This window comes from Serratia sp. 201 (assembly GCF_037027545.1).
Classification (GTDB): Bacteria; Pseudomonadota; Gammaproteobacteria; order Enterobacterales; family Enterobacteriaceae; genus Serratia; species Serratia bockelmannii.
Window position 1 is genome coordinate 1 of sequence record NZ_JAXCHC010000002.1, and the last position, 54,179, is coordinate 54,179.

Genomic DNA, 54,179 nt, shown 5'->3' on the forward strand with positions numbered 1-54,179 from the left:
AGAAGTGAAACGCCGTAGCGCCGATGGTAGTGTGGGGTCTCCCCATGCGAGAGTAGGACACTGCCAGGCATCAAATAAAGCCGAAAGCCCTGAACTGACGTTCAGGGCTTTTTGCTATGCGTAAAATGGAAAATCCCCGTTGTAATCCGCTTCAGCTTTCATCGTACTGTTTAATATTCATCACAAAACCAACGCATTGTTTCTCTGAATATCAGATATTCTTCGTCCGCTATTAAGTTTGGCTGTTAACTTATAAATAACAATAAAGTAACACCTGGCGGCAGGACGCCGAATTTCATCATTGCTATGGCTCGGAGAAAACATCATGACAGAAACAACCTCGGCTCTTGGGGATGAGCACGGCACCGAACAGGGAGCGCTGGATAACAAGAAACGCATTTTCGCTATCGTCGGGGCTTCGTCAGGCAATCTGGTGGAGTGGTTTGATTTTTACGTCTACTCCTTCTGCTCAATCTACTTTGCTGCCTCATTTTTTCCGGCGGGCAACAGTACGACACAGCTGCTGCAAACCGCCGGGGTATTCGCCGCCGGCTTCTTCATGCGACCTATCGGAGGTTGGTTATTCGGCTACATCGCTGACAAGCATGGCCGGAAAAACTCGATGCTGATTTCGGTCTGCATGATGTGCGCCGGATCGCTGGTGATCGCCTGCCTGCCGACTTATGAATCAATCGGCAGCTGGGCGCCGGCGCTGCTGCTGATTGCCCGCCTGTTCCAGGGGTTGTCGGTAGGGGGGGAGTATGGCACCAGCGCCACCTACATGAGCGAGGTGGCAATCAAGGGGCGGCGTGGCTTCTACGCCTCGTTCCAGTACGTGACGCTGATCGGCGGGCAACTGTTGGCGCTGCTGGTTTTGGTGATCTTGCAGCAAATATTGTCCGGCGAAGAGCTGAAAGCCTGGGGATGGCGTATTCCGTTTGCCTTGGGGGCGGTGTTGGCGGTGGTGGCGCTGTACCTGCGCCGCTCGCTGAATGAAACCTCCGATGCGAAGACGCGTAACCACAAAGATGCCGGTTCGCTGACGGGGCTGTGGAAGAACCGCAAGGCGTTCCTGATGGTGCTGGGCTTTACCGCCGCCGGTTCGCTAACCTTCTACACCTTCACCACCTACATGCAAAAATACCTGGTGAACACCGCTGGTATGGACGCCAAGCTGGCCAGCGCCATCATGACCGTGGCGCTGTTCGTCTTTATGCTGCTGCAGCCGGCGGTAGGCGCGTTTTCGGACAAAATCGGCCGTCGCAGCTCGATGCTGATCTTCTCAGCCTTCGCCACGGTGTTGACGGTGCCGATCCTGTTTGCCTTGAAAGAGGTGACCAACCCCTTTATGGCGTTCGGTCTGATCGTGTTGGCGCTGTTCGTTGTCAGCTTTTACACCGCGATCAGCGGGCTGCTTAAAGCCGAGATGTTCCCGCCGGAGGTACGCGCGTTAGGGGTAGGCTTGTCTTATGCGGTGGCGAATGCCCTGTTCGGTGGTTCGGCGGAATATGTCGCGTTGTCGCTTAAATCGTTTGGCGTGGAGAACGCTTTCTTCTGGTACGTTTCCGGCATGTGCCTGCTGGCGTTGCTGGTCTCGCTCCGGTTGCATCGCAAAGGCAAGGAGATACAGCTGTAATAAAAACCCCGGCCTTGGCCGGGGTCAGAGTCCATCTTACAGGATACGGCTAATCAGCCGATCGATGCGGATACGCCGCAGACGGCGAATCAGCTTACGCACCTTGATCGGGTACTGCTGAATGCTTTGCAGCTCCTGATAGTGGCCGACCACGGTGGTGTGAGTGCGGATGCATTCCAGCTCTTTTTGCCGCTGCTCGCGCATTTCCTGCTTGGGATCGTGGATCAGAATGGCGTTTTCCAGATCCAGCCGCCAGGCGCGCGGGTTGAGGTTATTGCCGGTAATCAGCTGCCACTCTTCGTCTACCCACATGCCTTTCAGGTGATAGCTGTTATCGCCATCCTTCCACAGACGCACGATCAGCTGTCCGGTGTCGATATAACGCTGCAAGCGGCTCAGAAAGCGGCGCAGGTTGATCTCGTACAGGTAGGGCAGCGCGCCGATGATTTTGAACGGCTGGTCCTCCGGAATATAGAAGTCGTTGGCGGTCTTGTCGCCGACGATGATCTCCACCTGTTTGCCCTGGCGCAGCAGATAAATGATGTTGCGCACCAGCAGCGCCGGCAGGTTGAAATAGGGAGTACACAGCGTCAGTTTCTGGTCGGCGCACGACATCAGGTGATGAATGGTTTTATTCAGCACGCTTTGCTTGCCAAGCCCAACCAGCGGCGTCACCGCCAGCTCATCGTTGCCGGCCTTGCCGCGGAAGTGGTAACCCGCGCGGCGCAGGGCGAAACGGAACAGACGGGTCTCGTTTTTGATCTCCGGGCTTTTCGGCCGATCGCTGCGATCGAGGCGTTGTACGGCGCCGGCGGTGAGCAGATGCTGCTTGATGTAATCGATCAGGGTATCGGCCAACACCTCATTGGTGATCAGCTGGTAGCGATCGTAACGGTATTTCTCATGCTGATGCAGATAAACGTCGTTGATGCTGGCGCCGCTGTAGATCACGGTATCGTCGACCACAAAGCCCTTCAGGTGCAGAACGCCCAACGCTTCGCGGGTATTGACCGGCACGCCGTAGATCGGCACCGACTGTTCCGGATGTTGGCTGGCCATGGCGCAGTACCAGTCGGCGTTGGTATTGGCGGCGGCGGCGCCGATTCGCCCGCGCTGTGCGCGGTGCCAGTCGACCAGTACGCAGATTTCCAGCTCGGGCCGACGCTGCTTGGCTTGATACAGCGCGTTGAGGATCTCGCGCCCGGCGTCGTCATGCTCCAGATACAGGGCCACCAGATAGATGCGTTGGGTGGCGTTGGCGATGGCGCTCAGCAGCGTGGTGCGAAAATCGGACGGCGCGTACAACGTACGAACATCAGCAACCGTCTGGGGGAGTTTGGGCAGTTGTGCAAGGTGTTGTTGATGTTTGCTACGTTTAAATTTTGACAACATCACAGTGCGTTTCTTCTCTCATGATTGATGGCCGGAACGCCACAGGCATAAAAACAATAAACCGAATAATCGGGCGATAATACCATTAGTTGCCCCGATTGTGCGTATGTTTTGGCGTTAAGTGGTGGATTCGTAGCGCATTGCGACGCAGGTCACTGCGCGTCGGCGGCCTGCAGCGGCAGCGTCAGATTGACGATGCCGTCCTCAAGCTGCACCTCGATGCCAAAGCCCAGTCGCTGCGCCAGCGCGATCATGCCGCGGTTATTCGGCATGGTGATGCCGCTCAGGCGGGTCAGGCCATGCGCGCGCGCGTAGGCGATCATTTTCTCCAGCAGCTGACGGCCTAGGCCCACGCCTTTGAGATCGGAACGCACCAGTACGGCGAACTCGGCGTCGGTGTTGTCCGGATCGGACAGCGCGCGGGTCACACCGATGATCTCGTCTGCGCGCACCGCCACAAAGGCCATTTCTCGATCGTAGTCGATCTGCGTCATGTTGGCCAAATCGTCATGGGTAAACTCGTTGATCTCGCTGAAGTAGCGATAATAGAGGTCTTCCTTGGTCACCCGGTCGATGAAATGTTTCAGCGCCGGCTCGTCTTCCGGCAGGATAGGGCGGAACAGGCACTGGCTGCCGTCTTTCAACGCGATGGTCTCTTCCAGCTCATGCGGATAAGGGCGGATCGCCAGCCGCGCCTGCGGATCGCCGCTGAACGGCGCGAGCTGCATCGAAACGTCCAGCAGAGTAAATTCGCTGCCGGAGGCCAACACCGGGTGAATATCCAGCCGGGCGATCTCCGGGCAGTCGAGGATCAGGTTGGAGACCTGCACCAGCAAGCGGCTTAGTCCAGGGATATCTAAAGGCCGCAGCGCGCTGCGTCCGCGGATCTTGCCGCCTTTCACCGCCTGCAGCACCAGATAACGCGCCAGCGCCATATTCAACGGCGGCAGCGCGACCGCCACCTGATTTTCCTGGCGCCACTCCACGCCGCCTTCACCCAGCATGATCAGCGGGCCGAAAATGGCATCCTGCTCCACCGCGATGCGCAGCTCCTGGGCGCCGGCGCGGTTGGCCATGCTCTGCACCAACAGGCCATGGATGCGCGCCTGGGGGTAGGTACGCTTCACACGGTCGAGGATCGCCTCCGCCGCGCGCTGCACTTCGGTCGCGGTGCGCAGGTAGAGCATCACGCCCTGAACTTCCGATTTGTGCGGGATATCCGGCGAACGCAGCTTCAGCGCTACCGGGTAGCCGATCTGCTCGGCGATGTGCACCGCTTCGGCGCTGTCTTCGGCGATCCAGGTCGGCAGGGTGCTCAGGTCATAAGCCTGCAGAATGGATTGCACCTCGTGGGTATCCAACTGGGTGGCGCCTTCGGCCAGCGCCTGATGGATCAGGCGGTGAGCGTCGGCGGTATTGGCGGTCAGGCCGACCGGCAGCGCCGGGGTCTCTTTCAGCTGCTTTTGGTTGCGGCGGTATTCCACCATATGCATAAAGGCGGTGACCGCGCCTTCCGGCGTGCGGTAGGTGGGAATGGCGGCCTCGGTAAACTGCCGGCGCGCCTCTTGAGAAGAGTATTCGCCGCACCAGTTGGTCAGCAAGGTGATGCGCTTGCCGCGCGTATGGCGATGCAGCGCGTCAATCAGCCGCTGCGCCGTGGCGGTGCCCGGCGCCGCCGCACTCGGCGCATGGATCAGAAGCAGCGCGTCATAGTCGTGGCTGTCGAGCAGCGCTTCGAGAGCCGCCAGGTAGCGCTGCGGCGTGGCGTCGTCGCGCAGATCGAGCGGGTTGCCGGCGCGAATGAAATCCGGCAGCGCATCGCTCAGCTTCGCCAGGCTTTCCTCGCTCAGCGTCGCCAGCTTGCCGTTGCGGCCGAGCAGTTCGTCCAGCGCCATCGCCGCCGGCGCCGCGCCGTTGCTGACGATCATCAACCGTTCCCCCCGCAGCGGATGCATATGGCTGAGGGTTTCCACCGCGGAGAACAGCTCGTGAGTATCCTGCACGCGCAGCAGGCCGGCGCGCTGGATGGCGGCGTCATAAGCGGCGTCCAGCCCCAGCTGGCTGTTGAGCAGTAATTGCGCCTGTTGGCTGCGGCCGCTTTTGATCACCAGAATGGGCTTGTTGCGTGAGGCGCTGCGCGAGGCGGAGAGAAAGCGTCGTGCGTCGCTGATGTTTTCCAGATACAGCAGGATGGCGCTGGTCTTGCTGTCGCGCGCCAAAAAGTCGAGCAGGTCGTCGACGTCGATGTCCAGGCTGTCGCCCAGCGCGATGAAGTAGGAGAAGCCGACTTCGCGCTGCTGCGCCCAGTCGAGAATGGTGTTGGCCACGGCGGCGGACTGCGAGATAAACGCCAGCTTGCCCTTTTGGATCGGCACCGGCGAGAAGCTGGCGTTGATGCCCTGCCACGGCGCCAGCAGCCCCAGGCTGTTGGGGCCCAACAGCCGCATGGCGTGGCGCTGCGCGCAGGCCTTCAGCTCGGCGAACTGTTCCGGTGGCGAAGAGAGCACGATGGCGGTTTTGCAGCCGCGTTGGCCCAGCGCGTCGATCAGCGCCAGATTACGCTTGGCGTGGGTGCAGATGATCGCCAGATCCGGCGTCAGCGGCAGGCTGGCGACGTCGGGATAGGCCATGACGCCGCATACCGCCTTGTAGCGCGGCGTCACCGGCAAGATGGGCCCGCCGAAACCGCCGGCCAGCAGGTTGCTCATCATCAGGTTGCCGGCACGGCCCGGCTGCTGCGAAGCGCCCAGCACGGCGATCGATTTGGGACGTAGTAGCGCTTCTAACCCTCGCTGGCTCATGCACGGCTCCTTTTGGCAACGTTACGCCTGATTTTAGGCGCTTTATGGCTACATTGCTGTGACCGGTGCCTCCGGCCGGGTCGGTTTTCCCGCCAGATACTGTTGACGGAAATAGCGGAAATGCTGATTCAATCCGTCGGCGGCCGGCAGATCGCCCGCCTGTTGCAACAGGGCGGCGGCCACTTCCGCCGTACAGTGCTGCTCGGCGCGGCTGGCTTCGCGCAGCTGATAGTCGGATGCGGCATCGACGTTGAGTGAAAACACCGGGAATTGATTGAGATACGGGCTTTTACGGAACATTTTGCGCGCTTCTGCCCAGGTGCCGTCCAGCATGATGAACAGCGGCGGTTTACCGCCGACGGGCAGCTCATTGAACACCGGCCGTTCGGCGTCGGCGTAGGACGCGGGGAACACCACATAAGGCTGCCGCGTCGGATCGTTGATGGCTGCCAGCAGGGCGGGATCGACCTCGGTACGCGACCAGAGGAACGCCTGGGTGTCCGGCAGGATATCGGCGATCAGGCGCCCGGTGTTGCTGGGCTTGAGCGGCTCGGCGCCGAACATGATCAGGCAGAAGCGGCTGCCGGCCTGCTGCGGGCGAATGGTGTCACACAGGCAGTTTTTATGCGGCAGCAGGCAACCCTGACAACGCGCCACCCGGCAACCGCGCGCCAAAAAAGGGCGGGTGGCGCGGTCTAAACGGAATTGGCGCAGGCGAAGTACGGCGTTGTCGGTCATAACGATCCTGGGGGAAAAACCGCTATTGTAACGCAGAAAAAAGCCCGCCGGGAGGGGCGGGCTCGATCGGGGCGCGTTCGCGCGCGATGGCGGGATACGGCCTATACTTGCGGAATCACACTAACTCGTTGAGCCAGTTGTCAAACGGTGCTTTTGGCATCGCGCCGTTGAGCATGTCGACCATCTTGCCCTGACGGAACACCATGATGGTCGGGATGCTGCGGATGCGGAAACGGGCGCTCAGCTCCGGTTCGGCTTCGGTGTTCACTTTCACGAAGCGCACTTTGCCGGCGCGCTCTTCGGCCACGTCTTCAAAGATCGGCGCAAAGCTGCGGCACGGGCCGCACCACGGCGCCCAGAAATCGACCACGACCGGCAGATCGTCCTGCAGCAACTGGTCCAGCGTGGCGGCGGTGGCGTTGATCACTTCACCGTCGAAGAGCTCGTGGCCGCAGCGGCCGCATTTCGCGTTGTCCGCCAGACGTTCTTCCGGCACACGGTTGGTGGCATTGCAAGCTGCACAAACTGTATTCATGTTGACCTCGGGTACTGAGAAAGCCGGGTCCCCGCAACGCGGTTGCGGAGATGTTTCTTTAATGCTGACAATTATCGGCAAAACCCGGCGCGTGAACAATGAGGTTTGTTCAATGGATGTGATAGTTGGGAGCTTTTAGCGCAAGTTGGTGGCTTCGTGCACCAACATCAGGTAATCTTCGCGCCCTGCGCGTTGGTGGAGAAGACAATGAACGATTCATTTAGTGGCAAGAACGGTAAAGTCAAAGTGATGTACGTCCGCAATGACGACGACAATGGCGATGACCGCAACAAGAATAAACGTCCGGCTGGCAAAGGCCGTCCGGCTGACGGTGCGCGCTCGGGCCGCACTGGTCAAGACAAGGCGCGTGGCGGCAACGATCGCCGCGGCGCCGACTCCCGCCGCAGTGAAAGCGATCGTCCTCGCCGTCCGGCGCGCACTGAAGATCGCGGTGGCAACGAGTCACCGTGGAGAACCGTCTCGCGGGCACCGAATGAAGAGCCGGCGTTCGATCACGGTGGCATCAGTGGCAAAAGCTTCATCGATCCGGAACAGCTGCGCCGCCAGCGCGCGGAAGAAACCCGCGTTTACGGTGAAAACGCCTGTCAGGCGCTGTTCGCCAGCCGCCCGGAAGCGATCGTGCGCGCCTGGTTCGTGCAGTCGGTCACGCCGCGCTTCCGTGAAGCGCTGCGCTGGATGGCGGCTAACCGCAAAGCCTACCACGTGGTGGATGAGGAAGAGCTGGCCAAGGCTTCCGGCACTGAGCACCACGGCGGCGTCTGCTTCCTGATCAAAAAGCGTCAGGGCCTGGATGCGCAGACCTACCTGAAAACCGCACCGGCGACCGACTGCGTGCTGGCGCTGGAAGAAGTGGGCAACCCGCACAACCTGGGCGCCATCGTCCGTTCGTGCGCCCACTTCGGCGTCAACGGCGTGCTGCTGCAGGATCCGGCGCTGCTGGAGTCCGGCGCGGCGGTGCGTACCGCAGAAGGCGGCGCGGAGCACATCAAGGCGATCAACGCCGATGATTTCCTGTCGGTGCTGGATACCTTCCGCAAGGCGGGTTACACCATCGTCACCACCTCCAGCCACAAAGGCACCGCGCTGGCGCAGGCCAAGCTGCCGGCCAAGATGGTGCTGGTGCTGGGCCAGGAGCGTGACGGCCTCAGCGACGGCGCCTGGCAACAGGGCGACATGAACGTGTCTATCGGCGGCACCGGCAAAGTGGAAAGCCTGAACGTTTCCGTGGCGACCGGCATTCTGCTGGCGGACTGGTGGCGTCAGAATCAGGCGTAATCTGTTCTACGTCGGATAAAAAAACGGGCGCCCCAGGGCGCCCGTTTCGTTTATTGAAGCTTAGTGAGCGCCGCCGCCCCCACCGCCGCCAGAGCTGAACGGCGGTTTCGCCACCCATACCAGCACCAGCAGTACCAGGAACACCCCGGCCGACAGCCAGAAGATCTCGTTGGCGGAGATGATCAGGCCCTGCGCGGTGATCTCGTTGGCGATATACGCCGACGCCTGCTGCTTGCTCATGCCGAGCTGCTCCAGTTGCCGGTACATCTCCTGCGACTGCGGGTTGTACGGGTTGACGAACTCCGTCAGCTGCGAATGGTGCTGCGATTCGCGCTGCGTCCACAGGGTGGTGGTGATCGAGGTACCGATCGAGCCCGCCAGGGTTCGCGTGAAGTTCGACAGGCTCGATGCCGCCGCCATACGCTCCGGCGGCAGGCCGGACAGCGTGATGGTGGTCAACGGCATGAAGAAGCAGGCGATGGCGAAGCCCTGGACGAACTGCGGCCAGGCGGAAGCGCCGAAGTCCATGCCCGGTTCAAACGTATAGGCGCGCCAGTAGAAGCACACGGCATACATGATGAAGCTGAAGGTCACCAGCCTGCGCATGTCGAGCCGGTTGCCGAACTTGCCGATGATCGGCGACAGCAGCACCGGGATCAGCCCGACCGGCGCCGACGCCAGCCCGGCCCAGGTGGCGGTATAGCCGTACACCTCTTGCAGCAGCTGCGGCAACAGCACGATGGCGCCGAAATACAGCATGTACGCCAGACTGATGCACAGGCAGCCGATGGTGAAGTTGCGCGACTTGAACAGCGACAGATCCACCACCGGATGGTCATCCGTCAGCTCCCAGACCACCAGGAACAACAGCGCTACGACCGCCACGACGGTCAGGGTGATGATCTCGGTCGAGTTGAACCAGTCCAGCTCCTTGCCCTGATCGAGCATCACCTGCAGCGAACCGATGCCGACGATCAGCAGCACCAGTCCAACCGTGTCGATCGGTTTGATCTCGGTTTTGGTTTCTCGCCCCTTCAGCGTCGCCATCGCCGCCATGATAACGAAGGCGCCGATCGGGATGTTGATGAAGAAGATCCAACCCCAATGGTAGTTGTCGCTGATGTAACCGCCGAGGATCGGCCCGAAGATCGGCGCGACGATCACGGTCATCGACCAGAGCGCCAGGGCCATCGCTCGCTTGGCGGGCGGGTAGTTGTTCAGCAACAGGCTCTGCGACAGCGGGATCAGCGGCCCGGCCACCACGCCCTGGATCACGCGGAAGAAGATCAGCATGCCGAGGCTGTTGGAGATGCCGCACAGCCAGGAAGCGAGGACGAACAGCGCGGTGGACCAGAGGAACAGCCGCACTTCGCCGATGCGCTTCGCCAGCCAGCCGGTGATCGGGATCGAGATGGCGTTCGCCACGCCGAACGAGGTGATCACCCAGGTCCCCTGCGAGTTGGAAGACCCGAGGTTACCGGCAATGGTGGGGATCGCCACGTTGGCGATGGTGGAGTCCAGCACCTGCATGAAGGTCGCCATGGCGAGCGCGACCGTCATCCAGGCGAGCTGGGCGCCTTCAAGCGGTTTCTGTGGCAAGATGGCCTCCCGCGCGCTTAGCCGGCGTTCGCATGGATCACGTCAGCGATCAGCTGGTTAACCGGCGCCAGATTCAACGCCAGCGCGTCGCTCTGGTACAGCGGTTTGTCGCGCACCACGTCAGACAGCACGCGGCCGTCCAGATTGGCGGTGTCGACGGTCACCAGCGTCGAAAGACCGATGCGCAGCGGATGATCGGCCACCTGCTTGGCGTCGAGCTCAATACGCACCGGCAGACGTTGCACCACCTTGATCCAGTTGCCGGTGGCGTTCTGGGCCGGCAGCAGCGAGAAGGCGCTGCCGGTGCCCATGTCGATACCGACCACTTTGCCTTGATACACCACGTCATCGCCGTAGACATCGCTGACTACCGTTGCCGGCTGGCCGATGCGCATGTTGGCGATCTGGGTTTCCTTGAAGTTGGCGTCAACCCAGATGTGATCGGCCGGCACCACCGCCATCAGCGGCGAACCGGCGGCGATCTGCGCGCCGACCTGCACGCTGCGGCGCGAGACATAACCGGTAATGGGGCTGATCACTTTGGTACGCTGCAGCGCCAGCCAGGCGTCACGCATCTGCGCGGCGGCCTGTTGGATTGCCGGCTGCTGTTCCAGCGGGGTATTCAGTACCATCGCCTGGTTGGCGTTGTATTGCTGCACCGCCACTTCCAGCGCGGCCTTGGCGCTGTCGACCGCATCGCGAGCGTGTTGCAGCTCTTCGCGGCCGATGGCGTCAACGCTGCCCAGCACCACGCGGCGTTTCAGATCGTTCTCGGCCTTGCTCAGATCGGTCTTGCGCAGGGCGATGTTGGCCTGATACTGCTTGCTGTTGATGATCAGCTGGTGGGTCTGACGCACGCTGTTGGCCAGGCCGGTTTTGGCGCGTTCAAACGCCTGCTCGGCATCGGTCGGATCGAGCGTCAGCAGTACGTCGCCCTGCTTGACGTAGTCGGTGTTGTCGAAATTGACGCTGTTCACGCTACCGGACACCTGGGCCATGATCTGCACCTGGTTGCCGGAGACGTAGGCGTCGTCGGTTTCCTGATGATGACGCAGCACCAGGAACCAATACACTAAGTAAGCCACCCCTATAACAATGAAAATAACCGTCAGCAACAGCAGCCAAAATTTACGCTGCTTCTTTTTGCCGCTCGGCTGCTGCGGGTTTTGGATTTCCGCGCTCGCGCTCATGGTGTTCTCCAAGCCTTATATTATTATGCTTTCGAATCCGCTGCGGCCGGGGCCTGATAGCCACCGCCCAGCGCACGGATCAGTCCTATCTTCGCCTGCAGTAAGTTGCTGCTGGCATTTAACTCCGCCTGTTGCTGCTGCAATAGCTGCGTCTGGCTGGTCAACAGATCGTCGCGCCCGATAATCCCTGCCTGGTAACGGGCGTTAGCGACCTGATACACCTGTTGCATCGACTGGGCCGCGGACGCCGCCTGCAGCTGCTGTTGCGCAGAACTCTGCTGGATGGTGATGGCGTCGGCGGTTTCCTGTACCGCATTCAGGATGGTTTGGTTATAGGATTCCACCGCTTCGTCATACAGCGCGGATTCCTCGCCCAGCTTGCTGCGCAGCGCCCCGGCGTGGAAGATCGGCAGCGAAATCGCCGGCATCACGTTCCAGGCCTGGCTGGCCGCTTCAAACAGATTCGGGCTGGTGCCACTGGTGTTGGTGGTCATCAGGCCGGCGAAGGCTGAAATGGTCAGGCTGGGGTAAAACTCCTTACGTGCGGCGCTGACGCGCTGGCTGTAAGACTCCACCAGCTGGCGTTGCGCGGCGATGTCCGGGCGTTTGCCCAGCAGATCCGCCGTCAGCTCGCCCTGCGGTGCCATCAGGTTGTCTGCGGGCAACGGCACCTGACGCAGGTGCTGCATGGCGTTCGGCCCTTGGCCCGCCAGCGCGGCGAGCTGGTGTCTGAGCTGTTCGATTTGCGACTGCAACTGCAGAATCTGCTGTTTAGCGACGTCGGACTGCGCCTGGGTTTGTTGCGGCACGTCGACGCCGGTCAGCCCGGCCTGATAGCGCTGTTGGCGCAGCGCGGTCAGGCGTTCATTGTTGTTCACTTCCTGCTGCAGCAGCTTCTCGAGCGCCAGATTGCTTTGCAGCTGGTAGTAGGCGGACGCCACCGAACTGGTCAGGGTCAGCGCCGCCTGTTCCTGCTCGGCGCGCGCAGCGTTCACTTGCGCTTTGGCGGCGTTCACCTGGTTGCGGTATTTACCCCACCAGTCGAATTCGTACGCCAGGTTCAACCCCAGGGAGTTGGAGCTTGAATAGATCGGCTTATGCGGATACCCCAACCCCATATTGACGTTTTGCGGCACGCGTTGACGCTGGGTGCTGGCGTTCAGATCCAGGTTCGGCCCGTTGGCGGCGTTGGCTTCGCCCACCACGCTCTGCGCTTCGCGCACGCGGGCGGCGGCTTGACGCAGGGTCGGCGAGTTTTGCAGCGTCTGCGTCATCAGGGCATCCAACTGCGGATCCTTGAGGGCGCGCCACCACTGCGGGCTGACGGCCAGCGAACTGACTTTCGGCTGAGCCAACTGCAGGCTCTGCGGATCCATCAGCGTGGATTGCGGGGCAATATTATCGGTAGAAGCACACCCGGCCAGCAGCAATACGGCGAACAGCGGGGTGAATCTCCAGTTAAATGGGGATCGCATAATAGGTACCTGAACAGAAATTGTGAATTAGGATAACTGTTCTGTGATTTCCATTTGATCCAGACGTGCCAGCAATTTGCGCGTCAGCTGTTCCAGCTGTTTTTGCTCATCGTCGGTCAGCGTGGACCACAGGAAATGCAGACATTGGTGCTGCGGCGGCAGCAGTTGACTGAGAAATTCTTCCCCCTGCGGCGTCAGATGCAGATGCAGGCAGCGGCGATCGTTATCGCTTTCACGGCGCTCGATCCAACCGCGTTTCTCCAGCTCGTCGGCGATGCGGGTCGCATTGGTGCGCGAGGAGCCTAAGGCAGAGCTTAGCTCAGAAGGTTGGATGCTGTGGCTCTCCTGCGCATCCAGGGTAATCAGCGCCATAAACAGTGTTTCGTTAATCCCCTGCGCCTTCAGCATCTTGTTGCGATTTTCCAGCAACTTGCCTTGCATGTGCATGCACAGGCGGGTCAGCAGGATTTCCTGATACGGGAAATCTTTCTGCCGGGTGGCGCGGAAATTCAGCATTTGTTCTATGGGGGCAAACGAGCTTTCCATAATTTAGGGCCTCATTAATTTCGTTCGAGATAGTAACGACGGTGACTAATAATGTAAATGTTCAGCCGTGCGGATAATTTAGCAATTCGTGTCATTTGTCAGAGTTTGTAAAGATGTGGCGCATGAAAACGCCAAAGCGAAGCCAAACGTTCGGCGCGGCGTCAGCCTGGACCGAAAAGCATTAACAGCTTTAATGTGACGCCAAAGGCCGTCGCGCCGAGCAGCGTCGACAGAATGATGCTTTTACTGCGGTAGAAGCACAGCGCCAGCGCGGCGAACCCCGCCAACGTCGGCAGCAGCTTGTCCGGTTCGCGCATCACCACCGGCGTGCTGGAGACCACCAGCAGGGCGCAGATCGAGGCGATGCCAATGCTGTCGAGTAGCAGGGCGGCTTTACCGCGTTTGAGGCCGGGCTGGGCGCGCGCCGGCGCCAGCCGCAGCGGCAGATAACGGAACAAGTAATTGGCGCAACCCACCACCAGGCCGATCACCAGCACATCAGTGTTCATGGCTGGCCTCCGCAGGGGCAGGTTGGAACAGAGCGGCGACGCAACCGGCGCCGATGCCGGCCAAAATGGCAACCGGGATGGAGAACAGCACCACGCCGAGCAGCGCACCGGCCAATGAGGCAGCGATGGTCAGGCTCTGCGGGCGCCGGAAAGCGGCCAGCAGGAAACTGAGAAATAGCGCCGGCAGCATGAAGGCCAGCGAGGCCTCGATCACCGGGAACTGCTCCAGCGGGCCGTTGCCGAACAGCGCGCCGAGCGCGGTGCCGGCTACCCAGGAAAGCCAGGAACAGAGCGCGATGCCCAGCATCCAGTTTTCGCTCCAGCTGCGGTTATTGCGCATCAGCTTGGCGGTGGCGGCGGCGAAGACCTCATCGGTCAGACCAAAAGCCCACATTGCCGTTTTACCGGGCGACATGCGCGAGACGATACGGTGACGCAGCGCCGGGCCGTACAGCAGGTGGCGCACGTCCATCGCCATCACCGTCAACGCGGAGACCCACAGCGACATGCCGGCGCTCAGCAGGGCGGTGATCACGAACTGGCTGGCGCCGGCGTAGATGATGCAGGAGAAGAAAAGGCTTTCCAGCGGGGAAAAGCCCAGTTTGACGGCGCTGAGGCCGAAGGCGAACGCCACCGGGACATACCCGATGACGATCGGCAAACTGTCGACGACGCCGTTGGCGAAGGTGGCGCTGACGGCGGGCGGATTGAGGCTGTCTGCAGCTTGGCTTTGCATGGTTGTGGATCGCAGGGTAGATAGGACTTCAATAGTTTATGCCCAGAACATTACCAGAGAGTAAGTAATGTTTATACCCTGCACCGCTAATAAATTTCTTTAGTGACTATTTGCACGATAATCAGATTGTCGCTGGCCCTTGCGGATCGTGGTGCTTGCCGAGCCACCAGGTCAGCAGGTTGAGCAGGCATAACACCCCGCCGGCGGCGGCCACGCCGTACCAGCCGGCATGCTGATAGGCCGAGGCGGAGAGCAGAGAACCGAGCGCGCCGCCGATAAAGTAGCTGGTCATGTAGCCGGCTGTCAGGCGGTTGCGCGCGTCCGGCATGATGCGGTACATCACGCTCTGGTTGGTGACGTGCACCGCCTGCACCGCCAGATCGAGGATCAGAATGCCGGCGATCAGCGCCCATAGCGACTGTTTGGCTAACGCGATAGGGATCCAGGACAGCAGTAACAACACCAGGCCGACGGTGGTGGTCAACCCGGCTTTACCTTTGTCCGCCAGATGCCCGGCGCGCGAAGCGGCCAGCGCCCCGGCGGCGCCCACCAGGCCGAACAGCCCGATCACCCCCTCGGAATAGTTGAACGGCGGCGCGGCGAGCAGAAAGGCCATTGAGGTCCAGAGCACGCTGAAGTTGGCGAACGAAAGGGCGCCGAGGATGGCGCGGGTGCGCAGCAGCGGCGTGCGGCAGAACAGGCTGAAGATCGAGGCCAGCAGCTGTGGGTAGTTCAGCCCGGAGTGTTGCTTATAGCGCGGCAGCGCGCGCCACAGGATCAGCGCCATCAGGATCATCAGCACGCTGGCGACCCAGTAGATGGTGCGCCAGCCGCCGAACGACGCCAGCGCGCCCGCGACGGTTCGCGCCAGCAGGATGCCGAGCAGCAGGCCGCTCATGATGATGCCGACGGTCTTGCCGCGCTTTTCCGGGTGGGCCAGCGTGGCGGCTAGCGGCACCAGGATCTGCGCCACTACCGAGAACAGCCCGGTGAGCGCGGTGCCGAGGATCATCATCGGCAGCGTGGCGGAGGTGGCGGTGATCAGCATGCCCCCGGCGGCCAGCAGCGTCATGAACACGATCAGGCCGCGGCGTTCGAACATATCGCCGAGCGGCACCAGCAGCAGCAGGCCGGTGGCGTAACCGAGCTGCGCGGCGGTGACGATAAAGCCGGCCTGGTTGACCGACAGGTTGAAACTGGTGGCGATGGTTTCCAGCAGCGGTTGCGCGTAATAGTTGCTGGCGACCGCCAGGCCGGTGGCGATGGCAATCAGCACGGTCAGCGCCGGGCTGAGGCCCGGATGGGCGTTTTGTGGATTCATGATTTTTTCATCACGGGAAGAAGATAGCGCGCAGTATCCGGCAACGCGTCTGTGGAAACCAATGTATAATTTTCATTTGATTTATCTCATTTCAAGATAGATGCCATGAACCTGAAACAGATCCGCTATGCGCTGGCGGTGGCGGAAGAACAGAGTTTCACCCGGGCGGCGCAGCGCTGCCATACGGTGCAGTCGGCGCTCAGCCACCAGATCGCAAAACTGGAAGAAGAGCTGGGCTGCACGCTGTTTGAACGCACCTCGCGCCGGGTGCGGTTGACCCCCGCCGGCCAGGCTTTCATTCCGTCGGCGCAGCGCCTATTGGCGGCGCAGCAGGCGCTGGTGGAAGAGGTGACCGCCGCCGGCGATGCGGTGTCCGGCACCCTGACCATCGGCACAATTTCAACCATAAACGCGATTGATCTGACCGAAAAGCTCGACAAGTTTCATCGCCACTATCCGGCGGTGAACATCCGCCTGTACGTTGGCATGAGCGAAGCCCTGCTGGAGGATGTGCGTCAGCAGAAGTGCGATATGGCGTTCGTCGGCATCTGGCCCGGCGATGTCGATTTACTGCCGATGTCGCACCGGCAGTTGACCGATGAGCCACTGGTGGCGCTGGTGGCGCCGCAGCACCCGCTGGCCAACCGCGAGCGGGTGAATCTGCAGGCGCTCGCGGAAGTGCCGCTGGTGGATTTCTACAGCGGCACCGGTGCGCGACGCCAAACCGATCGCGCCTTCCAGGCGGCGGGTATCCGCCGGCACGTCAGTTTTGAAATCGATCATATCGAATGGCTGGAAAATCTGGTGCGGCGCGGATTGGCGGCGGGTATCGTACCTGTCTCGACCGCGCAACGCTTAAGTGCACTGGTGTCGATTCCGATTGAAGACGGGCCGCGGCGCCAGGTGTATTGCATCTGGCCGCAGCCTTTGTCGAACGCCGCCGCACGTTTTTTACAGTTCAGCGGCATCGATATGGCGGGGTAGGGGCGCGGCAAAGGCGGCGCCCCTGAACGGTTACGACTTCGCCGCTTCGGCGGCGGTTTTCACCCAGCCGTCGAAGGTCGCCTGGTGCGCTTTGATCCAGCCGTTAACGTGGTTCTGGATATCGGCTTCCGAAGCCTGGCCTTCATGCATGCGCAGGTTTTGCGCATTGATGTCGGCGATCGGCAGCTTCATGATGGCGAACAGCTTGGCGGCCGCCGGATTGGCTTCGGCCCACTGCTTGTTGGCGGCGATGCGCATGGTGTTGACCGGGAAGCCGTAGTTGGCGCCGTTAGGCAGCTTGGTGTCGACGTTCTTCTGCTCGCCCGGCAGCGAGGAGAACGGCACCTGCAGCCAGACCACGTCGCGGCCCGGCACCATCACATCGCTGACCCAGTACGGCGTCCAGGTGTAATACAGCACCGGTTTGCCCTCTTTGTAGCGGGTGATGGTGTCGGCGATCATCGCCGCGTAGTTGCCCTGGTTATGCTCGACGGTGTTGCTCAGGCCATAGGCCTTGATGTGGTGGTTGATCACCGCTTCGCAGCCCCAACCCGGGGTGCAGCCAGTCAGATCGGCCTTGCCGTCGCCGTTGGTGTCGAACAGCTTGGCGATCTTGGGATCCTTGAGCTGTTCGACGTTGGTGATGTGATACTGCTCGGCGGTTTTCTTGTCGATCAGGTAACCCTGCGCGGCGCCGTTGACGTAGACGCCTTCGCGGTAGAACTTGGCGTCGCCGCCGGCGGCCTTGTACTGATCGGCGTGCAGCGGATCCCAGTTGACCGCGATAAAGGTCGCGTCGCCGGAGGCGATCGAGGTGTAGGCGACGTTGTAATCCACTTCACGCGGTTCCTTCACGTCGTAACCCAATTTCTCCAGCGCCTTGCTGACCAGCAGCGTCTGGAAAGTCTCTTCGGAAATGGTGCTTTGCACCGGCTGAACCGTGATCCCCTTGCCGGGTAAATCTGCTGCGCTCACGCTCTGTGAGCCAATCAGCGTCGTCAGGGCGAGAGCCCAGATGCCCGTAGTGCGCATAGTGTTTCCCCTTTTTTCGATGTGGTGGTGTTATAGCCCGCCGGGGCCGCAGCCGCCGGCGGGAAAAGCGTCAGGCCTGTTTGATGAACGGGCGAGTCAGCAGCCCTATGGGGCCACGGCGATACCAGCGGCCGATGCCTTTGCTGCGGCGATCGCGCCCCAGCGATTGGGTGAGGCGATCGAGAATGATCGCCAGGATCACGATGCCGACGCCGCCGACGGCGGCCAGGCCCATGTCCAGCCGGCCGATGCCGCGCAGCACCATCTGCCCCAGACCGCCGACCGCGATCATCGAGGCAATGACGACCATCGACAGCGCCAACATCAGCGTCTGGTTCACGCCGGCCATGATGGTCGGCATCGCCAGCGGCAGCTGCACCTTGAACAGCAGCTGCCGCGGGCTGGCGCCGAAGGATTCGGCGGCCTCGATCAGATCTTCCGGCACCTGCTTGATGCCCAAAATGGTCAGGCGCACGATCGGCGGCAGCGCGAAGATAATGGTGACCACCACGCCCGGCACGTTGCCGATGCCGAACAGCATGACGATCGGCACCAGGTAGACGAAGGCCGGGGTGGTTTGCATCGCGTCGAGCAGCGGCCTTATCACCTTGGCGGCGTGCTTGCTGCGCGCCAGCCAGATGCCGAGCGGCAGGCCGATAAGAATGCAGAAGAACAGCGCGGTCAGCACCAGCGCCAGCGTAACCATCGCCTGCGACCAGGCGCCGATGGCGCCGATGGCGACCAGGGAGAGCAGCGTGGCGGCGCCCATGCCGAGGCCCGAGACCTGCCAGGCGAGCAGCGAGAACACCAGAATGGCGATCGGCGCCGGCATGCCCAGCAGCAATTGCTGGAAGCCACTCAAGATCATATCCACCGGCACGCGAATGCCCTGGAACAGTGGACGGAAGTGCAGCACCAGCCAGTCGATGCCTTGCGTGACCCAGGAGTCGAACGGCACCCAGGCCTTATGGAACGGGTCGAGCAGGCTGAAGTGTTCAGGCTGCGCCGGGGCGCTGCTGAGCCAATCTGCGCCTTGTCCGGCGGCGTCATGAGCGGCCGGCGGCGGCGCGCTGGACCAGGCGTCGCCGGCGTTGGCGGCGACATCGTGAGCGGGTGCGGCGCCGGCATCTGCCGGTGCGGTAGCCCAGGGATCTTGGGTTTGCGTGGTATCACTCATTGGTTGAGCCCTCCTTGTCCAACGCCTGCAGCAGCATGGCCTTGGAGATGATGCCGAGATAGTTATGTTCTTCGCTCACCACCGGCACCGCGCAGGGCGCCTGGGCGACCAGGGAAATCAGATCGCTGAGCGGCGTATCGGCCGGCACGGCGGCAGGGGCTTCGAGCAGGGCATCGTCCAGCGTTTGATTGGCGGACAGCGCCTTTTTCAGCGACTCTATCGACACCACGCCAATAAATTTCTTCCCGCGTTCAACAACATAACCATAATCACGGTCCTCATCGCGCAGCAGCTGCAGCGCCGATCGGGGGCCAAAGCCGGGGGTTTTGCGGATCAGCGTCACCGGGCGCCGTTGGGCGATATCCTTGGCGCTGAACACGTGACTGATGTCCACGCCGCGGAAGAAGGTGCGCACATAGTCGTTGGCCGGGTTGTTCAGGATCTCGTCCGGTGTGCCGACCTGGATCACCTCACCACCCTGCATGATGGCGATGCGATCGCCGATACGCATCGCCTCGTCCAGATCGTGGGAAATAAACACGATGGTGCGCTGATGCTGGGCCTGTAATTTCACCAGCTCATCCTGCATTTCGGTGCGAATTAACGGATCGAGCGCAGAGAAGGCCTCGTCCATCAATAATATATCCGGGTTATTGGCCATGGCGCGGGCTAATCCTACGCGCTGGCGCATACCGCCGGATAATTCATCTGGATAAGACAGCGCATAATTCTCCAGCCCGACCTGACGCAGGGCATCCAGCGCTTTTTCCTGACGTTCCTGCAACGGTATGCCGGCTAATTCCATACCAAAGGCAGTATTATTCAGGACATTCATGTGCGGCATCAGCGCGAATGATTGAAATACCATGCTGATCTTATTTCGCCGCACGGTGCGCAGCGCGGTGTCGGATATTTTGGCGATGTCCTCACCGTCGATCAGTACCTGGCCGCGGGTGGGTTCTATCAGACGATTGAGAAGGCGTACCAGGGTGGACTTGCCGGAACCGGAGAGCCCCATGATGACAAATATCTCGCCTTCTTCAATGGCCAGAGTGGCGTCTTTTACGCCGAGCGATAAGCCGGTTTTTTCAAACAGCCGATCTTTTGTCAGACCTTTATCCAGCAGTTTGAATGCGCGTTCCGGGTGTTCGCCAAATATCTTATACAGGTTCTTTACTTCGAGTTTAATTGCCATGCAATTTGCTGTTTCCTCTGGTTTAATTAACGCGTTATGGGCTGTCCTTAGCAAAATAAAAGAGCTTTTTACCCTAACACAGTGAATATCTGAGACAACCCTCAATGTCATTTAAATGGGATATTAGTGGTTTACATCAAGGTTTTAATTAGCTATGGTAATTTGGCCCGTGACTCAAAATTGACGGCCGTTATTCGCCATAATGGTTTGGTTTTTGAGGAAATAACGCTGTGTGGGGCGATGAGCTATTTCGGTTTTACGCCTGCCGTTCGGATAATAAAAAACCCGACCAGAGGCCGGGTAAAAGTCATCAGTATTTCATCAGTTTTAACGACAGGTGCCGATATCGAGGGGGATATCGTCGAGCGCTATGTTATCGCCGTAATATGACAGCCAGATGGCAGCCTCAGGCCTTGCGGTACAGCCGCCGCGGATGGCCGATATTGCCGTACAACATCTCTACCCGCACGAACTGGGTGGCGACGCAATATTCCAGATAACGCCGGGCGGTGGTCTTGCTGATGCCGACCTGCTCAACCACGTCTTCCACCGCATGCGCTACCGTCGGCTGGGCGATAAACAGCGCCTGCACCAGCTCAAGGGTATTGGTTTCGATGCCTTTGGCGCTCGGCTCGCTGGAGAACTGCTTCGACTGCAGGTTGTACAGCGCATCGACGTTATCCTGATCGATGATCTTGAAGGTACGCTGGGTCTGTACGAACTGCATGAAACGTTCGAGCGAATTGCGTAGCCGCTTGTAGGACACCGGCTTGATGATGTAGTCGAAGGCGCCGTTGCGGATCGCTTGGCTGCAGGTATGCATGTCGCTGGCGGCGGTGATGAAGATCACCGAACAGGCGGGGTTCTTCACCGCCGGCTCTTCCATCAGCTCGATGCCCTGACCGTCCGGCAGAAAGTTATCCAGCAGGATCAGGCGCGGCTGATGCGCGTTGGCTTTGGCTCGCGCTTCGGCCAGCGTGGCGGCGTAAGCCACCACCCGCAGGTTGAAATTTTTCTCGATGAACTCCGCGTGCAGCGTCGCCAGTTGCGGCTCGTCTTCCACGATCAGAACGTCCAGTGCTTGGTGTGACATAATCGGGTGCTCAAAAAATCGGGTTATGGGTTTTATTTAGGGATAAATATAGAGAATATCGCGCCGTGCGGCTCGTTGTCTGACACTTCTATGCTGCCATGCGCCTGCGCCACGTGGCTGGCGACCAGATGCAGGCCGATGCCGTGGTCGCTTTTATCCGCTTTGGTGGTGACGCCCTGTTCAAACAGCGTATCACGAATCTCCTCGGCGATGCCGGTACCGCGATCCGCCACCTCGATCACCAGCTCGTCGCTACCGTCGCTGATATAGAGTTCGATCGCATCGTGCGGCGCCGGGCGGTGCAGCGTCGCCTCCACCGCATTATCCAGCAGGTTACCAACGATCGACATCAGTTCGGTCTCATTCAGCGCCGCCGGGATCTGCCGCAGCTGGCAGGCCGGATCGAAGCGCAGCTCGATGCCTTTTTCTTTGGCGCTGGAGTATTTGCCCAACAGCAGGCCACACAGCGCCGCCGAACTGAAGCGCTGCGAGATGAAATCGAGGATCTCCTGCGCGCCCTCCGACTGGGCTTCCACATAGCGAATAGCCTCGTCGTAGCGCTGCATATGCAACAGCCCGGCCAGCGTGGCGGTCCAGTTCAGCTGCTCGTGGCGCATGATGCGTAGGTTGTCGGCATAGCGTTTCACCTGGCTGAGCTGGCTGCTCAGGGTATTGATATCGTTCTTGTCGCGGAAGCTGATCACCCAGCCTTGCAGCTCCTGCTCCTGCATGATGCGCACCCGGCTGGCGATCACCCGCACGTGGTTGAAGCGGCACACCTCGTCGTGCGTATCCAGGCCCAGTTGCGCGGCGGCGAAGAAGTTCGGCTGCGCCTGGATCACGTCGCCGATTGGTCGGCCCAGCAAGCTGGCGGCGGGCTGGTGTAGATCCAATAGCTCGCGCGCCGCATGGTTGATGGTGATGATCCGCAATTGCGGATCGATGGCGATCACGCCCTCATAAATGGCTTCCAGCAGCGCTTTTTGCTGGCGCACCAGCAGCGCGATCTCTTTCGGTTCCAGCCAGAACATCTGGCGCTTAAGATTTTTCGACAGCAGCCAGGAAAAAACGAACAGGGCAATCAGCAGCAGCACGATAGAGCCGATAATTTGCGTCAACGTCCTGGCATTTAAATTATCGATATGCGATTTCAAATAACCGACGGAAACGATGCCGATCACCTGATTATTTTCATCCAGGATCGGCGCCTTGCTGCGTAATGATACGCCGATGCCGCCCTTGCGAATGGAAATAATGCTTTTCCCTTCCAGCACCTCTTTATTATCGCCGCCGATCATCGGTGTGCCCAGGCGGCCTTCGTATTCGGAATGATAAAGATGGCGGGCATGATTATCGCCGATGACGATATAGCTGGCGTCGCTGCTGGCGCGGATTTTTTTCATCAACGCAGCGATCCTGGCGGCGTCGTTGTTTTCCACCGCGTCCACCAGCGAAGGGATAAGGGCGATTTCCCGCGCCTGCACCTGGGCGCGGGCGCCGAGATCGCGGTGCAGTTGCGCATCCAACTGGTAATAGGTATAGGCGCCGATACAGGTCAGCAGCAGGCAGGAGAAGGCCACCAGGCACAGAAACAGTTTGATTTGAAATGAGAGTTTGAGGCGCATGGTGGAGCTTCACTGTAAAGAGATCCTGAAGCCTTACCCTATCACGATAAGCGGGGTCTGTAATATTGCGCTCGATCAACTTGTGATCCCTCACACGGGATTAGAGTGAACCGGACGAGAATTGTTCGCCTGCGATAAAATTAATAAGCTTTAAAATAAAAACGTTATTAACACCATTAAAACCGCGTTGGTTTTTACATAATCTTAATTAACCCCATAGAAACCATAACCACCATTAAAAACCCTTTTTAACTTTGAACATAATCACAGCAGATAATCCGTGCGCTTCTCTATGATGGCTGAACAAACTAATAAGAGGCCAGATTATGAGCACAACAGATGATTCTTACCTCGTAGCCAAAGACAAGACCGCCGATATTCCTCTGCGTGAGAAATGGTGGCGGATACTGGACAATTATAAAGTAGGGATTATTCCGTTACCGTTCTTTATTCTGGCCGGCGTATTGATTCTGCTCGACTGCCTGGAAGGCAAGTTGCCGAGCGATATCGTAGTGATGGTGGCCACCCTGGCGTTCTTCGGCTTCGCCTGCGGCGAATTCGGCAAGCGCCTGCCGCTGATCGGCAAAATGGGCGCGGCGGCAATCTGCGCCACTTTCATTCCTTCCGCGCTGGTGCACTATGGCCTGCTGCCGGACGTGGTGGTGGAATCGACCACCAAGTTCTACAAATCGACCAACATTCTGTACCTCTACATCTGCTGCATCATCGTCGGCAGCATCATGAGCATGAACCGCCAGGTGCTGATCCAGGGCTTCCTGCGCATCTTCATCCCCATGCTGTGCGGCGAGATCGTCGGCATGCTGGTGGGGATGGGCGTTGGCATGGCGCTGGGCCTGGAGCCGTTCCAGATCTTCTTCTTCCTGATCCTGCCGATCATGGCCGGCGGCGTAGGTGAAGGGGCGATCCCGCTGTCGATGGGCTACGCGGCGATCCTGCACATGGAACAGGGCGTGGCGCTGGGGCGCATTCTGCCTATCGTGATGCTCGGCAGCCTGACCGCTATCGTCATCGCCGGCCTGCTTAACCAGCTGGGCAAGCGTTATCCGCACCTGACCGGCGAAGGCAGCCTGATGCCGAGCAAGCAGGGCGACAGCGACATGAGCGCGGTGGAAAAAATCAGCGGCAAGGTGGACGTCAGCACCATCGCCTGCGGCGCGCTGTTGGCCATTCTGCTGTATATGGTGGGCATGCTGCTGCACCGTCTGATCGGCCTGCCGGCGCCGGTGGGCATGCTGTTCGCCGCCGTGGCGGTGAAGCTGGCGCACGGGGTATCGCCACGCATTCAGGAAGGCTCGCAGGTGGTGTACAAATTCTTCCGCACCGCCGTGACTTATCCGATCCTGTTCGCGGTCGGGGTGGCTATCACGCCGTGGCAGGAGCTGGTGGACGCGTTCACCGTACAGAATCTGATCGTGATCGTCACCACCGTCAGCGCGCTGGTGGCGACCGGTTTCTTCGTCGGCAAGAAAATCGGCATGCACCCTATCGACGTGGCGATTGTCTCCTGCTGCCAGAGCGGGCAGGGCGGGACCGGCGACGTCGCGATCCTCACCGCCGGCAACCGCATGTCGTTGATGCCGTTCGCCCAGATCGCAACCCGTATCGGCGGCGCTATCAACGTTTCGCTGTCGCTGCTGGTGTTGGCCAAGTTCTTCGTATAACTCCTATAAATCCTTAGCGTTACTTTGCCTTTCCCCGCCCCCGCGGGGATTTTTTTTGCCCGCGCGCCGGCCTGACGTGCGGGCGGGGATAATACCGGTTACGCTGCCTGTTTCATGGCGGCGTCATACCACGCGAAGTAGCGCTCTACGCCGCGACGGCCGGATTCGATCAGCGCGCGTTTCTTCTCCTCGCTGATGCCGAACTCCAGCGTGCCGACGTCGAGCGTATCGACATACACGGTGCGCTTCCAGTCATCGCTGTCCAGATGCACCTTGGTTTGGATGTCCAGCATCACGTTGGCCACCGCCAGGGTGAAATCAAACAGGTTGTTGACCGGCGTGCGCGGGCCGGCCTGACCGGCGGCCTGGGCGATTTCGCCGGCGGAGTCGAGGCGAAGGCCCAGGGTGCGGGTGTTGATGCGTTGGCTGGAGGCGTCGATGTAAGGCGGCGTGGCGGAGAAGTCATAGTCGAACAGTCGCACCGGGTAGTTGTCGATCATGCCGCCGTCGATGCACAGGTCGCCCAGAGTATTGTTCTTCGCCACGAAGGCGAAGGGGAACGACATCGAAATGCGCAGGCCGTCCGCCACTTTCATGCGCGGCGTAGTGCGATGCGAATAGACCTCTCGCTGGCCGCTGTTGAGGTTGGCGCCGATAAAGTAAATCGACTTGAACCCTTTCACCGCCTTCATCGCTTCGAACTGCTCGAAGGTGATATCCGGGTTGCCGGTATACTGCTTGATAATATCGCGTGACCATTGATAGAAATAATCGCCGGGCGCGATGCCGTATTGATTAAACAGGCGATAGGCATCCTGGATCGTACCGAAAAAGCCGCCGTTATAATCGAGGAATTTTTTAAAATCCATCGCCGACAGAATCTTGGTGACGTCCGCCGAGCTGCAGCCCAGGCCGACCAGCAGCGCGGCGATGGCGCCCGCCGAGGCGCCGGAGGTTTGCTTGATCTGCGGCATGATGCCTTTGGCTTCCAGCAATTCCAGCGCGCCGCCATAGGCGATGCCTTTTACGCCGCCGCCTTCAAAGACCAGATTTTCGAATTGATAGTTCATGATATTTCCTCACTCGTGGTTTAGGGAGTAAGAAAAATAACGAAGTCGCGAACCGGAAAATATTGATTGGGGTTGTGTGAGTCGGCAAACAAAATTATTCACAATAAATATATTGTTCATATATTTATCAAAGGCATTTATTAAACAGGCGCATCGGGATTTTTGCGTCAATACTTAGCGCTGTTCAATTCTCGCAAGGAGTCATCATGTTCTGGAAACGTTGTCTGCTGGGCGCGGCGCTGGCCGTTATGTCATTACAGGCCGGGGCCGCCGCGCCGCAGGCTAAAACCCCGACGCCGGGATTTTATCGCATCATGCTGGGCAGTTTTGAAGTGACCGCGTTGTCCGACGGCATCATTCGTTTGCCGGCGGACAAGCTGTTGCTAAACACCACGCCGCAGCAGATCGCCGCCGGGTTGGCCGAGCGGCATCAAAGCCTGCCGGTGGTCACCTCGGTCAATGCCTATCTGATCAATACCGGCGATAAGCTGGTGATGATCGACAGCGGCGCCGGCCAACTGCTGGGCGACGGCCTGGGCAAGCTGGTGGATAACCTGCGCGCGGCGGGTTACCAGCCGGAGCAGGTGGATGAGATCTACCTGACCCACATGCACCCGGACCATCTCGGCGGCCTGACGCACGACGGCAAGGCGGTATTCCCCAATGCGGTGGTGCGCGCCGCCAGCCAGGACGCGGACTTCTGGCTAAGCGCGGACAAACTGAAACAGGCTAGCGCGGGCAGTAAAAGCAACTTCGAACGGGCTCAGGCGGCGATCAAGCCGTATCAGGCGACCGGTCACTTTAAGCCGTTCAGCGGCGACGGTGAGCTTTCCCCGGGCATTGCCGCCTTTGCCGCCCACGGCCATACGCCGGGGCATAGCGTGTATCAGGTGACCAGCCAGGGCCAGAAGCTGTTGCTGTTGGGGGATCTTATCCACGTGGCAGCGGTGCAGTTGCCGCATCCGAAGGTGGCTATCAGCTTTGACAGCGACGCCAAGGCGGCAGTCGCTCAGCGGCTGCGGATATTTGGCGACAGCGCGCGGCAGAGCGAGCTGGTGGGGGGCGCACACCTGTCGTTCCCGGGGTTGGGGTATCTGAACCGTCAGGGCGACGGTTACACCTGGGTGCCATTGAACTACGGCGCGCTGTAAGGGAGATGGCCGCCCAACGGGCGGCCATCGTAAGCGCCTTGGGGACATTGTTCGATAATTTGGGATGATGATGCCAGAGAATCGGGGCTTATTCGCCGTGATAAAGAGTGCATGATTAACGTTACCCTCGTCGTTTTCTTTAAGGATCTCCCGATGAATCAGAAAACTCCCTCCGTCGCCATCGTCACCGGCGCATCGCGCGGTATCGGCGCCGCCATCGCCGAGCGCCTGGCCGCCGATGGCTTTGCCGTCATCATCAACTATTCGGGCAACCCGGCGCCGGCCTATGAGCTGGTGGGCAAGATAGAACAGCGCGGCGGCCGCGCCTTGAGCATCAAGGCCGACGTCAGCGATGCGGCTGCGGTTGCCCAGCTGTTCGACAGCGCCGAACAGGCGTTTGGCGGCGTCGACGTTCTGGTCAATAACGCCGGGGTGATCGCGCTAGCGCCGGTGGCGGACATGCATGATGAAGACGTGGATCGCCTGCTCGACATCAACCTGAAAGGCAGCTTCAATGCGATGCGCGAGGCGGCGAAGCGCCTGCGCGACAACGGCCGCATCATCAACTTCTCTTCCAGCGTGGTGGGGTTGCTGCAGCCGGGTTACGGTATGTATGCCGCCAGTAAGGCGGCGATCGAAGCGCTGACCAGCGTGCTGGCGAAAGAGCTGCGCGGCCGCAATATCACGGTGAACGCCGTCGCGCCGGGACCGACCGCCACCGGTTTGTTCCTCGACGGCAAAACCCCGGAGCTTATCGAGCGGCTGGCGAAGATGGCGCCGCTGGAGCGCCTGGGCACGCCGGACGATATCGCTGCAGCGGTGGCCTTCCTCGCGGGGGCCGACGGCGGCTGGATCAACGGCCAAACCCTGCGCGCCAACGGCGGCATCATCTGATTGACGACGCGCCGCCGCAGGATCGGGTATCCTGTGGCGGAACTCATCACATCAAGGGCAGCGTATGGCGGGCGACAATCAGCAGTTTCATCCCGGCGTCAGGTCGCCCTGCGTCAGCCTGTGCCGCATCGACGACGAAACCCAGCAGTGCCGGGGATGCCGGCGCACGCGGGCGGAAATCGCCGCCTGGCCGACCGCCAGCGACGCGGAGAAACTCGCTATTTGGCGGCAGCTTGAGCTGCGTCAATCGGTGAAATAATCCTCTGCATTATTGCGCTGTCAGACTTCATGTAGCACAATTGAGCTACATGTGATTGACCGACGTTGGGAGCGATTATGTCGACGACGACCATCCGTATTCCAGATGAGCTTAAAGCCCGAGTCGCTGCCGTCGCCGAGCAGGCTGGCGTGACGTCTCACAGCTTTATTTTGCAGGCAATAGCGGAGAAAACGCAGCAAGAAGAGTTGCGCCGCGACTTTGAGAATGAAGCGGAAAAACGCTATGCCAAGATAATTGCGACGGGAGAGACGGTCTCTTGGAAAGAGATGCGCGGTTATTTGGAAAATTACGCAGCCGGTAACACTGACGCTGTTAAACCTCCGGTAAAAAAATTGGGGCGCTGATGGCAAACGTCGAGTTGGCGCCAGAGGTCAGGGATGATATCGAACGTATTCTCGCTCATTTGGCTCAGTATGGTGCCGTGGATCCAGGGCGGCGCATTCAGGAAATCATCCAGGCGATTGCGGTATTGGAACATAATCCATTGATCGGACGAGCCCTTGGCTCAGGGCTGCGTGAATTGATTATTGGGCAGCAAGTTCGCGGTTATTTGGCGCTCTACAAATATATCCCTGATATCGATACGGCGTTTGTTCTGGCGATCCGTAGTCAGAAAGAACAAGGGTATTGAATGCACGATACCGGCCTGAAAGACCGGTATCGCTGTCATGTTCTCAGAAGTCCCAGTCCTCATCCTCGGTGTTGACCGCCTTGCCGATGACGTAGGACGACCCTGACCCGGAGAAGAAGTCGTGGTTTTCGTCGGCGTTTGGCGACAGCGCCGACAGGATCGCCGGGTTGACCTCCGCCATCGCCGGTGGGAACAGCGCTTCATACCCCAGGTTCATCAGCGCCTTGTTGGCGTTGTAGTGCAGGAAGGTCTTCACATCTTCCGTCCAGCCGACGCCGTCGTACAGCTCCTCGGTGTAGCGCACCTCGTTGTCGTACAGGTCCTGCATCAGATCGAAGGCGAAATTTTTCACCTGTTGGCGCCGTGCGGCGTCCACTTTCTCCAGCCCTTTCTGGAACTTATAGCCGATATAGTAGCCGTGCACCGCCTCGTCGCGAATGATCAGGCGGATCAGATCGGCGGTGTTGGTCAGCTTGGCGCGGCTGGACCAGTACATCGGCAGGTAAAAGCCCGAATAGAACAGGAACGACTCGAGGAACACGCTGGCGACCTTTTTCAGCAGCGGATCGTCGCTGCGGTAGTGCGCCAGAATGATGCCGGCTTTCTTCTGCAGCGCGCGGTTTTCCTCGCTCCAGCGATAGGCGTCGTCCACGTCCGGCGTTTGGCACAGGGTGGAGAAGATTGAGCTGTAAGAGCGGGCGTGCACCGCCTCCATAAAGCTGATGTTGGAGTACACCGCCTCTTCGTGCGGCGTCAGCGCATCGGCGATCAGGGCCGGCGCGCCGACGGTGTTCTGGATGGTGTCCAGCAGCGTCAGCCCGGTAAACACCCGAATGGTTAGCTGCTGCTCCTTCGGCGTCAGCGTGGCCCAGGACGGGATATCGTTGGACAGCGGCACCTTCTCCGGCAGCCAGAAGTTGGAGGTCAGGCGGTTCCATACCTCCAGATCCTTGTCGTCTTCGATAATGTTCCAGTTGATGGCGCGCACCAGCGGCGCCGATGTTACGGTCGTCATAAATTGCCTCACAGCGCGCAGGACACGCAGCCCTGCACCTCGGTGCCTTCCAGCGCCATCTGGCGCAGGCGGATGTAGTAAATGGTCTTGATGCCTTTGCGCCAGGCGTAGATCTGCGCGCGGTTGATGTCGCGGGTGGTGGCGGTATCGCGGAAGAACAACGTCAGCGACAGCCCCTGATCGACGTGTTGCGTTGCGGCGGCATAGGTATCGATGATTTTTTCCGGGCCAATCTCGTAGGCATCCTGGTAATACGCCAGGTTGTCGTTGGTCATGTACGGCGCCGGGTAGTAAACGCGGCCGATCTTGCCTTCCTTGCGGATCTCGATACGCGAGACGATCGGATGGATGCTGGAGGTGGCGTTGTTGATGTACGAGATGGAACCGGTCGGCGGCACCGCCTGTAGGTTCTGATTGTACAGCCCGTGCATCATCACCGACTGGCGCAGCGCGCGCCACTCGTCGCGGCCCGGAATGGCGATGCCGGCGGCGGCGAACAGCTCGCGCACCCGCTCAGTCTGCGGCAGCCAGTCGCGCTCGGTGTACTTGTCGAAGTACTCGCCGCTGGCATAGCGCGAGTGCTCAAAGCCGTCGAACGCGCCGCCACGTTCTATCGCCAGCCGGTTCGAGGCGCGGATGGCGTGATAGGCCACGGTATAGAAATAGAGGTTGGTGAAGTCGATGCCTTCTTCCGAGCCGTAGAAAATGCGCTCGCGCGCCAGGTAACCGTGCAGATTCATCTGGCCCAGGCCGATGGCGCGGGCGCTGCGGTTGCCCTCGGCGATCGACGGCACCGAGCGGATATCGCTCATGTCGGCCACCGCGGTCAGCGCGCGGATCGCGGTCTCGATCGCCTTGCCGAAGTCCGGCGCGTCCATGGTTTTGGCGATATTCAGCGAGCCGAGGTTGCAGGAGATGTCCTTGCCGATGCGATCGTAGCTCAGATCTTCGTGATACGTACTGGCGCGGTTGACCTGCAGGATCTCCGAACACAGGTTGCTCATGTTGATGCGCCCGGCGATCGGGTTCTCCCGGTTGACCGTGTCCTCGAACATCACGTAGGGATAGCCGGATTCGAACTGGATCTCCGCCAGCACCTGGAAGAACTCGCGTGCGTTGATGCGCGACTTGCGGATACGCTTGTCGTCCACCATCTCGCGGTATTTTTCACTGACGCTGATTTCAGACAGCGGCGTGCCATACACCCGTTCGACGTCGTAGGGCGAGAACAGGTACATCTCTTCGTTGTTCTTCGCCAGCTCGAAGGTAATATCCGGGATCACTACCCCCAGCGACAGCGTCTTGATGCGGATCTTCTCGTCGGCGTTTTCCCGCTTGGTGTCGAGAAAACGCAGGATGTCCGGGTGGTGGGCGTTGAGATACACCGCGCCGGCCCCCTGGCGCGCGCCGAGCTGGTTGGCGTAGGAGAAGGCGTCTTCGAGCATTTTCATGATCGGAATGACGCCGGAGGACTGATTCTCGATGCGCTTGATCGGCGCGCCCACCTCGCGAATATTGCTCAGCATGAAGGCCACGCCGCCGCCGCGTTTCGACAGCTGCAGCGCGGAGTTCACCGCCCGGCCGATCGATTCCATATTGTCTTCGATGCGCAGCAGGAAGCAGGAGACCAGCTCACCGCGCTGGCGTTTGCCGCAGTTGAGGAAGGTGGGCGTGGCCGGCTGGAAGCGGCCCGAAATCATCTCCTCCACCAGATCCTGCGCCAGGGCGGTGTCGCCCGCCGCCAGCGTCAGCGCCACCATGCACACCCGGTCTTCGTAGCGTTCCAGATAGCGCTTGCCGTCGAAGGTTTTGAGCGTATAGCTGGTGTAGTACTTGAAGGCGCCGAGGAAGGTCTCGAAGCGGAATTTCTTGGCGTAGGCCTGCTGGAACAGCAGCTTGATAAACGGGAATTCATACTGCGCCAGCACCTGCGGCTCGTAGTAGCCTTCCTCCACCAGATAGCGCAGCTTTTCTTCCAGGTTATGGAAGAACACGGTGTTTTGGTTGACGTGCTGCAGGAAGTAGTGCCGCGCCGCCAGCCGATCTTTATCGAACTGGATCCGGCCTTCCGCATCGTAAAGATTGAGCATCGCGTTGAGCGAATGGTAATCCAGCGCGCCCGTCTCGGGCCTGGTCAGTTCTGTCGTTGCCAAAATGCGGTTACTCCCTGTCTAACGTTTTCAACGTCTTGCGTCGTGCCGAGCAGCTCGAAGCGGTACAAAAAAGGCACCTGGCATTTTTTGGCGATGATGTCGCCGGCGATGCCGTACGCTGCGCCGAAGTTGGTGTTCCCGGCGGCGATGACGCCGCGCAGGTATGAACGGTTTTGCGGAACGTTGAGAAAGCGGATCACCTGGATCGGCACCGCGCCGACGGCGCTGCCGCCGCCATAGCTGGGTACGATCAAGATATAGGGTTGTTCCATCAGCAATTTGCTGCGGGCGCCGGCGATCGGAATGCGGATCGCCGGCAGGCCCAGTTTCTCAACGAACCGATGGGTGTTCTCCGAACTGCTGGAGAAATAGACCAGCGGATTCATCGTCGAGCTTCAGCAGGTGAGCGCCAGCGCGCCGATTTTGTCCGGCCGGAAACCGGACCAGTGGTCGTCACCGGCGATAATCACCGGAACCTGCTGATAACCTAAGGATTTAACGTGGTTCAGCGCCTGCTGATCCTGGGTGAGGTCGATCACCTGATAATCAATCCCCTGTTTATCAAATGCGCGATAAGTGGCGTTGCACTGGACACAGTCCGGCTTACTGTAAATAATAATGCTCATGATTCGCATTTACCTTTAGGCTGAAGGAAAGGCGGGCAAGTCAGATAACGGAGCATCGTTCCTGGCGTTTCTGACGGCGTTATCAACCGAACGACATTCCCTGCGGCTGACTCATAAAATACTATATGTAGATATTTGTTTTATCAACCACGCTATATATGGTGTTTTGTGGGGTTGGGTGCGCAGGCCGCGCCGGGGCTGGAAAAGGCGAGGGAAAAATTTTTTGCGGGTGAGAAATTCCCCCTCTCAGTGAAGAGGGGGAGTCGAGCGCATTACTGACGCATGCTGACGGCCAGACGATTAAAGGCGTTCATGATGCTGATGGCGAAAGTCAGATCGGCGATCTCGGTATCGCTGAAGTGCGCTTTCAGCGCCTCGAAAGCGCTGTCCGGCGCGCCGGTGGCGGCGATCAGCGTCACTGACTCGGCCCATTCCAGCGCGACGCGCTCGCGCTCGCTGAATTCATGGCTGACGCGCCAGCCCGCCAGCGTATCCAGCTTGGCATGGCTGAAGCCGCTTTCACGCAGCGCTTTGCCGTGCATGTCCAGGCAGTAGGCGCAGCCGTTGATCTGCGAAACGCGCATAAACATCAACTCGATGGTCGCCTTGTCCAGGGCGCCTTTCTCCAGCGCCATCAGCGCGCCCACCATATTTTTGTACGGGGCGGGCGCCAGCTCGGCATAGTTCAAACGTTGCTTAATCATGGTCAACCTCAATCGGTAGTAACGAAATCATGGCGCTACTTTAGCGGCCTTATGGTCTATGCTATAGGGCCATAAAATGATTATTTAACCGGGCCATAATGCCAACTTTCCTGACCTCGCTGCGGCTGGACAGCCGGCTCGCCGAGCCGCTGTACCGGCAGATTTACCAGCGGATTAAAGACGCCATTACCCAGAGCAGCCTGGCGGCAGGCAGCCGGTTGCCCTCAGTGCGCGGGTTGGCGAGCGATCTGGGCGTGGCGCGCGCTACGGTGGAAAGCGCCTACGCGCAACTTATTGCCGAAGGTTTCTTGCAGAGCCGCGGGCAGGCGGGCACCTATGTCTCGCCACAGCTGCCACACATGCCGCCGGGCGCGGTCCCCGCTGCGCCACCGCTGGCGGCAATGGCGCCCGATCCGCTGCAGCCGCAAGGCATGCTGCAGCCTTTCCAACTGGGGGTACCGGCGCTGGACGCGTTTCCACGGGCGCTGTGGCAGCGCATTGTCGCCCGCCAACTGCGCGGTTCCACGGTGGCTTCTCTGGCACTGCCGCCGGCCGGCGGCCTGTCTGAGCTGCGTGAGGCGATCGCCCATTACCTGCATTTGTCGCGCGGCATCAGCTGTCGGCCGGAGCAAATTTTCCTCTGTGCCGGTTATCCGGCGTTGTTGGACTGGGTGACGGAGACGCTGTTACATGCCGGCGACGCGGTATGGATCGAAGATCCCGGCTATCCGGTCACGCGTCCGCTGCTGCTGGCCGCCGGCGTCAGGCCGGTCGCCGTGCCGGTGGATGAACAGGGCATGGACGTGGCCGCCGGTATTCTGACGGCGCCTGAGGCGCGGCTGGCGGTGGTGACGCCGACCCATCAAAGCCCGCTCGGCGTCTCGCTCAGCCTGGCGCGGCGCATGGCGCTGCTCGACTGGGCGCAGCATCGCGGGGCCTGGATCCTCGAGGATGACTACGACAGCGAGTTTCGCTATCACGGGCGGCCGCTGCCGCCGCTGAAAAGCCTCGATGTTCAGGGTCGGGTGCTGTACGCCGGCACCTTCAGCAAAACGCTGTTCCCGGCGCTGCGCATGGCTTATCTGGTGGTGCCCGTCGGTCTGACGGAAACATTCGCGCGCAGCAGCCGGCTGCGTGGCTGCGGTTGCCCGCCGCTGCTGCAGGCCGGCGTGGCGGATTTTATCCGGCAAGGGCATTTCTATCGCCACCTGAAACGCATGCGGCCGTTGTACCGCCAGCGGCGCGAGTGGCTGACGCAGGCGTTGGAGCGGCAGCTGGGGGCGTGGCTGACGACGGTGCCGCAACAGGGCGGCATTCAGCTGTTGGCCCGGCTGCGCGACGGCTTGGCGGATGCGCCGTTGGCGGCGCAAGCCTGGCAGCAGGGGCTGGCGGTGCAGGCGTTGTCTGACTGGCGAATCGACCATCCGGTGGGGCAAGGGTTACTGCTGGGGTTCGCCAATTTCAGCCGGCGAGAGGAGGCGGAGCGGGCGGTACAGGGGCTGGCACAGCTGTTTAAACACGCAAATTAAACGGCCCGCGATTTCCGCGGGCCAGACGCACATCTGTTTTATCTTTATGACTGCAGGGGTGTTAACGCCGGGCCAGCAGCACGCCGAGCACGATGCCGACGGCGGCACCGATCCCTACGCCCTGCCAAGGTTTGTCACGCACATAGCTGTCGGCTTGATCGACGGCGTCGCGCGCATGCTGTGTCAGACTGGTGGAGCCATTGAATCGCGCCCGAGCGTCGCGCAGCACGCCTTTCGCCTTGCTGTGCAGCTCTTTCAGTTCCTCTTTGGTCTTATCACCGGACTCGCGCAACACTTCATCCAGCGTATCGGCCAACAGAGTGACGTCCTGATCGATATCGCGTTCTGTTCTTTCCGCTTTCTTAAACATTCAGCTCTCCATTTCGACACATGTCTTTTAAGTGTAGACCATGCCGAGAATTGTGTGGCCGATCACGGAAAAAAACCGCCGTCACGCAGGTGTTTGCCGGCGCGTGGGCTTTGTACATTTGGTTACTCGGCGAAACCAATCACTCACGGAAGCGGCGGTTTGATTCCACTAGTATCTGTTTCAACGGCTCCACCGGGGCTTACCGAAACAACACTCTGAGGATTTAAAGATGAAAAAAGTATTAGCGCTGATCGTTGCTGCCACTATGGGTCTGTCTTCTGTTGCTTTCGCTGCTGATACCGCAGCTACTGCTCCGGCTACTACCACCGCGCCAGCTGCGACCACCACTACCGCTGCGCCAGCGGCTGCTGCTGAAAAAGCGCCAGCTAAAGCAACGCATCACAAGAAAGCTAAGCACCACAAAAAAGCGCCAGCCCAGAAAGCTCAGGCCGCTAAAAAGCACCACAAAAAAGCGCCAGCTCAGAAAGCCCAGGCTGCTAAAAAACACCACAAAAAAGCGCCAGTGCAGAAAGCTCAGGCCGCTAAAAAACACCACAAAAAAGCCGGTAAAAAAGCTTAATTAATTGATGGTTGCGGAACCGGAAGGTTCCGCACTCTCCAGCCCGTATTCCAGACACCCGGTTCTTCCGGGTGTCTTCTTTTGAGGCGACGAACGATGATCCATCGCTATCTGTTTGAAGTCATTTTCAGCGCGGTAACCCTGTGTGGGGTGATCGTCGGTTGGGAATTGTTTTTGGCCGGCAGCTTCCTGTGATCATTGCGCTGCGGCAGTTTCGTGCAAATGCCGCCAGCCGAGCGCGTCGGGCAGGCGTTCAAACACCACCGTGGAGTAGCGCAGCGTGGCGCTTTGTCCCGGCAGACTCTGTTTTTCCCGATAGCTGACTACCGCGCCCGTCGGCCATTCGGCCACCAGCTTCATCTCTTCTATCTCGATTTCCAATCCCGGTTTGGCGGCGCGATGCGCGCGGAAAAAAGCGCACAGCGCGGTGAAATCCAGCGGCGCGCCGTTCAGCGCGATCATGCTGAATTCCGGCGTAAAGCGCGCCAGCAGCGCTTGCTCTTCTCCGGCGCCTTTGCCCAGCCAGCGTTCAATGGCGATGTGGGCGTCGATCACTTCGGTAAAATACGGGTTCATAAAGCATCCTGTTGAGCGTTGAGTTGGCGCACGATGGCGCGGTTGGCGAGGCGCAGGCACAGCAACAGCGGGATAAATACGCTGGCGCCCGCCAGAATGAAGCAGGTTCGGTAGGCCGCCGCGGGCGGCAACACGGTCAGCAGCAGATTCAGCAGCAGGCTGAGCAGCGCCACGCCGAGGCAAAAACTGAGTTGGCGGTTGATATTCCACAGCGCGCTGGCGTCCGCCAATTGGCCGTCGGGGATCTGCAGGAACGCGCTGCTCTGCGCGGTGCTGCTGCACAGGCTGCCGCCGAACCCCATCAGGGCGAAGGCGGCGATCTGCAACGCGTGCTGCCCGGCCTGATCGATCTGCGCCAGCGTCAGCATGCCGGCGCCTTGCAACAGACAGCCGGCGATCAGCAGCGGCCGCGGGCCGAGGCGGTTAAAGCTTTTGCCGGTCAGCGTGATGGCCAGGAACGACGCCAGCGCCCAGGGCAGCATCAGGCCGCCGACCTGTGCGGCGGGCATCCCCAGCTGGTTTTGCAAATACAGCATCGCCACCAGGCTGACGCCGATGAACAGGCCGGGAATGCACAAATAAACCGCCATGGCGTTGCGCAGCAGCGGATCGGCGACCAGCCGCAGGTTCAGCAGCGGCTGCGGGGTACGCAGGCTATGGCGCAGATAATAGGCCAGCACCAGCAGACCGGTGGCCAGCAGCGCCGCGCCGGAAGCTTGATGGCCGGCTTCGCTCAGCCGGGTCAGGCCGAGCAGCAGCAGCGTCAGCGCCGCGCAGGCGCTCAGTAATCCTGTCGCGTCGAGCGGTTTGCGCGCCGCCGTCGGCGTTTCCGCACGCAGCCACAGCGCCGCCAGCGCCAGTGCCAGGGCCGCCAGCGGCAGGTTGGCGAAAAACACCCAGCGCCAGTCCAACCGATCGACGAGCCAGCCGCCCAGCGCCGGTGACAGCGCCGGTGCCAGCAGCCCCACCAACATGATGGCGGCCGACAGCCCGGCGCGTTCATGGCTGCGGTACAGCTGATAGGTCAGCGTTTGGCCGATGGGGATCAGCAAGCCGCCGCCCATGCCCTGCAGGGTGCGCCAGCCGATCAGCGCGCCGATGCTGTCGGCGTTGCCCGCGCCGAGGGTGGCCAGCATGAACAACGCCAGCGACAGCAGAAACACCCGCCGTCCGCCGATGCGCTGCGCCAGCCAGGCGCTGAGCGGGATCACCAGCGTCAGGCCGAGAATATAGCCGTTGCTGACCCACGCCAGTTGGCTGACCGACGCCCGCATCACCTGGCCGATGGCGGGGTAGGCGACGTTGGCGATAAACATATTGATCAGATCGACGAAAAAGCCGAGCAGATAGACGATTGCCACTTTGCTGCGATAAGACATGGTGCCTCCGGTTGAAGGCGAGCAGTGTATCGGGGGGAAAAGTGCGGATAAATCGGCGGCGGGCGATTACACTGTCAAAATTATTTTGACAATAAGGGCGACGAAATGCTGAATTTGCAGCGTCTGGCGATCTTTGCGGCAGTGGTGGAAGCGGGCAGCTTTACCGCGGCGGCGGCGGCGCTGGGGCAAACCAAGGCGGTGGTGAGCTTTAACGTCAAGCAGCTGGAGAACGAGCTGGGGGTGTCACTGCTGGCGCGCAGCACCCGGCGGCTGTCGCTGACCGATGCCGGCGAACGCTTCTACCAGCGCAGCCTGCAGCTGCTGCAGGAGGCGGAAAATGTGCTGGACGACGTGCGTCGCGATCATCACGGGCTGAGCGGCGTGCTGCGTATCACCAGCACGCCGGAGTACGGCGCCCAGGTGGTGGTGCCGGCGCTGGCGGCATTTTCGCGACAGCATCCGCGGCTGCGCATCCAGCATGTCTCTTCTTCTTATCATGCCGATCTGATCTCTGAGCGCTTCGACGTGGCGATCCGTCTGGGCCAACTGGTGGATTCCAGCCATCGCGCGGCGCTGATCGACAGCTTTGCCATTTTTCCGGTGGCGTCGCCGGGTTATCTGGCCGACCGGCCGATTCATTCGCTGACGGATCTGGCGCAGGCGCAGTGGATCGCCCACAGCCGGCTCAGTTCGCCGCTCAGCTGGCAGGTGGTCACGCCGCAGCGCGAAGCGGTGCTGTTCAAGGTTGCGGACGCCGCCACGCTTACCGGCGACAGCGCTGCGGCATTGTTGGCGTTCGCCCTGCATGGCGCCGGGGTGGCGCTGCTGCCGGCGTGGCTGGCGCAGCCCGACATCGATGCCGGCAGGCTGCAGCGGTTACTGCCGGATCACCGTTTCCCTGAGCAGAGCATCTATGCGCTCTACCCGAATACCCGTCACGTGCCGGAGAAGGTGCGGGCGTTTATCGATTTTCTGCGCGCGCGGGTGGCGGCAAAATCGTTAGCGAAATAATAATTCGTTATAACTCTCTCATTTATCATCAAATCTCATCGGGGTATGCTGGAGGGCTTCGTCTACCCCGTCCGATGCGAGCCACCTTCGATGACCGCAGAAAATAACCTCCAGCTGAACCGACGTATTTTGTCCGTGGTGATGTTCACCTTCGTCTGCTACCTGACCATCGGCCTGCCGCTGGCGGTGTTGCCGGGATTTGTGCATGACCACCTGGGCTACAACTCGGTGTTGGCGGGCCTTATCATCAGCGCGCAATACTTCGCCACGCTGTTCAGCCGCCCGCACGCCGGGCGTTACGCCGATCAGCTGGGGCCGAAGAAGGTGGTGCTGTTCGGCCTGGCCTGCTGCGGTGCCAGCGGCCTGTTTTACGCGCTGGCGTTCGGCGTTGACGGTTACCCGTGGCTCAGCCTGCTGTTGCTGTGCGTGGGGCGGGTGTTTCTCGGCGTCGGCGAAAGCTTCGCCAGCACCGGTTCCACGCTATGGGGCATCGGCCGGGTCGGGGCGATGCACACCGCGCGGGTGATTTCCTGGAACGGCGTTGCCACCTACGGGGCGATGGCGGCCGGGGCGCCGCTTGGCGTGTACCTGAATCAGCAGTGGGGATTGGCCGGGGTGGCGGCGCTGATCGTGCTGGCGGTTGCGGTGGCGCTGCTGTTGGCGAGCGGCAAGCCGGACGTCTCGATCGCCGCCGGGCAGCGCATCGCCTTTAGCGCGGTGTTCGGCCGCATCTGGGCCTATGGTCTCGGTCTGGCGATGGGCACCGTCGGTTTCGGCGTGATCGCCACGTTCATCACCCTTTACTACGCCGACAAAGGCTGGAGCGGCGCGGCGTTTTCGCTGACGCTGTTCAGCTGCGCCTTCGTCGGCATTCGCCTGATCTTCAGCAATGTCATCAACCGCCACGGCGGGTTGAAGGTGACGCTGGCGTCGTTTCTGGTTGAGATCGTCGGGCTGCTGTTGATTTGGCAGGCCGGCGAGCCCTGGATGGTGCAAACCGGCGCGTTGCTGGCCGGCGCCGGTTTCTCGCTGGTGTTCCCGGCGCTGGGCGTCGAGGCGGTGAAACAGGTGCCGCCGCAGAACCAGGGCACGGCGCTCGGCACCTATTCGGCGTTCCTCGACCTGGCGCTGGGCATCACCGGCCCGCTGGCCGGGCTACTGATCGGGCAGATGGGCGTGCCGTCGATCTATCTGGCGGCGGCGCTGCTGGTGGCGCTCGGGGTGTTGCTCACCCTGCGCCTGCTGCAGCGCAGCCGGGCCTGATTCAGGAATAGTCCGAAACCCGGATTCCTTCCCAGAAAATCATTGTTTCGGTGAATGATTACGGTAAGGTCGCTCAGCGGTCCAGAATGAGAGGAGGAATCGATGTATTTACGGCCGGATGAAGTGGCTAAAGTGTTGGAGAATACCGGCTTTGAGCGTGATTATGTCACCGATCAGGCCTATGGTTACCGCAAGGGCGCACACTACGTGTATGTGAATCGCGAAGCGCGGATGGGCAGAACCGCGTTGGTGATCCACCCGGCGCTGAAAGAGAGAAGCGTGCATTTCGCCACGCCGACCTCCCCGGTGCGCTTCAGCGAGCAGTATCTGGAGTTTCCCCTGGATTTAAGCAGCGACACCCCGAACCAGCGCTACGGCATCGCACACGGCTTCAGCTCGCGCGAAGCGCTTTCGCGCTACCTTTACAGCATGTTCCTGTAATCGGTCCCCCGACCCGGGGGACGCTATCAGCCGTGGGCCAACGCTTCGCGGTTGAAACGCTCGTTGTAGGCGCGGCGGAATTGCGCCAGTTCAAACGCATCAATATCCAGCTCGGCGAAGTAAAACAGCGCCGCTTCGGTGTGCTCGGCGTGTAGCTCCGGTGACAGCCCGGCGCGCAGCAGCACGTCACGCCACAGGGCAATCTGCTCGTCGTCCGCCTGTTTGATAAACGTCAGGTAGATGAACAGCAGATAAGCCGCCTGGTGCATCTCTTCGGTGTAGCCGTTGTTCAGCATGCGGATAAAGGTCTGGCTTTGGCGGCCGCCCATTTCCTGGATCATCGATTCGATCAGCATCGGCTTGACCCTCAGCAGATGGGCCAGCGAATCGATGGCTTTGCGGGTGTCGGACGTCAAGATGCGGTAACCGATAATGAATACGACGATCAGGGCGGCGAGGATGATCCAGGTCATTTAGGCTTTATTACACTCTCAATACGCCAGAAGAGGGGCGGGAGGCGCTGTGCGACAGCGCCCGCTATCAATGCTGTTCGCCGCTGAAATTACCGACCGCGCTCTGTTGGCGCAGGTGGTGATTGAAGGTGGCCGCGTCTTTGGCCAGCGCGTCCAGATGGGCGCCGAGCATTTTGATCTGCTTGACCAGTGCATGCTGTTCCGGCACCGAACTGGCGGTGCTCAGTTTGCGCGCCAGTTGTTCATTCTGCGCCCGCAGCGCGGCTTCGCGCTGTTTGGCTTCTTCCAGCAGTTGCTGCAGCGCCTGGTAGCTCTGCTGCCATTCGCGGTGTTGCCGTTCGAAGCTGCTCTGCAACTCATTCATCGCATTTTGAAACTGGATTTCCAGCTCGCGCATTGTCATGGGCTCGATCCTTTGCGGCACTCAATGATGGCTTAGCAGTATAGCGAAAACTGTTCGCAAGCTCACCCGTTGACGACAAATGAGACAAATGCCGCTGACAATTCCCGGCTTGCAACCGCGCCAAGGCGTCTTACAATCGACCCCATTCCCGGCCGTAAAGGCTGCCGTTCAAGAGAGGTGGAACATGAGCGAGCAGGAAAAAGACTTTTTTGAACAGGCGATGGCGGACGTGGTGCCGCTGGAGAGTGGACGGCAGACGCTGTACCTCAAGCCGCAGGAGGCGGTGGACAAAAGCGCGCGGCGCGAAGCGCAGCGGCTGATGCAGGAAAACTTCCTCAGCACCGATTTTCTCGAGGTGATCCCCTGTGAACAGCCGCTGGAGTTCAAAGGGGAAGGCATTCAGCAGGGCGTGCTGGACAAGCTGCGCAACGGCCGTTACCCGCCGCAGGCGTCGCTGAACCTGCTGCGCCAGTCGGTCGAGGCCAGCCGGCAGGCGCTGTTTCGTTTCATCGTGCAGGCGGAGGCGCAAAACCTGCGTTCGCTGCTGATCGTGCACGGCCGCGGGCGGCAGAACGAAAGCCATCCGAATATCGTGCGCAGTTACCTCGCCAAGTGGCTGGCACAGTTTGAACAGGTACAGGCGTTTTGCCGCGCCTTACCGCGCGACGGCGGCGAGGGTGCCTGCTATGTCACGCTGCGTAAATCAGCGCAGGCCAAGGCAGAAAACTTTGAGCGCCACGCCAAGCGCAGCCGTTGAAAGGATAGCCGAAATAAAATGGCCGGCGAATATCGCCGGCCATCGATGAATTATTTATTAAATATTTTATAGTCCAGCGAATAACGGCCGGCGCCGGTTACCGCCAGCAACAGCAAGCCGCCAATGATGCTGATGTTTTTAAAGAAGTTGATTTCATTGCCCATCATTTCCATGCCGGTCATTTTCCAGAACGGATGGCCGATAAACGCGGTGCCCAACACGTACAGGGCGAAAATGACCGCGATAGGGCGAGTAAACAGACCGAGAATAAGCGCGATGCCGAAAATAAACTCCACCACCACGGCAACGATCGCCGCCAAATAAGGCATCGGCGTGCCATAGCCTTCCATCGCCGTGACGGTTGCACCGAAGTTGACCAGTTTCATCCAGCCGAAAATGATAAACAGAACCATCAGTAGAATACGGGACAGCAGAATTACGCCGTCTTTTGAGCTATCACCCATTTCGAACTCCTTAGCCACTGTCGGAATTATGTTGTCTTACTGAATAAAGATTAGAACAATTTACGTTTTTTTCTAGCGGCGACGGGCGGTTGCGCCACTTTTTTCGTTGGGTGAGACGCGTGGTGAAGCCGACGGCATTGCCTATACTTGAGCCTGGAGCAAAAACAATAAAACAGGCAATGTGAGGCCAAGATGGATGAGGAATTGACCGCCGCTGGTTACCGTCGTTATTCCGGCGACAAGATTGACGTTTATTTTAACAGCGCGATATGCCGCCATTCCGCCAACTGCGTGCGCGGCAACGCGGCTATATTCACCTTGAACCGCCGCCCGTGGATTATGCCGGACAATGCCGAGCCGGCCGAGGTGAAACGCGTTATCGACACCTGCCCCAGCGGCGCACTGAAATATAGGGAGAAATAATATGGATCATAAAATACTGGCAGACGAGAAGCGTTTTTATATCAATGATGAGCAGGGCAAGCTGATCGCCGAGATCTCTTTCGTGCCGAGCGGCGACAAGCTGACCATAATCGATCACACCTGGGTGGATGAGTCATTGAAGGGGCAGGGCGTCGGCAAAAAGCTGGTGGCGTTGGTGGTGGAGAAAATGCGCGCGGAGCAGCGTAAAATCATTCCGCTATGCCCGTTCGCCAAGCATGAGTTCGATACCACCCCAGCCTATCAGGACATTCGCGCCTGAGGCGATAACGGGGCGCGGCGCGCCCCGGTCATTCAGCAGACGCCGAAATCGCCGTCTTCGTGGTACAGCGCCACGTCGCTGGCCTGCACTTCCGTGCGCTGCTCTTTACCCAGTTCATTCCAGCTGCAAACCAGGGTTTCGCCGTCGATCGCTACCACGGTCATCTTTGGGCCGCCGGTGGTGCGTTGTACAAAATCACCGATATTGAATGCCATGCGTTCCTCCACAACAGATTAAACCTCATCTATTGATAACACAGAATGCCGCCGCCGTTGGCAGGAGTTTCGTTATGTATTGATTTATACAGCGATTATCACTAAGGAGAGCAGACTAACATGCCGGGATTATTGATGCTTTATGTGGGCGGTACGGCGCCGGGCGCCAATATTGAGTTGCACGACGTGCAGTTCGCGGCGGCGGATCGGCCGGAAGAGGCGTATCCGCTGCTGCGTGAAAAGTGGTTCGGCGATAAGCGCAAGGTGCATGTCGACGGCTATGCGCGCATCGACTGGGCGGACGGTTACGACGTGAGCCTGGAGCCTGCGCCGTTCGCCGGTGAAGAGAGGCTGTTTTTCGTCAACGTAGGCGGCTACCGCAGCGATCAGCTGGCGGAACTGCACCAGTTCGGCCTGTTTGTGGCGCGTTCCGCCGACGAGGCGAAGGAGAAAGCCAAACGGGTGCTGCTAACGGACAGTGCGCAGCAGCACAAGGATGACCTGGCCGAGGTGGACGACTGCCTGCTGCTGCACGCGCTGCAGGGCTACCACGTGCATCTGCGGGCCAACCCGCACGGCAAACCGGCCCGGCCGCTGTGGCAGGGGTATCTGCCGATCGGCGAACCCGCGTTATAACGTCGCCAGCGCTTGCAGCTGTTGCCGCAACCAGCGGCAGGCCTCCGGCCGGCCGTTCTTGCGGTGCAGGTAGATTTTGATCTGATACGGCGGCACCGGAAACGGCAGGGGGTGGATATCCAGCGCCGCCGCCTGCCGCAATTTTTGCGCGGCGTAACGCGGCATGCTCATCACCAGTTCGCTGTCGGCGACGATGAACGGCGCGCCCAGCAGCGAAGGCGTGCGGATGGCGATATCGCGCTGCAGCCCCAGTTTGTCGAGCTGGTAGTCAATGACGCCACGCTGTTCGTTCCACGGCGTCACCACCAGATGACGCGCCTGCAGGTAGTTTTCCAGCGTCAGCTCGCCGTATTTCGCGCTGAACGCGGGCGAACAGATCGCCACATACTCATCCTCTAGCCAGCTCACCTCGTCGATCTCCGGGTAGCTTTCGCCATCGGTTTCGGTAAAGCCCAGCGCGAAGTCGATGCGCCCCGCCAGCAGATCGTTCAGCGCCACCTTGCGCTCGGAATAGCGCAGCTGAAACGACAGCCCGGGCGCCAGGCGCTGCATCTGCGCCATCAGCGCGGGAAACACCGCGAAGGCGGTGTAATCGGTAATGGCGAAGGTGAAGCTCTCCCGGCTTTCGGCGGGGACGAAGCGCGGGCGCGGATGCAGCCCTTTGGCCAGCAGCGCAAGACTTTCGCTGACGGTCGGAGCCAGGCTGTCGGCATACACCGTCGGGTGCATGTCGTTACCGACCCGGTAGAACAGCTCGTCCGCCAGCGCCTTGCGCAGCCGGATCAGCGCGTGGCTCAGCGCCGACGCGCTGAGGGCCAGCTCCGCCGCGGCGCGCGTCACCGATCGCAGCCGATAGACCGCTTCGAACACCAGCAGCAGGTTGAGATCGAGGCGTTTCAAATCCAGATGCATGATATTCATTACCTGTTGATGAAAATGCAGTTCATACAGTATTGGAGGCGCGATATGCTGGCAAGCACAGTCATCAACACACTCAGGATTTGCCATGACCATTGAGATTTATCCGGCGCAAAAAAGCGACGCCAAACTGATTCTGGATATGATTATCGAGCTGGCAGTGTACGAAAAGGCGCGCGAGCAGGTGCTGGCCAGCGTGGAAGACATCGAACGCAGCCTGTTTGGGCCGGGCGCCTGTTCCGAAGCGCTGATTTGTACGGTGAACGGCGAGCCGGCGGGTTATGCGGTGTTCTTTATGAGTTACTCCACCTGGCTGGGTAAAAATGGCATCTATCTGGAAGACCTGTACGTGGCGCCGAAGCATCGCGGCGCGGGCGCCGGTAAAAAGCTGCTGCGACACATCGCCCAGCTGGCGTGCGAACGGCAGTGCGGTCGCCTGGAGTGGAGCGTGCTGGACTGGAACCAACCGGCCATCGATTTCTACCTCAGCATCGGCGCGCAGCCGCAGGGCGAGTGGGTGCGCTATCGTATGGAAGGCGAGGCGCTGACGCACTTCGCGGCGCACGGGGCGGCGTTGCCGGCACAATAGCCGTTGGGGGGAGGCGGCCTCCCCAACTGTGGTGATGTGAACGGTTTACTGCGGATCAATCAGGCGGGTTTGCGGGCGGCGAGAATGAAGATCATCGGGCGCTCCTGCTCTTCGCCCAGCGCCGGATTAGCGGCGATTTGCTGCGCGCTGGGGCCCCATTCGTTCAAATGCTGGATGATAAACCCTTGATGCGCCAGCGGGTTGATATAGCCGCCAAGCGTGCGATGCTGCTTGATGACGCCTTCCGCCAGCCAGTTGGAAACGCGCTGGCCTTCTCGCTGGTAACCGTTGACCGGCCAGGATTTCTGCCCGTTACCGTCGGTCAGCCAGCCCTGCTGCGCCGGGGCGGTATAGATCGGGTGCTCGGCGGTGAAGATGAACTGCCCGCCGGGTTTCAGCGCGGCGTAAACCGTGGCGAACAGCGCGGGCAAATCCTCGAGGTAGTGCAGCGTCAGCGAGCTGTAGACCAGATCGTAACTTTCCGGCGGCAGCTGCAGCTGCGCCAAATCCTGCCGACGGTACTCGATACCCGCGTCGGCGGTCATCTCCCGCGCCTTGGCCAGCATCTTGTCCGAGACGTCCAATCCCAGCACGTCGGCGGCGTCCTGTTCGCGCGCGCTGCGGCAGAACCAGCCGTAGCCGCAGCCGAGATCGACCACGCTTTTGCCCTGCAAATCCGGCAGGATGCGGCGGATGGCGGGCCATTCCGGCGCGCCGTCCAGGCCGTGCTGCGAGCGGCTGAGCTGCGCATAGCCGTCGAAGAAGGCCTGATTGTCATAGATGTTTTGCGTCATGATGACTCCTTAGTGAATGACGGCGGCGGAATGCCGCTGCCATACCGTGCATATTGCTGCATAATTCTACGCTGACAACATGAGTAACGGGAATGACGATGGACATGATTTCGGTGCGGCAAGCGCCCGAGCTGGCGCCGCGCGCCATTGCGTATTTTCAGCGGCACTGGGCCACGGAAGAAACGCTGATGATGTATGAAGACGCCATCAACCGCAGCCTCGGCGCCGCCAACCCGCTGCCGCAGTGGTACCTGCTGATGGAAAATGACCTAATCCTCGGCTGCGCAGGGCTGATTACCAACGACTTTATCAGCCGTGGGGAATTGTATCCCTGGCTGTGTGCGCTCTACGTAGAAGAGACGCAGCGCGGCCGGGGCTACGGCATCAAGCTGATTGAGCATGTGGCGACGGAAACCCGCCGGCTGGGCTTCCCGCAGCTGCACCTGTGCACCGATCTGGAAGGGTACTACGAACGCAGCGGCTTCGTTTATAACGGGCTCGGGTATCACCCCTGGGGCGAAGCCTCGCGGGTCTATTCGCGGGCGCTGTGATCGCCCTCGCCGGGGGCGCGTAAGACAAACCTGACTTTTCTTTCACCTCATCGCGCATCGCGGGTTACACTGGCCGCTTGTTCGCCACCGACCGGGTTAATTCGCCGCCGCGATGAGAGTGTCACGCCAGCTACAGCAACGCTTTACCGCCTGCATCGCCATTATGGCGGTGCTGTTGCTGTTTGTGGCGCCGGTGGTGTCGAAATCGCTGACGCACCACCCGATGATGGGCGGCATGACGCAGTCGGCAGCCGCTATGCCGCACGACATGCACGGGATGGCGATGCCCGCCGCCGAACATGCCGGCCACCACGGCATGGACCCGGCGGAGATGACTTTCTGCGGCTATTGCGAGCTGCTGATCCACGTGCCGCTACTGCTGTGGGCATTCGTCCCGCTGCTGTGGCTGATGACGCGCATCGCGCGCCTGCCTTGCGCGCCGCGTATCGTTTCTCCGCTCCTTCGGCGCCTTACTCTGCGGCCAAGCCCGCGCGGGCCGCCCGGCCAGCCGTTTTTCCTTATTGCTTGATCATGGGTAATGCCGTCCGTATCGCTGCGGACGGTTTGCCTGCGCACAGTTTGAAAAACGAGAAAGGCCATGTCTTCAATAACCAAAACTCCACCTGCCGCATCGCCGCGTGGCGCGATGCTGAACCTGATCAGACGGCTGCATTTCTATATCGGCCTGCTGGTCGCTCCTTTTATTCTGGTCGCCGCACTGACCGGCACGCTGTATGTGCTGACCCCGCAGCTTGAAGAGGCGCTGTATCGCGATGCGCTTTTCACCGAACCGCACGGGCAGGCGAGATCGCTGGCTGACCAGATCGCCGCCGCCCGCCGTGTGGCGGGTGACGAGGCGCGCATTTACGCCGTGCGTCCGGCACCCGGCGCAATGGACACCACGCGCGTACAGTTCGCGGGCGCCGATCTGGGCGCTTCCGAGTCGCGCGCGCTGTTTGTCGATCCTTACACCCTGGCGATCAAGGGCGACATGACGGTGTACGGCACCTCTGGCGTGCTGCCGCTGCGCACCTGGCTGGACAAGCTACACAGCAGCCTGCTGCTCGGCGACCTGGGGCGCAACTACAGCGAGCTGGCGGCCTCCTGGCTGTGGGTGGCAGCGCTGGGTGGCGTGGCGCTGTGGCTGGCGACGCGGCCGAAGCGCAAGCTGAAAAGGGCAAAAGGGGGCTTCGCCGCCAGCCGCCATTGGCATATCACGCTGGGCGTGGCGCTGCTGGCCGGGCTGCTGTTCTTCTCGGCTACCGGGCTGACCTGGTCGCAGTGGGCCGGTGGCAACATCGACGCGCTGCGGGCCAACCTGGGCTGGCTGACGCCGCAGGTCAACACCAGCCTGCAGGCCGATGCGCCGCAGATGCCGGCCGATCCGCACGCCGAGCACCGCGGGATGATGCCGGGCATGAAGATGAACCCTGCCGTGCAGGCCAATGCGCTGAACGGCGACTGGGATCGGGCGCTGCACGCTGCGCGCGCCGCCGGGATCGACGCCGCCAAGGTCGAGCTGCGCCAGCCGAAAGGCGAGGGCAAAGCCTGGACGGTAACCGAAGTGGATCGCAGCTGGCCGACGCAGGTGGACGCGGTTGCCATCGCGCCGCAAAGCTTCGCCGTCATCGATCAGGTGCGGTTCGACACCTTCCCACTCATCGCCAAGCTGACCCGCTGGGGCATCGACGCCCACATGGGCATTCTGTTCGGCTTGCCGAATCAGCTGCTGCTGGCGGCGTTCGGCCTCGGGCTGTGCCTGATGATTGCGCTGGGTTACCGCATGTGGTGGAGTCGCCGCCCGGCGGCGGGGGCGCAGCATCCGGTGCATACGCTGGTTGCCGCCTGGCTGGCGCTTTCCCTACCGGCGCGCGCCGCCACGCTGCTAGTGGCTTCCGCACTGGGGTATTGCCTGCCGGTGATGGGCGTGAGCCTCGCGGCGTTGCTGCTGGTGGACATGTGGCGCTGGCGCGGCCAACGGCAAAGCCACCGGGACGAAACGCCGGAAGCGGCCGCCCGCCGCGCCGAGGTGCGCAAGTTCCGCGCGGCGGTGGCGACGGTGGCGCTGGCGGTCGGCTGCGTGATGGGCCGAGCGATACTTGGCGGCACCGTCGAGCAATTCCAGCTGCCGATCGGTGACTGGAGCGCACAGATGGTGATCATGCAGAGCCTGATGGTGCTGCTGTATACGCTGGTGTTCACCCTGCTGCTTTCCATTCCGCTGTGGTATTTCTTCCTGGGGGAGAAAGAGGGGCGGTGAGGTAGCGTCCGGCATGCCTGCGGGCATGCCGGATATTTGGGAATGGGGCTTAAGCGCGTATCATCTCACCGGATAGGCAATTTCCACTGAAAGGAAGCGAACGATGACGTTTGAACAACGAAGGGACAAGGCGATAGCGCTGATGGAGGAAAAGAAGATGTGGCGGAGCAACTATGCGCCGCCAATCTTGCGCCTGCTGTGGCGAATGGATGTGAATATGCCACCGCCGCCGTTTGCGCCTTTCTGGCTGAATATGCTGTTCTTCGGCATTTGGTTTGGCCCGCTGTGGGGCGTGCTGATGTGGTTCATGGTATGGAAAAATCAGGGATATACCGGTGAAGAGGCCCTGACATTAAGCCTCGCCGCCGGCCTGTTGTTTGGCTTTTTTATGGCGCTTTTCCACTACAGGCGGAAAAAGGCGAACAGGCTGCCGGACTGGAACTCGCTTTGACACGTTGGTGACGAACAGACACAAAAAAGCCCGCAACCGAAGTTGCGGGCTTTTTCGCTATTATCGCCGGGTCTATCTGGTTCACTGGCGACGTATTTGGTGGAGCTGGGGGGATTTGAACCCCCGTCCGAAATTACTACACCGTCGGCACTACATGCTTAGTCCAATCTTTACATTCGCCGGCCAGCTGCGGATGGACACGCTACTGACAGACTAGCCTGATTGAGTTTAACGCTTCAGCCCCAGGCAGGACATCCACGCGATCTCTTTTGGGTTTGACCTCTCTTGATCCCCGTCCTAAGAGCGGAGGCTAGGGAGAGAGGGCTCTAAGCAGGGTATTAAGCTGCTAAAGCGTAGTTTTCGTCGTTTGCGACTATTTTTTTGCGGCTTTTTACGAGGCCAACCGCCCCTCGGCATGCTCCTAGGGCTTCGCAAATCCCGTCGAATCCAGAATCAGCCCCAAGTAACTTTGTGCAGTATACCAGAAGTTTACCTCGATAAGCCAGCGGCTTAACGATTGGCGTGCTTCATGATACGGGCTTTCGCCGTCTGCCATTCGCGATCTTTGATGTCATCGCGTTTGTCGTGCTCTTTCTTGCCTTTGGCTACGCCGATCTTGATCTTGCTCCAGGCATTTTTCCAATACAGGGACAAGGCCACCACGGTGTAACCGTCGCGGTTGACGCGGCCGAGCAGGGTGTCCAGCTCGCGTCGGTTCAGCAGCAGTTTACGGGTACGCGTCGGATCGCACACCACATGCGACGAAGCCACGTTAAGCGGGGTGATGGTGGCGCCAAACAGATAGGCTTCACCGTCACGGAACGTCACGTAGCTGTCGCTGAGGTTGGCTTTGCCTGCACGCAGCGATTTAACTTCCCACCCTTGCAGCGACAGGCCCGCCTCGAACTCTTCTTCAATGAAGTATTCGAAACGCGCGCGCTTGTTTTGGGCAATGGTGGCGGAACCGGGTTTGTGTGCTTTTTTCTTTGTCATAGTGCGTTCATTATACTGGATGCTCCAGCGAAAGAAATCCTTTCCCGTTCAGCACCTGCGCAATTTTTCGCATTTTTGGTGCCCTCATCCCTTAGCAGATTTTTTGTTTGCCGCCAGATAAATGGTATTATCTGTACGTTTTATGTCTTACAGGAAATGATATGCCCCAGATCAGTCGGTCTGCATTAGTGCCGTTCAGCGCCGAGCAGATGTATCAGTTGGTTAACGATGTTCATTCTTATCCCGATTTTCTGCCAGGTTGCACCGGCAGCCGGGTGCTTAACGCTACCTCCAACGAGATGACCGCCGCGGTGGACGTCGCCAAGGCCGGTATCAGCAAGACCTTCACCACCCGCAATACGCTGCTGGATAACCAGAGCATCAATATGCAGCTGGTCGATGGCCCGTTCCGCAAGCTGATGGGCGGCTGGCAGTTCACGCCGCTGAGCGAAGAGGCCTGCAAGGTGGAGCTGCACCTGGACTTCGAGTTCACCAACAAACTGATTGAGTTGGCGTTCGGCAAGGTATTCAAAGAGCTGGCGGGCAACATGGTGCAGGCATTCACCCAGCGGGCGAAAGAGGTCTACAGTGTCTGACATCCAGGTCGAGGTGGTGTACGCCTTGCCGGAGCGGCAGTACCTGCGCAAGGTGAAGCTGGCCGAAGGCAGCAGCGTCGAGCAGGCGATCCAGGCTTCGGGCCTGCTGGAGCTGCGCCAGGATATCGATCTTAAAAGCAATAAAATCGGCATCTACAGCCGCCCGGCCAAGCTGGGCGATAGGCTGAACGATGGCGACCGGGTGGAGATTTACCGGCCGCTGATCGCCGATCCGAAAGAGCTGCGCCGGCAACGGGCAGAAAAGGCAAAAAAATAAGGCGCTTATAGCGCCTTATTTTTTTATCTGGAACCGGTTTTCTCTTCCGCGTTGCAGCCTGCGACTGTCATGAGGAACACCATGCCCCCTCATGGGCCGGAAGAGCGGGCGGCGCCGATTACTTGGTCAGCGCCGGTTTGTTTTGGATATCGGTCAACACGCCTGCGCTGTCGAAGGTCAGCGTCAGCGTCTGCTGGGTGATGTCTTCATGGCCAGGCTGCTGGCGGAACACATAGAACCACGTCTGAGTTCCGAACGGGTCTTGCAGCATTGGGGTGCCCAATGTGTAAGCGACCTGTTGTTGGGTCATCCCTTTCTGAATTTTCGCCACGTCGGTCGACGTCAGGTAGTTCCCCTGGTTGATGTCAGGACGATAAACCACCTTTTCAAAAGTAGAACAGCCTGCAGTCAGCATCACAAGAACTACAGCGGCGGCAGTCAGCGTTTTACAGCGCATAGTAATCACATTCCTTTAGGGCATAGGATGCCGATGATAATAGACCTTGCGGCAGTTGGAAACCTTTATACCCTTCATCTTTCACGTTGCGACGCGTTGGCTTTCTTTCAGCACCTCAAGCGCTTGGCCTGTTTCAGGCCGTTGAGGGGGCTTAAGATCACCGCCGCGCCGCACTTTAGATATCTTTCGGGTCAACAGCGTCACTGTCAGACCGCAGGAAAGTGAAAAAGTTGAGCTTTTTTATGCCGCCAGCAGTTCTTTGGCGTTCGCCAACGTATTGCGGGTGACTTCGCTGCCGCCGAGCAGGCGCGCCAGCTCCTGCAGCCGGGCGCGTTTATCCAGCGGCGCCATCTGGGTTTCGGTGACCGTGCCGTCGGTCTGCTTGCTGACGAACAGGTGCTGATGCCCGCATCCGGCCACCTGCGGCAGGTGGGTGACGCACATCACCTGGGTGGATTCGCCGAGCTGGCGCAGCAGACGGCCGACGATGGCGGCGGTCGGGCCGCTGATGCCCACGTCCACCTCATCGAAGATCAGCGCCGGAGTTTCCATCTTGCGGGCGGTGATCACCTGAATGGCCAGCGCGATGCGCGACAGCTCACCGCCGGAGGCGACCTTCGCCAGCGGTTGCAGCGGCTGCCCTGGGTTGGTGGAGACGCAGAACTCGGTGCGGCTGGCCCCTTCGGCGCTCAGATGCTGCGGTTCGAAGCGCACGTCGATGTTGAATTTGCCGTGCGGCATGGAGAGCGCCTGCATGCTGTCGGTGATGAGCGTGGTCAGCTCGGCCGCGTAGTGCAGGCGTTTCTGGTGCAGCTCTTCCGCCAGCGCCAGCGCCTGCTGATGATGCTGGGTGACCGCCTCGTTCAGGTGCTCATGATCGCTTTCCTGCTGCGACAGCAGCTGCTGTTCATCCAGCAACTGCTGATGCAGCTGCGGCAGCTCTTCCGGCGCAACCTGGTGTTTGCGCGCCAGGCTGATTTGGCGCGACAGGCGCTGTTCCAGCTCGTGCAGGCGGTTGGGATCGAGATCCATGCGATCGGCGTAGTGGCGCAGCTCGTCGCTGGCTTCGCTGATCTGGATAGAAGCCTCTTCCAGCATGTCCAGCAGGCCGCTGAGCTTGTCGTCCAGCCCGGCCAGTTCAAGCAGCAGGTGTTTGGCGCTGTAGAGCTGGCTGAGCATGTTGTTCTCGTCGCTGTCGGCCAGCAGCTGCAGCGTCTGCTGGCTGAGGGTCAGCAGCTGGCCGCTGTTGGCCAGGCGCTTGTACTCGGCGTCGGTCTGTTCGAACTCGCCGGCCTGCGGCGCGAATTCGTTCAGCTCTTTCAATTGGTATTGCAGCAGCTGCTTGCGCGCTTCGCGCTCGATGGATTGCTGCTGATGGTGCGCCAGCTCGCGGCAGCTCTGGTGCCAGCGTTGGTAGGCCTGGCTCATCGCCGCCAGCAGGGCGGGTTCGTCGGCGTAGGCGTCGAGCAGCGCTTTTTGGTGCTCCGGCTTGAGCAGCAGCTGATGGGCGTGTTGACCGTGGATTTGGATCAGGCGTTGCCCCAGCTCGCGCAGCTGCGACAGCGGCACGGCGGTGCCGTTGATAAAGCCGCGCGAACGGCCGTCGGCGTTGATCACCCGGCGCAGCAGGCATTCGTTGCTGTCGTCCAGCTGGTTCTGCTCCAGCCACGCGCGCGCGGATGGGGTGTCCGCCAGCGAGAAGCGGGCGCAGAGGTCGGCGCGGGCGGCTCCCAGGCGCACCACGTTGCCGTCGGCGCGGTTGCCGAGGCACAGCCCCAGCGCATCGATGGCGATGGATTTGCCGGCGCCGGTTTCACCGGTGATCGCCGTCATACCCGGTTGAAAGTCGATTTCCAACTCACGAACGATAGCAAAGTTGCTGATGGTTAATTGCGCCAGCATGGGAACCTTCCTGTGTATAAACACATAACTGTAGTTTCATACAGTATAAACTGGTTTTATATACAGTAAAGTGGCCGACGCAGATTTTAGAACAATTTTTTCGACCAGCCCAACTTGGTGCTTAACGTGTTGAAATAGCTGTAGTCCTTCGGGTGAATCAGATTCAGGTGGAAATCGCTGCGGCGGATCAGCACTTCTTCGCCTTCCTGGATCGGCAGCGCGATCTGGCTGTCGCAGCTGATCTCCAGATCGCTGCCGATCTGCGAAAACTTCAGGCGGATGGTGCTGTCGCCGTTGATCACCAGCGGCCGGGCGGAAAGGGTGTGCGGGAACATCGGCACCAGCGCGATCGCCTCTAGCGACGGGGTGAGGATCGGCCCACCGGCAGAGAGCGAGTAGGCGGTGGAGCCGGTCGGCGTGGCGATGATCAGGCCGTCGGAGCGCTGTGAGAAGGCGAAGCGATCGTCGATGTACACTTCGAATTCGATCATGTGCGCCACTTTGC

61 protein-coding genes and 1 other RNA gene (1 of these 62 running past the window's edge) are annotated in these 54,179 nt (G+C 60.3%); 26 read left to right on the forward strand and 36 right to left on the reverse strand.

Going from position 1 to position 54,179, the window contains the following annotated elements:
• Positions 1–325: 325 nt before the first annotated feature.
• Positions 326–1,636, forward strand: coding sequence for an MFS family transporter (locus tag WA302_RS08225; RefSeq protein ID WP_025304008.1), 1,311 nt, complete (start codon positions 326–328; stop codon positions 1,634–1,636).
• Between the two features lie 36 nt (positions 1,637–1,672).
• On the opposite strand, the gene pssA is transcribed toward WA302_RS08225, so the two are convergent.
• The 4 genes from pssA to trxC form a co-directional block, all read right to left on the reverse strand.
• Positions 1,673–3,028 (reverse strand): CDP-diacylglycerol--serine O-phosphatidyltransferase, encoded by a 1,356-nt coding sequence (gene pssA / locus WA302_RS08230; protein ID WP_025304007.1) that lies wholly within the window; start codon positions 3,026–3,028, stop codon positions 1,673–1,675.
• 152 nt (positions 3,029–3,180) lie between these two features.
• Positions 3,181–5,829, reverse strand: a complete 2,649-nt coding sequence (locus tag WA302_RS08235; protein ID WP_025304006.1) for a bifunctional acetate--CoA ligase family protein/GNAT family N-acetyltransferase — start codon at positions 5,827–5,829, stop codon at positions 3,181–3,183.
• A 48-nt stretch (positions 5,830–5,877) separates the two neighbouring features.
• The gene (locus WA302_RS08240; protein WP_038629863.1) at positions 5,878–6,567 is read right to left on the reverse strand and encodes a tRNA-uridine aminocarboxypropyltransferase; all 690 of its coding nucleotides are present in this window, start codon (positions 6,565–6,567) and stop codon (positions 5,878–5,880) included.
• A 115-nt stretch (positions 6,568–6,682) separates the two neighbouring features.
• Positions 6,683–7,102: a thioredoxin TrxC gene (gene trxC / locus WA302_RS08245; protein ID WP_004928868.1), complete on the reverse strand. Its 420-nt coding sequence runs from the start codon at positions 7,100–7,102 to the stop codon at positions 6,683–6,685.
• Positions 7,103–7,309: 207 nt separating this feature from the next.
• Between trxC and WA302_RS08250 the strand changes: the two genes are divergently transcribed.
• A complete protein-coding gene (locus WA302_RS08250) occupies positions 7,310–8,398 on the forward strand; it encodes a tRNA/rRNA methyltransferase (protein WP_025304005.1) in 1,089 nt (362 codons plus the stop codon).
• Positions 8,399–8,458: 60 nt separating this feature from the next.
• Here the strand turns inward: WA302_RS08250 and emrB are convergent, their stop codons facing one another.
• The 7 genes from emrB to WA302_RS08285 all read right to left on the reverse strand — a co-directional run bounded on the left by emrB (position 8,459) and on the right by WA302_RS08285 (position 15,774).
• Positions 8,459–9,997: a multidrug efflux MFS transporter permease subunit EmrB gene (gene emrB / locus WA302_RS08255; protein ID WP_043143795.1), complete on the reverse strand. Its 1,539-nt coding sequence runs from the start codon at positions 9,995–9,997 to the stop codon at positions 8,459–8,461.
• Between the two features lie 17 nt (positions 9,998–10,014).
• Complete coding sequence (gene emrA, locus WA302_RS08260) at positions 10,015–11,187, reverse strand: multidrug efflux MFS transporter periplasmic adaptor subunit EmrA (RefSeq protein ID WP_043143796.1); 1,173 nt, start codon at positions 11,185–11,187, stop codon at positions 10,015–10,017.
• Between the two features lie 23 nt (positions 11,188–11,210).
• Complete coding sequence (locus tag WA302_RS08265; RefSeq protein ID WP_025304002.1) at positions 11,211–12,662, reverse strand: efflux transporter outer membrane subunit; 1,452 nt, start codon at positions 12,660–12,662, stop codon at positions 11,211–11,213.
• A gap of 27 nt (positions 12,663–12,689) precedes the next feature.
• Positions 12,690–13,208, reverse strand: a complete 519-nt coding sequence (gene mprA / locus WA302_RS08270; protein WP_025160249.1) for a transcriptional repressor MprA — start codon at positions 13,206–13,208, stop codon at positions 12,690–12,692.
• Positions 13,209–13,369: 161 nt separating this feature from the next.
• On the reverse strand, positions 13,370–13,717 hold the full coding sequence (gene ygaH / locus WA302_RS08275) for an L-valine transporter subunit YgaH (RefSeq protein ID WP_025304001.1): 348 nt from the start codon (positions 13,715–13,717) through the stop codon (positions 13,370–13,372).
• On the reverse strand, positions 13,707–14,453 hold the full coding sequence (locus WA302_RS08280; protein ID WP_025304000.1) for an AzlC family ABC transporter permease: 747 nt from the start codon (positions 14,451–14,453) through the stop codon (positions 13,707–13,709). Before WA302_RS08280 ends, ygaH begins: the two co-directional genes overlap by 11 nt.
• Positions 14,454–14,574: 121 nt before the next feature.
• Positions 14,575–15,774, reverse strand: a complete 1,200-nt coding sequence (locus tag WA302_RS08285) for an MFS transporter (protein WP_025303999.1) — start codon at positions 15,772–15,774, stop codon at positions 14,575–14,577.
• Between the two features lie 105 nt (positions 15,775–15,879).
• Between WA302_RS08285 and WA302_RS08290 the strand changes: the two genes are divergently transcribed.
• Entirely contained in the window at positions 15,880–16,758 is an 879-nt protein-coding gene (locus WA302_RS08290) for a LysR family transcriptional regulator (RefSeq protein WP_016929849.1), read from the forward strand.
• A 30-nt stretch (positions 16,759–16,788) separates the two neighbouring features.
• Here the strand turns inward: WA302_RS08290 and proX are convergent, their stop codons facing one another.
• The 3 genes from proX to proV form a co-directional block, all read right to left on the reverse strand.
• A complete protein-coding gene (gene proX, locus WA302_RS08295; RefSeq protein ID WP_197822410.1) occupies positions 16,789–17,790 on the reverse strand; it encodes a glycine betaine/L-proline ABC transporter substrate-binding protein ProX in 1,002 nt (333 codons plus the stop codon).
• Positions 17,791–17,860: 70 nt separating this feature from the next.
• Positions 17,861–18,967 (reverse strand): glycine betaine/L-proline ABC transporter permease ProW, encoded by a 1,107-nt coding sequence (proW, locus tag WA302_RS08300; RefSeq protein ID WP_043143799.1) that lies wholly within the window; start codon positions 18,965–18,967, stop codon positions 17,861–17,863.
• Positions 18,960–20,162, reverse strand: coding sequence for a glycine betaine/L-proline ABC transporter ATP-binding protein ProV (gene proV, locus WA302_RS08305; protein WP_016929846.1), 1,203 nt, complete (start codon positions 20,160–20,162; stop codon positions 18,960–18,962). Before proV ends, proW begins: the two co-directional genes overlap by 8 nt.
• Before the next feature lie 126 nt (positions 20,163–20,288).
• Between proV and WA302_RS08310 the strand changes: the two genes are divergently transcribed.
• Positions 20,289–20,552, forward strand: coding sequence for a hypothetical protein (locus tag WA302_RS08310; protein ID WP_336063507.1), 264 nt, complete (start codon positions 20,289–20,291; stop codon positions 20,550–20,552).
• A 16-nt stretch (positions 20,553–20,568) separates the two neighbouring features.
• Here WA302_RS08310 and WA302_RS08315 read toward each other — a convergent pair whose 3' ends face one another.
• Positions 20,569–21,255: a response regulator gene (locus tag WA302_RS08315; protein ID WP_025303996.1), complete on the reverse strand. Its 687-nt coding sequence runs from the start codon at positions 21,253–21,255 to the stop codon at positions 20,569–20,571.
• A gap of 32 nt (positions 21,256–21,287) precedes the next feature.
• The gene (locus WA302_RS08320) at positions 21,288–22,880 is read right to left on the reverse strand and encodes an ATP-binding protein (protein ID WP_025303995.1); all 1,593 of its coding nucleotides are present in this window, start codon (positions 22,878–22,880) and stop codon (positions 21,288–21,290) included.
• A gap of 326 nt (positions 22,881–23,206) precedes the next feature.
• Between WA302_RS08320 and WA302_RS08325 the strand changes: the two genes are divergently transcribed.
• The gene (locus tag WA302_RS08325) at positions 23,207–24,562 is read left to right on the forward strand and encodes a 2-hydroxycarboxylate transporter family protein (RefSeq protein ID WP_049205223.1); all 1,356 of its coding nucleotides are present in this window, start codon (positions 23,207–23,209) and stop codon (positions 24,560–24,562) included.
• Between the two features lie 98 nt (positions 24,563–24,660).
• Here WA302_RS08325 and WA302_RS08330 read toward each other — a convergent pair whose 3' ends face one another.
• Positions 24,661–25,632 (reverse strand): patatin-like phospholipase family protein, encoded by a 972-nt coding sequence (locus tag WA302_RS08330; protein ID WP_336063508.1) that lies wholly within the window; start codon positions 25,630–25,632, stop codon positions 24,661–24,663.
• 206 nt (positions 25,633–25,838) lie between these two features.
• Between WA302_RS08330 and WA302_RS08335 the strand changes: the two genes are divergently transcribed.
• The 5 genes from WA302_RS08335 (at position 25,839) to WA302_RS08355 (ending at position 28,588) form a co-directional block, all read left to right on the forward strand.
• The gene (locus tag WA302_RS08335) at positions 25,839–26,783 is read left to right on the forward strand and encodes an MBL fold metallo-hydrolase (RefSeq protein ID WP_197822413.1); all 945 of its coding nucleotides are present in this window, start codon (positions 25,839–25,841) and stop codon (positions 26,781–26,783) included.
• 153 nt (positions 26,784–26,936) lie between these two features.
• Entirely contained in the window at positions 26,937–27,677 is a 741-nt protein-coding gene (locus tag WA302_RS08340; protein ID WP_025303991.1) for an SDR family oxidoreductase, read from the forward strand.
• Positions 27,678–27,741: 64 nt separating this feature from the next.
• The gene (locus tag WA302_RS08345) at positions 27,742–27,936 is read left to right on the forward strand and encodes a DUF1289 domain-containing protein (protein WP_148123708.1); all 195 of its coding nucleotides are present in this window, start codon (positions 27,742–27,744) and stop codon (positions 27,934–27,936) included.
• A gap of 77 nt (positions 27,937–28,013) precedes the next feature.
• Positions 28,014–28,301 carry a CopG family ribbon-helix-helix protein gene (locus tag WA302_RS08350; RefSeq protein WP_038872812.1) on the forward strand — a complete coding sequence of 96 codons (288 nt, stop codon included), beginning with the start codon at positions 28,014–28,016 and terminating at the stop codon, positions 28,299–28,301.
• Positions 28,301–28,588 carry a type II toxin-antitoxin system RelE/ParE family toxin gene (locus tag WA302_RS08355; RefSeq protein WP_043138388.1) on the forward strand — a complete coding sequence of 96 codons (288 nt, stop codon included), beginning with the start codon at positions 28,301–28,303 and terminating at the stop codon, positions 28,586–28,588. Before WA302_RS08350 ends, WA302_RS08355 begins: the two co-directional genes overlap by 1 nt.
• Before the next feature lie 43 nt (positions 28,589–28,631).
• On the opposite strand, the gene nrdF is transcribed toward WA302_RS08355, so the two are convergent.
• From nrdF to WA302_RS08380, 5 genes are all read right to left on the reverse strand, one after another.
• Complete coding sequence (nrdF, locus tag WA302_RS08360; protein ID WP_033639549.1) at positions 28,632–29,603, reverse strand: class 1b ribonucleoside-diphosphate reductase subunit beta; 972 nt, start codon at positions 29,601–29,603, stop codon at positions 28,632–28,634.
• 8 nt (positions 29,604–29,611) lie between these two features.
• Positions 29,612–31,756 (reverse strand): class 1b ribonucleoside-diphosphate reductase subunit alpha, encoded by a 2,145-nt coding sequence (gene nrdE / locus WA302_RS08365; protein ID WP_149570360.1) that lies wholly within the window; start codon positions 31,754–31,756, stop codon positions 29,612–29,614.
• Positions 31,738–32,142, reverse strand: coding sequence for a class Ib ribonucleoside-diphosphate reductase assembly flavoprotein NrdI (gene nrdI / locus WA302_RS08370; RefSeq protein ID WP_004928930.1), 405 nt, complete (start codon positions 32,140–32,142; stop codon positions 31,738–31,740). Before nrdI ends, nrdE begins: the two co-directional genes overlap by 19 nt.
• A gap of 9 nt (positions 32,143–32,151) precedes the next feature.
• Positions 32,152–32,382: a glutaredoxin-like protein NrdH gene (gene nrdH / locus WA302_RS08375; RefSeq protein ID WP_004928934.1), complete on the reverse strand. Its 231-nt coding sequence runs from the start codon at positions 32,380–32,382 to the stop codon at positions 32,152–32,154.
• 272 nt (positions 32,383–32,654) lie between these two features.
• On the reverse strand, positions 32,655–33,086 hold the full coding sequence (locus WA302_RS08380; RefSeq protein WP_025303985.1) for a carboxymuconolactone decarboxylase family protein: 432 nt from the start codon (positions 33,084–33,086) through the stop codon (positions 32,655–32,657).
• A gap of 95 nt (positions 33,087–33,181) precedes the next feature.
• Between WA302_RS08380 and pdxR the strand changes: the two genes are divergently transcribed.
• Positions 33,182–34,615 (forward strand): MocR-like pyridoxine biosynthesis transcription factor PdxR, encoded by a 1,434-nt coding sequence (pdxR, locus tag WA302_RS08385; protein WP_264383966.1) that lies wholly within the window; start codon positions 33,182–33,184, stop codon positions 34,613–34,615.
• Positions 34,616–34,676: 61 nt separating this feature from the next.
• On the opposite strand, the gene WA302_RS08390 is transcribed toward pdxR, so the two are convergent.
• Complete coding sequence (locus tag WA302_RS08390; protein WP_004928950.1) at positions 34,677–34,985, reverse strand: DUF883 family protein; 309 nt, start codon at positions 34,983–34,985, stop codon at positions 34,677–34,679.
• Positions 34,986–35,214: 229 nt separating this feature from the next.
• Between WA302_RS08390 and asr the strand changes: the two genes are divergently transcribed.
• Entirely contained in the window at positions 35,215–35,565 is a 351-nt protein-coding gene (gene asr, locus WA302_RS08395) for an acid resistance repetitive basic protein Asr (RefSeq protein WP_004928953.1), read from the forward strand.
• A 195-nt stretch (positions 35,566–35,760) separates the two neighbouring features.
• On the opposite strand, the gene WA302_RS08400 is transcribed toward asr, so the two are convergent.
• Both WA302_RS08400 and WA302_RS08405 read right to left on the reverse strand, forming a co-directional pair.
• Positions 35,761–36,141: a DUF4440 domain-containing protein gene (locus WA302_RS08400; protein WP_043138374.1), complete on the reverse strand. Its 381-nt coding sequence runs from the start codon at positions 36,139–36,141 to the stop codon at positions 35,761–35,763.
• Entirely contained in the window at positions 36,138–37,520 is a 1,383-nt protein-coding gene (locus tag WA302_RS08405) for an MFS transporter (protein WP_148123705.1), read from the reverse strand. The genes WA302_RS08400 and WA302_RS08405 overlap by 4 nt, the downstream gene beginning before the upstream one ends.
• A gap of 105 nt (positions 37,521–37,625) precedes the next feature.
• Between WA302_RS08405 and WA302_RS08410 the strand changes: the two genes are divergently transcribed.
• From WA302_RS08410 to WA302_RS08420, 3 genes are all read left to right on the forward strand, one after another.
• Entirely contained in the window at positions 37,626–38,531 is a 906-nt protein-coding gene (locus WA302_RS08410; protein WP_197828144.1) for a LysR family transcriptional regulator, read from the forward strand.
• A 90-nt stretch (positions 38,532–38,621) separates the two neighbouring features.
• Complete coding sequence (locus WA302_RS08415) at positions 38,622–39,794, forward strand: MFS transporter (RefSeq protein ID WP_025303980.1); 1,173 nt, start codon at positions 38,622–38,624, stop codon at positions 39,792–39,794.
• 102 nt (positions 39,795–39,896) lie between these two features.
• Complete coding sequence (locus WA302_RS08420) at positions 39,897–40,235, forward strand: DUF2002 family protein (RefSeq protein ID WP_025303979.1); 339 nt, start codon at positions 39,897–39,899, stop codon at positions 40,233–40,235.
• A 26-nt stretch (positions 40,236–40,261) separates the two neighbouring features.
• Here the strand turns inward: WA302_RS08420 and WA302_RS08425 are convergent, their stop codons facing one another.
• Together WA302_RS08425 and WA302_RS08430 are read right to left on the reverse strand one after the other, a co-directional pair.
• Positions 40,262–40,708 (reverse strand): DUF1198 family protein, encoded by a 447-nt coding sequence (locus WA302_RS08425; protein WP_025303978.1) that lies wholly within the window; start codon positions 40,706–40,708, stop codon positions 40,262–40,264.
• Between the two features lie 67 nt (positions 40,709–40,775).
• A complete protein-coding gene (locus WA302_RS08430; RefSeq protein ID WP_004928976.1) occupies positions 40,776–41,111 on the reverse strand; it encodes an MbeD/MobD family mobilization/exclusion protein in 336 nt (111 codons plus the stop codon).
• Positions 41,112–41,295: 184 nt separating this feature from the next.
• Between WA302_RS08430 and smrA the strand changes: the two genes are divergently transcribed.
• A complete protein-coding gene (gene smrA / locus WA302_RS08435) occupies positions 41,296–41,868 on the forward strand; it encodes a DNA endonuclease SmrA (protein ID WP_043138356.1) in 573 nt (190 codons plus the stop codon).
• A gap of 50 nt (positions 41,869–41,918) precedes the next feature.
• Here smrA and WA302_RS08440 read toward each other — a convergent pair whose 3' ends face one another.
• Positions 41,919–42,332, reverse strand: coding sequence for a DoxX family protein (locus tag WA302_RS08440; protein WP_016929826.1), 414 nt, complete (start codon positions 42,330–42,332; stop codon positions 41,919–41,921).
• A 192-nt stretch (positions 42,333–42,524) separates the two neighbouring features.
• Here WA302_RS08440 and WA302_RS08445 point away from each other — a divergent pair, with 192 nt between their 5' ends.
• Both WA302_RS08445 and WA302_RS08450 read left to right on the forward strand, forming a co-directional pair.
• Positions 42,525–42,755 (forward strand): (4Fe-4S)-binding protein, encoded by a 231-nt coding sequence (locus WA302_RS08445; protein WP_025303975.1) that lies wholly within the window; start codon positions 42,525–42,527, stop codon positions 42,753–42,755.
• Between the two features lies 1 nt (position 42,756).
• Positions 42,757–43,035, forward strand: a complete 279-nt coding sequence (locus WA302_RS08450) for a GNAT family N-acetyltransferase (RefSeq protein ID WP_025303974.1) — start codon at positions 42,757–42,759, stop codon at positions 43,033–43,035.
• A 32-nt stretch (positions 43,036–43,067) separates the two neighbouring features.
• Here the strand turns inward: WA302_RS08450 and WA302_RS08455 are convergent, their stop codons facing one another.
• On the reverse strand, positions 43,068–43,250 hold the full coding sequence (locus WA302_RS08455; protein WP_025303973.1) for a YodC family protein: 183 nt from the start codon (positions 43,248–43,250) through the stop codon (positions 43,068–43,070).
• Between the two features lie 120 nt (positions 43,251–43,370).
• Between WA302_RS08455 and WA302_RS08460 the strand changes: the two genes are divergently transcribed.
• Entirely contained in the window at positions 43,371–43,886 is a 516-nt protein-coding gene (locus WA302_RS08460) for a DUF1543 domain-containing protein (RefSeq protein ID WP_336063530.1), read from the forward strand.
• Here WA302_RS08460 and WA302_RS08465 read toward each other — a convergent pair.
• Positions 43,881–44,807, reverse strand: a complete 927-nt coding sequence (locus WA302_RS08465; protein WP_025303971.1) for a LysR substrate-binding domain-containing protein — start codon at positions 44,805–44,807, stop codon at positions 43,881–43,883. The two genes, WA302_RS08460 and WA302_RS08465, sit on opposite strands and share 6 nt — an antisense overlap.
• 85 nt (positions 44,808–44,892) lie before the next feature.
• Between WA302_RS08465 and WA302_RS08470 the strand changes: the two genes are divergently transcribed.
• Positions 44,893–45,393, forward strand: coding sequence for a GNAT family N-acetyltransferase (locus WA302_RS08470; RefSeq protein ID WP_025303970.1), 501 nt, complete (start codon positions 44,893–44,895; stop codon positions 45,391–45,393).
• Positions 45,394–45,452: 59 nt separating this feature from the next.
• On the opposite strand, the gene WA302_RS08475 is transcribed toward WA302_RS08470, so the two are convergent.
• Positions 45,453–46,187, reverse strand: a complete 735-nt coding sequence (locus WA302_RS08475) for a class I SAM-dependent methyltransferase (protein WP_025303969.1) — start codon at positions 46,185–46,187, stop codon at positions 45,453–45,455.
• 98 nt (positions 46,188–46,285) lie between these two features.
• Between WA302_RS08475 and WA302_RS08480 the strand changes: the two genes are divergently transcribed.
• The 4 genes from WA302_RS08480 (at position 46,286) to WA302_RS08495 (ending at position 49,449) form a co-directional block, all read left to right on the forward strand.
• Positions 46,286–46,738 (forward strand): GNAT family N-acetyltransferase, encoded by a 453-nt coding sequence (locus tag WA302_RS08480; RefSeq protein WP_261464803.1) that lies wholly within the window; start codon positions 46,286–46,288, stop codon positions 46,736–46,738.
• A 112-nt stretch (positions 46,739–46,850) separates the two neighbouring features.
• Positions 46,851–47,267, forward strand: coding sequence for a DUF2946 domain-containing protein (locus tag WA302_RS08485; RefSeq protein ID WP_261456800.1), 417 nt, complete (start codon positions 46,851–46,853; stop codon positions 47,265–47,267).
• A gap of 69 nt (positions 47,268–47,336) precedes the next feature.
• Positions 47,337–48,998, forward strand: a complete 1,662-nt coding sequence (locus WA302_RS08490; RefSeq protein ID WP_261456799.1) for a DUF2534 family protein — start codon at positions 47,337–47,339, stop codon at positions 48,996–48,998.
• Between the two features lie 103 nt (positions 48,999–49,101).
• Entirely contained in the window at positions 49,102–49,449 is a 348-nt protein-coding gene (locus tag WA302_RS08495; protein ID WP_043138333.1) for a DUF6404 family protein, read from the forward strand.
• A gap of 97 nt (positions 49,450–49,546) precedes the next feature.
• On the opposite strand, the gene ssrA is transcribed toward WA302_RS08495, so the two are convergent.
• Positions 49,547–49,910: a transfer-messenger RNA gene (ssrA, locus tag WA302_RS08500) on the reverse strand.
• Between the two features lie 49 nt (positions 49,911–49,959).
• Complete coding sequence (gene smpB / locus WA302_RS08505) at positions 49,960–50,442, reverse strand: SsrA-binding protein SmpB (protein WP_016929804.1); 483 nt, start codon at positions 50,440–50,442, stop codon at positions 49,960–49,962.
• A 161-nt stretch (positions 50,443–50,603) separates the two neighbouring features.
• On the opposite strand from smpB, the gene WA302_RS08510 reads away from it, so the two are divergent.
• The gene (locus tag WA302_RS08510; protein ID WP_033648948.1) at positions 50,604–51,038 is read left to right on the forward strand and encodes a type II toxin-antitoxin system RatA family toxin; all 435 of its coding nucleotides are present in this window, start codon (positions 50,604–50,606) and stop codon (positions 51,036–51,038) included.
• The gene (locus WA302_RS08515) at positions 51,031–51,315 is read left to right on the forward strand and encodes an RnfH family protein (protein ID WP_049204931.1); all 285 of its coding nucleotides are present in this window, start codon (positions 51,031–51,033) and stop codon (positions 51,313–51,315) included. Before WA302_RS08510 ends, WA302_RS08515 begins: the two co-directional genes overlap by 8 nt.
• Before the next feature lie 118 nt (positions 51,316–51,433).
• Here WA302_RS08515 and bamE read toward each other — a convergent pair whose 3' ends face one another.
• The 3 genes from bamE to nadK all read right to left on the reverse strand — a co-directional run.
• Positions 51,434–51,772 (reverse strand): outer membrane protein assembly factor BamE, encoded by a 339-nt coding sequence (bamE, locus tag WA302_RS08520; protein WP_004929101.1) that lies wholly within the window; start codon positions 51,770–51,772, stop codon positions 51,434–51,436.
• Between the two features lie 240 nt (positions 51,773–52,012).
• Complete coding sequence (recN, locus tag WA302_RS08525; RefSeq protein WP_025303957.1) at positions 52,013–53,674, reverse strand: DNA repair protein RecN; 1,662 nt, start codon at positions 53,672–53,674, stop codon at positions 52,013–52,015.
• 86 nt (positions 53,675–53,760) lie between these two features.
• Positions 53,761–54,179, reverse strand: partial view of an NAD(+) kinase gene (gene nadK / locus WA302_RS08530; RefSeq protein WP_019452304.1) — the end only. It continues 460 nt past the right edge of the window; 419 of the gene's 879 nt are visible here — the last part of the coding sequence; its start codon lies beyond the right edge, outside the window; it ends in the stop codon at positions 53,761–53,763.

Bases quoted from the DNA above. Each gene is read 5' to 3' on its own strand.
- WA302_RS08450 (WP_025303974.1), top strand. From the start codon at position 42,757: ATGGATCATAAAATACTGGCAGACGAGAAGCGTTTTTATATCAATGAT.
- trxC (WP_004928868.1), bottom strand. From the start codon at position 7,102: ATGAATACAGTTTGTGCAGCTTGCAATGCCACCAACCGTGTGCCGGAA.
- WA302_RS08290 (WP_016929849.1), top strand. From the start codon at position 15,880: ATGAACCTGAAACAGATCCGCTATGCGCTGGCGGTGGCGGAAGAACAG.
- WA302_RS08420 (WP_025303979.1), top strand. From the start codon at position 39,897: ATGTATTTACGGCCGGATGAAGTGGCTAAAGTGTTGGAGAATACCGGC.
- WA302_RS08510 (WP_033648948.1), top strand. From the start codon at position 50,604: ATGCCCCAGATCAGTCGGTCTGCATTAGTGCCGTTCAGCGCCGAGCAG.
- nrdI (WP_004928930.1), bottom strand. From the start codon at position 32,142: ATGAATCCGCTGGTCTATTTCTCCAGCAGTTCGGAGAACACCCATCGG.
- WA302_RS08425 (WP_025303978.1), bottom strand. From the start codon at position 40,708: ATGACCTGGATCATCCTCGCCGCCCTGATCGTCGTATTCATTATCGGT.
- asr (WP_004928953.1), top strand. From the start codon at position 35,215: ATGAAAAAAGTATTAGCGCTGATCGTTGCTGCCACTATGGGTCTGTCT.
- WA302_RS08445 (WP_025303975.1), top strand. From the start codon at position 42,525: ATGGATGAGGAATTGACCGCCGCTGGTTACCGTCGTTATTCCGGCGAC.
- WA302_RS08335 (WP_197822413.1), top strand. From the start codon at position 25,839: ATGTTCTGGAAACGTTGTCTGCTGGGCGCGGCGCTGGCCGTTATGTCA.
- WA302_RS08350 (WP_038872812.1), top strand. From the start codon at position 28,014: ATGTCGACGACGACCATCCGTATTCCAGATGAGCTTAAAGCCCGAGTC.
- WA302_RS08475 (WP_025303969.1), bottom strand. From the start codon at position 46,187: ATGACGCAAAACATCTATGACAATCAGGCCTTCTTCGACGGCTATGCG.
- WA302_RS08325 (WP_049205223.1), top strand. From the start codon at position 23,207: ATGAGCACAACAGATGATTCTTACCTCGTAGCCAAAGACAAGACCGCC.
- proX (WP_197822410.1), bottom strand. From the start codon at position 17,790: ATGCGCACTACGGGCATCTGGGCTCTCGCCCTGACGACGCTGATTGGC.
- smrA (WP_043138356.1), top strand. From the start codon at position 41,296: ATGAGCGAGCAGGAAAAAGACTTTTTTGAACAGGCGATGGCGGACGTG.
- WA302_RS08480 (WP_261464803.1), top strand. From the start codon at position 46,286: ATGGACATGATTTCGGTGCGGCAAGCGCCCGAGCTGGCGCCGCGCGCC.
- bamE (WP_004929101.1), bottom strand. From the start codon at position 51,772: ATGCGCTGTAAAACGCTGACTGCCGCCGCTGTAGTTCTTGTGATGCTG.
- WA302_RS08430 (WP_004928976.1), bottom strand. From the start codon at position 41,111: ATGACAATGCGCGAGCTGGAAATCCAGTTTCAAAATGCGATGAATGAG.
- WA302_RS08320 (WP_025303995.1), bottom strand. From the start codon at position 22,880: ATGCGCCTCAAACTCTCATTTCAAATCAAACTGTTTCTGTGCCTGGTG.
- WA302_RS08440 (WP_016929826.1), bottom strand. From the start codon at position 42,332: ATGGGTGATAGCTCAAAAGACGGCGTAATTCTGCTGTCCCGTATTCTA.
- WA302_RS08485 (WP_261456800.1), top strand. From the start codon at position 46,851: ATGAGAGTGTCACGCCAGCTACAGCAACGCTTTACCGCCTGCATCGCC.
- emrA (WP_043143796.1), bottom strand. From the start codon at position 11,187: ATGAGCGCGAGCGCGGAAATCCAAAACCCGCAGCAGCCGAGCGGCAAA.
- WA302_RS08355 (WP_043138388.1), top strand. From the start codon at position 28,301: ATGGCAAACGTCGAGTTGGCGCCAGAGGTCAGGGATGATATCGAACGT.
- WA302_RS08410 (WP_197828144.1), top strand. From the start codon at position 37,626: ATGCTGAATTTGCAGCGTCTGGCGATCTTTGCGGCAGTGGTGGAAGCG.
- WA302_RS08495 (WP_043138333.1), top strand. From the start codon at position 49,102: ATGACGTTTGAACAACGAAGGGACAAGGCGATAGCGCTGATGGAGGAA.
- WA302_RS08405 (WP_148123705.1), bottom strand. From the start codon at position 37,520: ATGTCTTATCGCAGCAAAGTGGCAATCGTCTATCTGCTCGGCTTTTTC.
- nrdH (WP_004928934.1), bottom strand. From the start codon at position 32,382: ATGAGCATTATTATTTACAGTAAGCCGGACTGTGTCCAGTGCAACGCC.
- WA302_RS08285 (WP_025303999.1), bottom strand. From the start codon at position 15,774: ATGAATCCACAAAACGCCCATCCGGGCCTCAGCCCGGCGCTGACCGTG.
- recN (WP_025303957.1), bottom strand. From the start codon at position 53,674: ATGCTGGCGCAATTAACCATCAGCAACTTTGCTATCGTTCGTGAGTTG.
- WA302_RS08380 (WP_025303985.1), bottom strand. From the start codon at position 33,086: ATGATTAAGCAACGTTTGAACTATGCCGAGCTGGCGCCCGCCCCGTAC.
- WA302_RS08470 (WP_025303970.1), top strand. From the start codon at position 44,893: ATGACCATTGAGATTTATCCGGCGCAAAAAAGCGACGCCAAACTGATT.
- WA302_RS08315 (WP_025303996.1), bottom strand. From the start codon at position 21,255: ATGTCACACCAAGCACTGGACGTTCTGATCGTGGAAGACGAGCCGCAA.
- mprA (WP_025160249.1), bottom strand. From the start codon at position 13,208: ATGGAAAGCTCGTTTGCCCCCATAGAACAAATGCTGAATTTCCGCGCC.
- WA302_RS08415 (WP_025303980.1), top strand. From the start codon at position 38,622: ATGACCGCAGAAAATAACCTCCAGCTGAACCGACGTATTTTGTCCGTG.
- WA302_RS08250 (WP_025304005.1), top strand. From the start codon at position 7,310: ATGAACGATTCATTTAGTGGCAAGAACGGTAAAGTCAAAGTGATGTAC.
- proW (WP_043143799.1), bottom strand. From the start codon at position 18,967: ATGAGTGATACCACGCAAACCCAAGATCCCTGGGCTACCGCACCGGCA.
- WA302_RS08235 (WP_025304006.1), bottom strand. From the start codon at position 5,829: ATGAGCCAGCGAGGGTTAGAAGCGCTACTACGTCCCAAATCGATCGCC.
- WA302_RS08225 (WP_025304008.1), top strand. From the start codon at position 326: ATGACAGAAACAACCTCGGCTCTTGGGGATGAGCACGGCACCGAACAG.
- WA302_RS08490 (WP_261456799.1), top strand. From the start codon at position 47,337: ATGTCTTCAATAACCAAAACTCCACCTGCCGCATCGCCGCGTGGCGCG.
- WA302_RS08390 (WP_004928950.1), bottom strand. From the start codon at position 34,985: ATGTTTAAGAAAGCGGAAAGAACAGAACGCGATATCGATCAGGACGTC.
- WA302_RS08265 (WP_025304002.1), bottom strand. From the start codon at position 12,662: ATGCGATCCCCATTTAACTGGAGATTCACCCCGCTGTTCGCCGTATTG.
- WA302_RS08240 (WP_038629863.1), bottom strand. From the start codon at position 6,567: ATGACCGACAACGCCGTACTTCGCCTGCGCCAATTCCGTTTAGACCGC.
- smpB (WP_016929804.1), bottom strand. From the start codon at position 50,442: ATGACAAAGAAAAAAGCACACAAACCCGGTTCCGCCACCATTGCCCAA.
- WA302_RS08400 (WP_043138374.1), bottom strand. From the start codon at position 36,141: ATGAACCCGTATTTTACCGAAGTGATCGACGCCCACATCGCCATTGAA.
- WA302_RS08465 (WP_025303971.1), bottom strand. From the start codon at position 44,807: ATGAATATCATGCATCTGGATTTGAAACGCCTCGATCTCAACCTGCTG.
- WA302_RS08455 (WP_025303973.1), bottom strand. From the start codon at position 43,250: ATGGCATTCAATATCGGTGATTTTGTACAACGCACCACCGGCGGCCCA.
- WA302_RS08280 (WP_025304000.1), bottom strand. From the start codon at position 14,453: ATGCAAAGCCAAGCTGCAGACAGCCTCAATCCGCCCGCCGTCAGCGCC.
- WA302_RS08330 (WP_336063508.1), bottom strand. From the start codon at position 25,632: ATGAACTATCAATTCGAAAATCTGGTCTTTGAAGGCGGCGGCGTAAAA.
- WA302_RS08345 (WP_148123708.1), top strand. From the start codon at position 27,742: ATGGCGGGCGACAATCAGCAGTTTCATCCCGGCGTCAGGTCGCCCTGC.
- pssA (WP_025304007.1), bottom strand. From the start codon at position 3,028: ATGTTGTCAAAATTTAAACGTAGCAAACATCAACAACACCTTGCACAA.
- nrdF (WP_033639549.1), bottom strand. From the start codon at position 29,603: ATGACGACCGTAACATCGGCGCCGCTGGTGCGCGCCATCAACTGGAAC.
- WA302_RS08340 (WP_025303991.1), top strand. From the start codon at position 26,937: ATGAATCAGAAAACTCCCTCCGTCGCCATCGTCACCGGCGCATCGCGC.
- ygaH (WP_025304001.1), bottom strand. From the start codon at position 13,717: ATGAACACTGATGTGCTGGTGATCGGCCTGGTGGTGGGTTGCGCCAAT.
- proV (WP_016929846.1), bottom strand. From the start codon at position 20,162: ATGGCAATTAAACTCGAAGTAAAGAACCTGTATAAGATATTTGGCGAA.
- WA302_RS08460 (WP_336063530.1), top strand. From the start codon at position 43,371: ATGCCGGGATTATTGATGCTTTATGTGGGCGGTACGGCGCCGGGCGCC.